At 46.2% G+C, this 41,273-nt stretch carries 43 protein-coding genes and 1 tRNA gene; 41 read left to right on the forward strand and 3 right to left on the reverse strand.

The window, feature by feature from the left end; genetic code table 11:
• Nucleotides 1-238 (reverse strand): hypothetical protein (locus AC2Q9J_RS16775; protein ID WP_499041731.1); only part of this gene is annotated, 238 nt, incomplete at its 3' end.
• Here AC2Q9J_RS16775 and AC2Q9J_RS16780 point away from each other — a divergent pair.
• The 9 genes from AC2Q9J_RS16780 to rsmI all read left to right on the forward strand — a co-directional run bounded on the left by AC2Q9J_RS16780 (nt 230) and on the right by rsmI (nt 6,888).
• On the forward strand, nt 230-1,663 hold the full coding sequence (locus AC2Q9J_RS16780) for an aminotransferase class I/II-fold pyridoxal phosphate-dependent enzyme (RefSeq protein ID WP_499041733.1): 1,434 nt from the start codon (nt 230-232) through the stop codon (nt 1,661-1,663). The two genes, AC2Q9J_RS16775 and AC2Q9J_RS16780, sit on opposite strands and share 9 nt — an antisense overlap.
• Nucleotides 1,663-2,307: a dTMP kinase gene (gene tmk / locus AC2Q9J_RS16785; protein WP_499041735.1), complete on the forward strand. Its 645-nt coding sequence runs from the start codon at nt 1,663-1,665 to the stop codon at nt 2,305-2,307. Before AC2Q9J_RS16780 ends, tmk begins: the two co-directional genes overlap by 1 nt.
• 58 nt (nt 2,308-2,365) lie before the next feature.
• Nucleotides 2,366-2,695, forward strand: a complete 330-nt coding sequence (gene darA, locus AC2Q9J_RS16790) for a cyclic di-AMP receptor DarA (protein WP_084242251.1) — start codon at nt 2,366-2,368, stop codon at nt 2,693-2,695.
• 80 nt (nt 2,696-2,775) lie between these two features.
• Entirely contained in the window at nt 2,776-3,768 is a 993-nt protein-coding gene (gene holB, locus AC2Q9J_RS16795) for a DNA polymerase III subunit delta' (protein WP_499041736.1), read from the forward strand.
• 3 nt (nt 3,769-3,771) lie between these two features.
• On the forward strand, nt 3,772-4,584 hold the full coding sequence (locus tag AC2Q9J_RS16800; protein WP_499041738.1) for a PSP1 domain-containing protein: 813 nt from the start codon (nt 3,772-3,774) through the stop codon (nt 4,582-4,584).
• 10 nt (nt 4,585-4,594) lie between these two features.
• The gene (gene yabA, locus AC2Q9J_RS16805; RefSeq protein WP_084242258.1) at nt 4,595-4,957 is read left to right on the forward strand and encodes a DNA replication initiation control protein YabA; all 363 of its coding nucleotides are present in this window, start codon (nt 4,595-4,597) and stop codon (nt 4,955-4,957) included.
• Nucleotides 4,958-5,028: 71 nt separating this feature from the next.
• Nucleotides 5,029-5,766, forward strand: a complete 738-nt coding sequence (locus AC2Q9J_RS16810; protein WP_499041740.1) for a tRNA1(Val) (adenine(37)-N6)-methyltransferase — start codon at nt 5,029-5,031, stop codon at nt 5,764-5,766.
• A complete protein-coding gene (locus AC2Q9J_RS16815) occupies nt 5,753-6,019 on the forward strand; it encodes a GIY-YIG nuclease family protein (RefSeq protein WP_499041742.1) in 267 nt (88 codons plus the stop codon). The genes AC2Q9J_RS16810 and AC2Q9J_RS16815 overlap by 14 nt, the downstream gene beginning before the upstream one ends.
• On the forward strand, nt 6,019-6,888 hold the full coding sequence (gene rsmI / locus AC2Q9J_RS16820; RefSeq protein ID WP_499041744.1) for a 16S rRNA (cytidine(1402)-2'-O)-methyltransferase: 870 nt from the start codon (nt 6,019-6,021) through the stop codon (nt 6,886-6,888). Before AC2Q9J_RS16815 ends, rsmI begins: the two co-directional genes overlap by 1 nt.
• A 40-nt stretch (nt 6,889-6,928) precedes the next feature.
• Here the strand turns inward: rsmI and abrB are convergent, their stop codons facing one another.
• A complete protein-coding gene (gene abrB, locus AC2Q9J_RS16825) occupies nt 6,929-7,207 on the reverse strand; it encodes a transition state genes transcriptional regulator AbrB (protein ID WP_084242246.1) in 279 nt (92 codons plus the stop codon).
• Between the two features lie 332 nt (nt 7,208-7,539).
• Between abrB and metG the strand changes: the two genes are divergently transcribed.
• The 21 genes from metG to AC2Q9J_RS16930 all read left to right on the forward strand — a co-directional run bounded on the left by metG (nt 7,540) and on the right by AC2Q9J_RS16930 (nt 29,479).
• A complete protein-coding gene (metG, locus tag AC2Q9J_RS16830) occupies nt 7,540-9,498 on the forward strand; it encodes a methionine--tRNA ligase (protein ID WP_499041747.1) in 1,959 nt (652 codons plus the stop codon).
• Between the two features lie 191 nt (nt 9,499-9,689).
• A complete protein-coding gene (locus AC2Q9J_RS16835; RefSeq protein ID WP_499041748.1) occupies nt 9,690-10,457 on the forward strand; it encodes a TatD family hydrolase in 768 nt (255 codons plus the stop codon).
• An 87-nt stretch (nt 10,458-10,544) separates the two neighbouring features.
• Nucleotides 10,545-11,852: a ubiquitin-like domain-containing protein gene (locus AC2Q9J_RS16840; protein ID WP_499041750.1), complete on the forward strand. Its 1,308-nt coding sequence runs from the start codon at nt 10,545-10,547 to the stop codon at nt 11,850-11,852.
• Nucleotides 11,853-11,957: 105 nt separating this feature from the next.
• The gene (gene rnmV, locus AC2Q9J_RS16845) at nt 11,958-12,518 is read left to right on the forward strand and encodes a ribonuclease M5 (protein ID WP_084242243.1); all 561 of its coding nucleotides are present in this window, start codon (nt 11,958-11,960) and stop codon (nt 12,516-12,518) included.
• Complete coding sequence (rsmA, locus tag AC2Q9J_RS16850; protein WP_499041752.1) at nt 12,515-13,393, forward strand: 16S rRNA (adenine(1518)-N(6)/adenine(1519)-N(6))-dimethyltransferase RsmA; 879 nt, start codon at nt 12,515-12,517, stop codon at nt 13,391-13,393. Before rnmV ends, rsmA begins: the two co-directional genes overlap by 4 nt.
• A gap of 160 nt (nt 13,394-13,553) precedes the next feature.
• Entirely contained in the window at nt 13,554-13,817 is a 264-nt protein-coding gene (veg, locus tag AC2Q9J_RS16855) for a biofilm formation stimulator Veg (protein ID WP_071152415.1), read from the forward strand.
• Nucleotides 13,818-13,963: 146 nt separating this feature from the next.
• Nucleotides 13,964-14,827 carry a 4-(cytidine 5'-diphospho)-2-C-methyl-D-erythritol kinase gene (gene ispE / locus AC2Q9J_RS16860; RefSeq protein ID WP_499041754.1) on the forward strand — a complete coding sequence of 288 codons (864 nt, stop codon included), beginning with the start codon at nt 13,964-13,966 and terminating at the stop codon, nt 14,825-14,827.
• Nucleotides 14,828-14,883: 56 nt separating this feature from the next.
• Nucleotides 14,884-15,711 carry a pur operon repressor gene (gene purR, locus AC2Q9J_RS16865; RefSeq protein WP_499041756.1) on the forward strand — a complete coding sequence of 276 codons (828 nt, stop codon included), beginning with the start codon at nt 14,884-14,886 and terminating at the stop codon, nt 15,709-15,711.
• A gap of 2 nt (nt 15,712-15,713) precedes the next feature.
• Nucleotides 15,714-16,088, forward strand: a complete 375-nt coding sequence (locus tag AC2Q9J_RS16870) for a RidA family protein (protein WP_499041758.1) — start codon at nt 15,714-15,716, stop codon at nt 16,086-16,088.
• Nucleotides 16,089-16,334: 246 nt separating this feature from the next.
• Nucleotides 16,335-16,619 (forward strand): septation regulator SpoVG, encoded by a 285-nt coding sequence (gene spoVG, locus AC2Q9J_RS16875; RefSeq protein ID WP_084242255.1) that lies wholly within the window; start codon nt 16,335-16,337, stop codon nt 16,617-16,619.
• A gap of 453 nt (nt 16,620-17,072) precedes the next feature.
• Nucleotides 17,073-18,446 (forward strand): bifunctional UDP-N-acetylglucosamine diphosphorylase/glucosamine-1-phosphate N-acetyltransferase GlmU, encoded by a 1,374-nt coding sequence (gene glmU / locus AC2Q9J_RS16880; protein WP_499041760.1) that lies wholly within the window; start codon nt 17,073-17,075, stop codon nt 18,444-18,446.
• 13 nt (nt 18,447-18,459) lie between these two features.
• Nucleotides 18,460-19,422 carry a ribose-phosphate diphosphokinase gene (locus AC2Q9J_RS16885; protein WP_084242236.1) on the forward strand — a complete coding sequence of 321 codons (963 nt, stop codon included), beginning with the start codon at nt 18,460-18,462 and terminating at the stop codon, nt 19,420-19,422.
• 97 nt (nt 19,423-19,519) lie between these two features.
• Nucleotides 19,520-20,179 carry a 50S ribosomal protein L25/general stress protein Ctc gene (locus tag AC2Q9J_RS16890; RefSeq protein ID WP_101803448.1) on the forward strand — a complete coding sequence of 220 codons (660 nt, stop codon included), beginning with the start codon at nt 19,520-19,522 and terminating at the stop codon, nt 20,177-20,179.
• A gap of 105 nt (nt 20,180-20,284) precedes the next feature.
• Nucleotides 20,285-20,848 (forward strand): aminoacyl-tRNA hydrolase, encoded by a 564-nt coding sequence (gene pth / locus AC2Q9J_RS16895; RefSeq protein ID WP_499041762.1) that lies wholly within the window; start codon nt 20,285-20,287, stop codon nt 20,846-20,848.
• A gap of 63 nt (nt 20,849-20,911) precedes the next feature.
• Complete coding sequence (gene mfd, locus AC2Q9J_RS16900) at nt 20,912-24,445, forward strand: transcription-repair coupling factor (RefSeq protein WP_499041764.1); 3,534 nt, start codon at nt 20,912-20,914, stop codon at nt 24,443-24,445.
• A gap of 44 nt (nt 24,446-24,489) precedes the next feature.
• Nucleotides 24,490-26,076 (forward strand): putative polysaccharide biosynthesis protein, encoded by a 1,587-nt coding sequence (locus AC2Q9J_RS16905; protein WP_499041765.1) that lies wholly within the window; start codon nt 24,490-24,492, stop codon nt 26,074-26,076.
• Entirely contained in the window at nt 26,073-27,536 is a 1,464-nt protein-coding gene (yabN, locus tag AC2Q9J_RS16910; protein WP_499041767.1) for a bifunctional methyltransferase/pyrophosphohydrolase YabN, read from the forward strand. Before AC2Q9J_RS16905 ends, yabN begins: the two co-directional genes overlap by 4 nt.
• 2 nt (nt 27,537-27,538) lie before the next feature.
• The gene (locus AC2Q9J_RS16915; RefSeq protein ID WP_499041769.1) at nt 27,539-27,829 is read left to right on the forward strand and encodes an RNA-binding S4 domain-containing protein; all 291 of its coding nucleotides are present in this window, start codon (nt 27,539-27,541) and stop codon (nt 27,827-27,829) included.
• 106 nt (nt 27,830-27,935) lie between these two features.
• Nucleotides 27,936-28,322 carry an FtsB family cell division protein gene (locus AC2Q9J_RS16920; RefSeq protein WP_499041771.1) on the forward strand — a complete coding sequence of 129 codons (387 nt, stop codon included), beginning with the start codon at nt 27,936-27,938 and terminating at the stop codon, nt 28,320-28,322.
• 139 nt (nt 28,323-28,461) lie between these two features.
• The gene (locus tag AC2Q9J_RS16925) at nt 28,462-28,881 is read left to right on the forward strand and encodes a S1 domain-containing RNA-binding protein (RefSeq protein ID WP_084242229.1); all 420 of its coding nucleotides are present in this window, start codon (nt 28,462-28,464) and stop codon (nt 28,879-28,881) included.
• Between the two features lie 127 nt (nt 28,882-29,008).
• Nucleotides 29,009-29,479: a DinB family protein gene (locus tag AC2Q9J_RS16930; RefSeq protein WP_499041793.1), complete on the forward strand. Its 471-nt coding sequence runs from the start codon at nt 29,009-29,011 to the stop codon at nt 29,477-29,479.
• A gap of 42 nt (nt 29,480-29,521) precedes the next feature.
• Here AC2Q9J_RS16930 and AC2Q9J_RS16935 read toward each other — a convergent pair.
• Nucleotides 29,522-29,595: transfer RNA gene (locus tag AC2Q9J_RS16935), tRNA-Met, on the reverse strand.
• A gap of 107 nt (nt 29,596-29,702) precedes the next feature.
• Here AC2Q9J_RS16935 and tilS point away from each other — a divergent pair.
• The 11 genes from tilS (at nt 29,703) to lysS (ending at nt 40,984) form a co-directional block, all read left to right on the forward strand.
• A complete protein-coding gene (gene tilS, locus AC2Q9J_RS16940; RefSeq protein ID WP_499041774.1) occupies nt 29,703-31,115 on the forward strand; it encodes a tRNA lysidine(34) synthetase TilS in 1,413 nt (470 codons plus the stop codon).
• Between the two features lie 11 nt (nt 31,116-31,126).
• A complete protein-coding gene (hpt, locus tag AC2Q9J_RS16945; RefSeq protein ID WP_084242227.1) occupies nt 31,127-31,678 on the forward strand; it encodes a hypoxanthine phosphoribosyltransferase in 552 nt (183 codons plus the stop codon).
• 120 nt (nt 31,679-31,798) lie between these two features.
• Nucleotides 31,799-33,811 carry an ATP-dependent zinc metalloprotease FtsH gene (ftsH, locus tag AC2Q9J_RS16950; protein WP_499041776.1) on the forward strand — a complete coding sequence of 671 codons (2,013 nt, stop codon included), beginning with the start codon at nt 31,799-31,801 and terminating at the stop codon, nt 33,809-33,811.
• Nucleotides 33,812-33,923: 112 nt separating this feature from the next.
• Entirely contained in the window at nt 33,924-34,691 is a 768-nt protein-coding gene (locus AC2Q9J_RS16955; protein ID WP_499041778.1) for a type III pantothenate kinase, read from the forward strand.
• An 18-nt stretch (nt 34,692-34,709) separates the two neighbouring features.
• Nucleotides 34,710-35,591 carry an Hsp33 family molecular chaperone HslO gene (gene hslO, locus AC2Q9J_RS16960; RefSeq protein WP_499041780.1) on the forward strand — a complete coding sequence of 294 codons (882 nt, stop codon included), beginning with the start codon at nt 34,710-34,712 and terminating at the stop codon, nt 35,589-35,591.
• Nucleotides 35,575-36,519: a peptidyl-prolyl cis-trans isomerase gene (locus tag AC2Q9J_RS16965; protein WP_499041782.1), complete on the forward strand. Its 945-nt coding sequence runs from the start codon at nt 35,575-35,577 to the stop codon at nt 36,517-36,519. The genes hslO and AC2Q9J_RS16965 overlap by 17 nt, the downstream gene beginning before the upstream one ends.
• A 101-nt stretch (nt 36,520-36,620) precedes the next feature.
• A complete protein-coding gene (gene cysK, locus AC2Q9J_RS16970; protein WP_499041784.1) occupies nt 36,621-37,553 on the forward strand; it encodes a cysteine synthase A in 933 nt (310 codons plus the stop codon).
• Between the two features lie 130 nt (nt 37,554-37,683).
• Nucleotides 37,684-38,496 (forward strand): dihydropteroate synthase, encoded by an 813-nt coding sequence (folP, locus tag AC2Q9J_RS16975; protein WP_499041786.1) that lies wholly within the window; start codon nt 37,684-37,686, stop codon nt 38,494-38,496.
• Nucleotides 38,496-38,861, forward strand: a complete 366-nt coding sequence (folB, locus tag AC2Q9J_RS16980) for a dihydroneopterin aldolase (protein ID WP_499041788.1) — start codon at nt 38,496-38,498, stop codon at nt 38,859-38,861. Before folP ends, folB begins: the two co-directional genes overlap by 1 nt.
• Nucleotides 38,858-39,343 (forward strand): 2-amino-4-hydroxy-6-hydroxymethyldihydropteridine diphosphokinase, encoded by a 486-nt coding sequence (gene folK / locus AC2Q9J_RS16985; protein ID WP_499041789.1) that lies wholly within the window; start codon nt 38,858-38,860, stop codon nt 39,341-39,343. Before folB ends, folK begins: the two co-directional genes overlap by 4 nt.
• Before the next feature lie 156 nt (nt 39,344-39,499).
• Complete coding sequence (gene lysS / locus AC2Q9J_RS16990; protein ID WP_499041791.1) at nt 39,500-40,984, forward strand: lysine--tRNA ligase; 1,485 nt, start codon at nt 39,500-39,502, stop codon at nt 40,982-40,984.
• Nucleotides 40,985-41,273: the final 289 nt, after the last annotated feature.

A 41,273-nucleotide genomic window follows, 5' to 3' on the forward strand; every position in this document is an offset into this window, starting at 1 on the left:
CCCCCTGTGAGAGTAGGACGCCGCTGGGCACAAAAGAAAGGTCGTTACCGCGTAAGCGGTAGCGGCCTTTTTTGTTATAAATTTTACCGGAAATAATGATGTTAATGATAATAACAAAGAAATTGCTAATAAAAGGAACAGGTAAGGCGCTTTCATTGAAACGACTTTGCTCATTGATGCTCAAGTTCGCTATAATAGAAGGAATAAGAAAGATATGAGGATGGATTATATGACGCAACGGCGCCCTTTAGTGGAAGCGTTAAAAAAGTTTCAGCAGCAGCGACCTGTTTCATTTCATGTTCCAGGACATAAACATGGGGAATTATCCGGGTTGCCGAATGAGATACGATCATCTCTGCAATATGATCAAACTGAATTAAGCGGACTGGATGATTTACATTATCCTGAAGGCGCCATAAAGGAAGCTCAAGATTTGTTGACTGAAGCTTATGGAGCTGATCAAAGTTTCTTTTTGGTAAATGGCTCAACAAGCGGCAATTTGGCGATGATTCATGCAGTCTGCAAAGAAGGGGACCGTGTACTGGTTCAGCGAAACTCCCATAAATCAATTTTTCATGCGTTGGAATTGGCCAAATTGCGGCCGGTGTACCTGGCGCCGGAATGGAGTGAAGCGTCCCAAAGTGCGGAAGGCGTATCGTTAAAAACATTGAAAGATGCTATCCAGCAATATCCGGAAGCAAAAGCTTTGATTTTGACTTATCCCAATTATTACGGCATGGCTGGACCAGAAATAGAAGAAATAATAAAGTACAGTCATCTATTTGATATTCCGGTGTTGGTTGATGAAGCTCATGGTGCCCATTTGCTTGCCGGTGGTCCATTTCCGAAGTCTGCTTTCTCTTACGGCGCAGATGCTGTAGTGCAGTCTGCACACAAGACATTGCCTGCTATGACGATGGGATCTTTTCTTCATATAAAAGAAAAACGGGTTAATGCAAAAAAGATCAGCAAATATCTGCGCATGTTCCAATCAAGCAGTCCATCTTATTTGATTATGGCCTCGTTGGATGATGCAAGAGCGTATATTCAGACGTATTCCGGACCGCATCTGCAACATTTTGTAGAGAAACGAAAGCTGTTTATAGGGAGTCTCCTGTCAATTTCAAAACTTGAAGTTTTTGAAGCACACGATCCACTCAAAATCATGTTGAGAGTGAAAGGTTATAATGGTTTCAGACTTCAGGAGAAACTTGAAGAAGTAAATGTTTATGCTGAAATGGCCGATTCACGGCAAGTGGTGATGGTATTGCCATTAATGAAACAAAGTCACACCTATCCATTTGCGGAAATTAGAAGCCGGATCAGGGAAGCTGTACAAAAACTTCGAAAAGAGCAGACGGATAAGGAATTGCCGGTAACACGCCAGGAGCCAATTGTAATCAGTGAGCCGGAAATCTCTTATGAGGCGATTGATTTGGCGGATTCGGAATGGATTTCCTATACAAAAGCGATGGGCCGCCATTCAGCAGCTATGGTCACTCCCTATCCGCCCGGAGTTCCGCTAGCACTGCCGGGAGAGGTATGGACACACGTGAAATTGGAGCAATTAATGGATCATTTGGCCGCAGGTGCAGTGATTCAAGGTGAACATAAATTGGCTGAAAAGCAACTTTTGGTCATACAGCATGGAGGAAATGATTAATGAACAAACCAGGATATTTTATTACGATTGAAGGGCCTGAAGGAGCTGGCAAGACGACGGCTATCGAGCAATTGATGAAACAATTGCAGCCATTAGGTATCGAGGCCGTTTTGACGCGGGAACCGGGAGGCATTGAGATTGCTGAAAAGATCCGCGAGGTGATTTTAAATAAAAACCACACGGCAATGGACGGGCGTACAGAAGCGCTTCTTTATGCAGCCGCCCGGCGACAGCATCTCGTTGAGAAAGTGGTACCAGCGCTACAGCAGGGGAAAGTGGTGCTTTGTGACCGCTTTATCGACAGTTCTCTGGCTTATCAGGGGCATGCGCGCGGCCTTGGCATTGATGAAGTTCTTTCCATCAATGAATTCGCGATTCAAGACACTTGGCCGGATTTGACCTTATTATTTGATGTGCCGCCTGAAATTGGTCTGCAAAGGATTGCGGCAAACAGCGGAAGGGAACAGAACCGCTTGGATATGGAGAAATTACCGTTCCACCAAAAAGTGTATGAGGGCTACCAGGAGGTTTCACGCCGTTATCCCGATCGCATTGTCAGAATTGATGCTTCCAAAGAGCCGGAAGAAGTTGTGGCGTCTGCGCTGGCAGCAATTATAAAAGGCATGGAAAGTTATACAGCGTAATTAATTGTTCGTGTTATAATTATATAGAAGAAAGACCAATAAAAAGGAGTGAGTGCTGATGAAACTCGTCGTTGCAGTTGTACAGGACCAAGACAGTAACCGATTATCCAATGCTTTGACAAAAAATGATTTCCGGGCTACCAAGCTTGCCAGTACAGGAGGGTTTTTGCGCTCAGGGAATACGACTTTTTTAATCGGGGTTGATGACAGCCTTGTCCCTAAATTAATGGATTTGATCCGGGAAAATTGCCGATCACGTGAACAGATGGTAGCACCTGTTTCACCTATGGGCGGAAACGCGGATTCGTATATACCATATCCTGTGGAAGTGGAAGTGGGCGGCGCCACGATTTTCGTGTTGCCGATTGAGCAATTCCATCATTTCTAAGCAGCGTTTAACGATGAAATATATGACACCCGTGCTCCCTTGGAACACGGGATTTTTTTAAAAAGGCGGAAGGTGAGCTTGTGCAGATGACAACCGAAGAATTCGAGCAGATGCAGCCGATTGTGATGAAGAGGCTGCAAGGAGCTTTTGAAAAAGACCGGCTGGCACATGCCTTCCTTTTTGAAGGGCCTGCCGGTTCGGGAATAAAAGAAGTAACGCATTTTTTTGTGAAGCTGCTGCTTTGTGAAAATCCGCAGCAAAATGTTCCATGTGGAACATGCAGAAGTTGCCATTTATATGATTCTGGAAATCACCCGAATATCGTCTTTATTGAGCCGGATGGCCAAAACATCAAAATTGACCAGATCCGTGAATTGATTTATTCAATGAATAAAACCGGGTTGAATACAGGGCGTAAGATATATGTCATTCAGGAAGCGGACCGGATGAATAATGCTTCCGCCAATGCGTTGCTGAAATTTCTGGAGGAGCCGGAATTCAATGTCACCGCTATCCTTCAAACAGAGCGATTGAATGCGATTATGAGCACTATCCGTTCTCGTTGCCAGCTTGTATCGTTTCAGCCGTTGTCGCGTCCTGTCTTGATGGAAAAGCTGATTGCAGGGGGCATGACGGCTTCTATGGCCGCAACGGTAAGCATGCTGACGCAAAGTGAAGAAGAAGCATTGGCACTCAGTGCGGATGAACAGTTTCCGCAGGCAAGAAAAACAGTTTTGAAGCTGGTGGAAGTGGTCAGCAACAATGTACACGAGGCACTTCTTATGCTGCAATCCGACTGGCTTCCGTTGTTTAAGGAAAAAGAAGATACCGAAAGAGGCCTGGACATGTTATTATTTGCATATCGGGACATTGCTTCGGTAAAGGCAGGACTCGAGACAGCAAGAACGTATCCAGACATGGAAGAAACTTGGAAGCAGATGGCTCTTCAGCGTTCTTTTACTGTGTTGTCAAAACAGCTGCAGGCCATTTTACAGGCCAAACAGCAATTGCCTCGCAATATGAACCGAACGCTGCTGATGGAGCAATTAATGCTGAATCTGCGGGAGGGGTAAAAATTGTATAATGTCATAGGTGTCCGCTTTAAAAAAGCGGGTAAAATATATTATTTCGATCCAGGTGAATTTACGATCGAAAAAGATGATTATGTCATCGTTGAAACAGCTCGTGGAGTGGAATACGGAAAAGTGGTCGTACCGGTCAAGACGGTCGGCGAAAACGATGTCGTATTGCCGCTGAAACAAGTCGTTCGTGTAGCAAGTGAACGTGACCGCCAGCAGGTGGAAGATAACCGCCAGGAAGCGCAGCGCGCATTTGAAACGGGTACAGGCAAGATTGAAGAACATCGGCTCGATATGAAATTGGTTGATGTCGAATATACATTTGACCGCAATAAAGTGATTTTTTATTTCACGGCGGAAGGACGCGTTGATTTCCGGAACCTTGTAAAAGATCTGGCGTCAATATTCCGGACACGCATTGAACTTCGCCAAATCGGTGTAAGAGATGAAGCGAAAATGCTCGGAGGCATCGGACCATGCGGGCGCATGCTTTGCTGTTCGACATTCCTGGGTGATTTTGAACCGGTTTCGATTAAAATGGCCAAAGATCAGAATCTGTCTTTGAATCCATCAAAAATTTCCGGCTTATGCGGGCGCTTGATGTGCTGCCTCAAGTATGAGAATGATGAATATGAGCAAGCGAAAAAAGAAATGCCGGATGTCGGCACCCGGGTAACAACTCCGGATGGCGAAGGTCGTGTTGTCAGTATGAATATTCTGGAGCGCGTATTGAAAATCCGCCTTTCTGAGCAGGAACAGACACTTGAATATGCATTAAGTGAGATAATGGACCAAGGAACGAGAGCGTGAGGTGGTTGGTGTGAAAGATAAGAACTTTTTGGACACGGTCATGGATTTTGAGCAGCAGCTTGAATCGATGCAGCAGCAATTTCGCGAATTGAAAGCAGTAGTGGCGCATACGATGGAAGAACATCATGCGCTGCAGCTTGAAAATCATCATTTGCGTGCGCGCCTGGATGAACTTCATGAGGCGGTTCCGGAAGCTGCTGCGGCTGTGGATCCTGTAAAACTCGAAAGAGCGGTCATGGATATCGGTGAGGGCTATGATAATCTGGCCCGTCTTTATCACGAAGGCTATCATGTCTGCCACGTACATTTTGGCAGTTCCCGAAAAGGTGATGATTGCTTGTTCTGCCTTTCATTTTTAAACAAGCAGAATTGATGGTCAAATCAACAGAAGCTGCGGCCACTTTGTGTGGCGGCAGCTTTTTGTTTTGTGGAGGAGTTGAAAATATGCTGTTGGATGACGAACGGCTGGATTATTTATTGGCGGAGGAATTACGGATCATTCAAAGCCCTTCTGTATTTTCGTTTTCACTTGATGCGGTTTTATTAGCGAGGTTTGCTTACTTGCCGCTGAAACGCGGGAAGATTGTGGATTTATGTACAGGGAACGGGGCCATTCCACTTTTTTTAAGTGCTCGGACGGAATCCCAGATTATCGGTGTCGAGCTGCAGGAGCGGCTTGTGGATATGGCGCAGCGCAGTGTGGCGTATAACGGACTGGAGCCGCAGATCAGCATTCTGCAAGGCGATGTCAAAACGATTCCGGAGACGCTCGGTTTTGAGAAATACGATGTGGTGACATGCAACCCGCCATATTTCCCAGCGGATAATATGAGCGATAAAAATATCAGCGAACATATGGCGATTGCGCGCCACGAGCTCTATTTGACGCTGGACGAGGCTGTGCGTTCTGCCAGCCAGTTATTGAAGCAGGGCGGCAAGGCGGCATTTGTGCACCGCTCAGGGCGGCTGATCGACTTGATCACAGCTATGCGCGCCAATCGGCTGGAGCCAAAACGCGTAAGATTGGTCTATCCGAAAGCCGGAAAAGAAGCAAATACTTTATTAATTGAAGGAATAAAAGACGGCAAGCCGGATCTGAAAATCATGCCGCCGCTGATTGTCTACGGAGACGACGGGGAATATACGGAAGAAGTGCGGGAAATGCTTTATGGAGACAAATAGCCATTACTTTTATGTACTTGAATGTGCCGACAATTCCTATTACGCGGGATATACCAATGATTTGCAGAAACGGCTGGAGACGCATAATGCCGGCAAAGGTGCAAAATACACACGGGCGAGAGGGCCGGTGAAAATGATTCATTTCGAAGAATTTGAAACAAAGCCGGAAGCGATGAAGGCGGAATATGCCTTCAAGCAATTAACGAAAGCGAAAAAAATCCGTTATATTGCTGAAGGGAAGGAGCAGGCCTGATGAAATCCCAAAAAAGTTTTCAGGAAACAACAGCAACTTTGTATCTCGTTGCGACGCCGATCGGCAATCTGGAAGACATGACGGTCCGCGCGCTGCGCATTTTGAAAGAAGTCGATATCATCGCGGCGGAAGACACGAGAAATACAAAGAAACTGTGTAATTACTTTGATATTCAAACGAAACTGGTCAGTTATCATGAACATAACCAGGAAAGCGGCGGCCATAAAATTCTTAGCTATCTGGAAGAAGGCAAATCCGTAGCGCTTGTCAGCGACGCAGGGATGCCGTGCATTTCCGATCCGGGTGAGGATATCGTGAAGCGCGCGATTGCGGAAGGGTTTCCAGTCGTGCCGATTCCTGGGGCTAATGCAGCGCTCAGTGCGCTCATCGCTTCCGGTATTGCGCCTCAGCCGTTCCAGTTCTATGGCTTTCTGTCACGGGGTAAAAAAGAGCGACAGGCTGAACTTGAGCTGCTGAGTCAAAACCGCGAGACGCTTATTTTTTATGAAGCGCCTCACCGGCTGAAGGAAAGCCTGAAAAGTATTCAGAAGAATTTCGGCAATGACCGCCGGATTGTTCTGGCGCGGGAAGTGACCAAGAAATTCGAGGAGTTCCTGAGAGGGACGGTGGAACAAGCGGTGGAATGGGCGGACGCCAATGAAATACGCGGCGAATTCTGTCTCGTCATCGAAGGGAATGCAGAACCGGATCTTGTCGAAACAACGGTCTGGTGGGAAGATTTATCAATAGAAGAACATGTCGAAGAAGTGATGGAGCGGGAACAGCTTTCCTCAAAAGAGGCGATAAAAAAGGTCTCGATAGACCGGAAATTGTCGAAAAGAGATGTTTATCAGGCGTTTCATACTTAAAAAAAACCGGAGCGCTTCATGCGCTCCGGTTTTAAAAAGCTTATTTTTTCAAGTTGCCTTGAATTTCTTTCATCAGCATTTCTGCGCCTTCAGAACTCAAGACCAATTTGCCGCCGACAAGTTTCATGTTGTCGTCTGATACTTCGCCTGTTACAGCACAAGTCATGTTTGGCATGTATTTTTTCAAGATGATTTTGTCGTCATCGACATAGATCTCCAAAGCGTCTTTCTCTGCGATCCCCAATGTGCGGCGCAATTCGATTGGAATAACTACACGGCCCAATTCGTCAACTTTACGTACGATACCTGTTGATTTCATAATATTCGTCCCCCTTGAATTTTATAGATGTTTTCGCCAAAATTCGACAATTACCACTTCCTGTCATAAATCATACCAACTCCTTTCTTCCAGGTCAACAAAAAACTATCGAATTTATAACGAAATACCATAATTTATGACATAAATTATTGAAAACTCTAAAAAAGAATCGCTTTAACTGGCAACGATTCGACAATTGGTAAAATTAAACAGAAAATTTAGATATAATATTTTTACAATAAATACCTTGGGACGCCTAAGATTGAAAGATTGTACAAAATTGCGGACTTCGTTAAAATAAACTTTATACAAACAAACTGGAGGAATTTTTCGTGACTGCAAACAAAGATACTTTTTATTTAACGACGCCGATTTATTATCCAAGCGGAAAATTCCATATCGGAACCGCTTATACAACGGTCGCATCCGATGCGATGGCCCGCTATAAACGCCTTCGGGGCTTTGATGTCCGCTTTTTGACGGGCATGGATGAACATGGCCAGAAAATAGAAGAAAAAGCCCAGGAAGCCGGCCTGGCACCGCAGGAATATGTAAATGGCATGGCGGAAGCCGCGAAAAGTGTCTGGAAAACGATGGACATCACTTATGATGATTTTATCCAGACGACTGAACCCCGCCACAAAGAAGGCGTGGAAAAGATTTTCCAGAAATTCCTCGATAACGGAGACATCTATAAAGGCCATTACGAAGGCTGGTACTGCACGCCTTGTGAGTCCTTCTATACAGAAAGCCAGTTGGACAACGGCAAATGTCCGGATTGCGGCCGCCCGGTCCATAAAGTGAAGGAAGAATCGTATTTCTTCAATATGAAGAAATATGCAGCCCGCCTCCTGGATTATTACGAGAATAATGTCGAATTCATCGAGCCTGAATCCCGTAAAAATGAAATGATCAACAACTTCATCAAACCGGGTCTCGAGGATCTTTCTGTGTCACGTACATCATTTGACTGGGGAATTCCGGTTCCTGGAGATCCGAAGCACGTTATCTATGTGTGGGTGGATGCATTGTCGAATTATATTACGTCGCTGGGCTACGGTTCTGACGACGATTCACTGTTCAATAAATACTGGCCGGCGGATGTCCATGTAGTTGGTAAGGACATCGTCCGTTTCCACACGATCTACTGGCCGATTTTCTTGATGGCGCTTGATTTGCCATTGCCGAAAAAAGTTTTCGCTCACGGCTTCATCATGATGAAAGACGGCAAAATGTCGAAATCAAAAGGTAATGTCGTTTATCCGGAAATGCTGGTTGAGCGTTATGGCCTTGACGCCACGCGTTACTTCCTGCTGCGGGAACTGCCTTTCGGTTCTGACGGCGTATTTTCTCCGGAAGCGTTTATCGAACGGACAAATTACGATCTTGCCAACGACCTCGGGAATTTATTGAACCGCACAGTGTCCATGATCAATAAATACTTTGATGGGGAAGTGCCGCAAATTGCCGGTGAAAAGACGGAATTTGACGCGACACTTCAGCGTGTTGCGAAAGAAACGGTCGAAAACTATGAGAAGCACATGGAAAAAATGCAGTTCAGCATGGTTTTAAGCGAAGTTTGGATACTGATTTCACGAAGCAATAAGTACATCGATGAAACACAGCCGTGGGTGCTGGCAAAAGATGAAAACAGAAAAGAAGAGCTTGCTTCTGTTATGGCCCACCTGGCGGAAAGCTTGCGCATGACAGCTGTTATGCTTCAGCCATTCCTGCCGAATGCACCGAAGCAGATCATCGAACAGCTTGGCTTGTCCGAAGAATACCTGACTTGGGAAACGCTGGAAGGTTTCGGTAAAATTCCAGCTGGCACGAAAGTTGTGGCAAAAGGCACACCAATCTTCCCGCGTCTTGAAATCGAACCGGAAGTTGCGTATATCCGTGACCAAATGCGCGGTGGTGCTGCTGCCGAACCGGAAGAGGAAGTAATCGAAGAAGTGCCGGATGTGCCGGAAATCACGATCGATGATTTCGCGAAGGTCGATCTTCGTGCGGCAACGGTTACAGCTTGCGAGCCGGTGCCGAAAACGTCGAAACTCCTGAAATTGCAGTTGGACTTAGGCTATGAGCAGCGCCAAGTGGTTTCGGGCATCGCTGAACATTACAAACCGGAAGAATTAGTTGGCAAAAAAGTGGTGGTGGTCGCCAACTTGAAACCAGTTAAATTACGCGGCGAATTATCGCAGGGCATGATTTTGGCTGGCGAAAAAGACGGCTTCCTGACTTTAGCGTCAATCGCTGAAAAACTGCCTAACGGCGCAAAAATTAAATAAATCCTTATCTGAAGATGGTCCGCTTGACTGAGCGGACCATTTTTATTATGGTGAATTTTGCAGTCTTTTTTGGATGTATTACAGGCAAATTGTCATGCAAAAAAGATGTTTTGTTATACAAATGTAATATTACTGAGAAGAAAGAAATGAAGTTTACGGATAAAATAAAGCTTAGCGTAAGGAGAATGCATATGTTTATTGATACTCACGTACATTTAAATGCGGACCAATACGACGATGATTTGAAAGAAGTCATCGAACGCGCATTAGAAAATAATGTTACAAAAATGATTGTCATCGGTTTTGATCGAAAAACGATTGAACGCGCGATGGCATTAATAGAAGAATATGATTTCCTTTATGCGGTGATTGGCTGGCATCCGGTTGATGCGGTTGATTGCACGGATGAAGATTTGAAATGGATCGAAGAACTCTCGGCACATCCGAAAGTCGTCGGCATCGGAGAAACAGGCTTGGATTATCATTGGGACAAATCGCCCAAGGACATCCAGCAGGAAGTTTTCCGCAAGCAGATTCGGCTGGCGAAAAAACTGCAGCTGCCGATCATCATCCATAACCGAGAAGCGACAGAAGACGTCCTGACCATCCTGAAAGAGGAAAATGCGGCGGAAGTCGGCGGCATTATGCACTGCTTCGGCGGAAGCGTCGAAACGGCCCAGATCAGCATCGACATGAATTTCATGATTTCGCTTGGCGGACCTGTGACTTTCAAGAATGCCAAAAAGCCTAAGGAAGTCGCAACAGAGATTCCGCTCGAACATTTATTGATCGAAACGGACGCGCCTTATCTTGCGCCTCACCCTTACCGCGGAAAACGCAACGAACCTTCCTACGTAACGCTGGTGGCGGAAGAAATCGCCCGCTTGAAGGATTTGCCGGTGGAAGAAGTGGCAAAAATCACCACACAGAACGCTGAAAGATTCTTTAAATTGAACTAAAGAGAAAGAATGGCTGAAAACCGTTCTAATTGACATGCAACTAAATGAGTCTATATAATCACACAGGTGAATGAGGAGGAGTTACATTTGACGAAAGAAGACGAGGATAATAATTACTCAACAATAAAAACATCCAAAAAGAAATCAGTGATCATCACGTTGGCTACGGTGCTCATGTTTGCGGCGGTTATGGCTTTCGCAATTTATGAAGGTACGAAAAACACGGTAACGATGATTTCCAATGGCGAAAAAGAAGAAGTCAAAACCCACGCTGAAACTGTCGGGGCATTTCTTGCGGAACAGTCAATCGAAGTAGGGCAGGATGACTATTTAAGCCATACAGCAGAAGCTTCAATCGACAAAGATATCGTGATTGAATGGACGGAAGCCGACCAATTCACGATAACAGTGGATGGCAAACCGACATCAGCCTGGACAACTTCGAATACAGTCGAAGATATTCTGGCTAAAGCGGAAATTGAAATCACTGAACACGATAAAGTAACACCTGCGTTAAACGAAGAAGTAGATGCAAACACAGCTATTTCTGTTGAAAAAGCTTATGAAGTGACAATCTTTGATGGACTGGAAGAAAAGAAAGTATGGTCCACTTCGACTACGGTCGCTGACTTTTTAAAACAGCATAAAATCACTTTGAGCGATCTTGATCGCGTAGAAAAAGATATGGATGAATTAATCCTTCCCGGATCTGAAGTTAAAGTTGTTCGTGTAGAAAAGGTCACCGATGTAGTGGAAGATTCAGTGAAATTCGCCAAGGAAACGAAGAAAGATTCCTCTCTTTTGAAAGGATCTGAAAAAGTAGTCCAAAAAGGCGAAGAAGGTCTTGTAGAAAAGACTTACGAAGTTGTCATGGAAAACGGCAAAGAAGTAAAACGTGAACTTAAAGGCGAGAAAGTCATCAAAGAAGCGAAGAAACAAGTAGTAGCAGTCGGAACGAAAACTGTTGTCGCAAGTGTTTCCCGTGGAAATGATACAACAGCGGCAGCTCCTGCTCCGAAAAAAGCGGCAGCACCACAGCCGGCAGCAACATCGACTAAAACAACAAAAACTGCAGCACCAGTTCAAAGCAGTGAACCATCAAGCAGCCGTGAATTCTACGTATCGGCAACTGCTTATACGGCTTTATGCACAGGCTGCTCAGGCATCACTGCAACAGGCATCAACTTGAAAGCGAACCCGCACTTGAAAGTGATCGCAGTTGACCCTTCCGTTATTCCGCTCGGCTCGAAAGTATGGGTTGAAGGATATGGCCATGCAATCGCTGGCGATACCGGCGGTGCAATCAAAGGCAACAAAATCGATATCTTCATGGCGGACCGCTCTGCGGCTTTGGCATTTGGCCGCCAGCAAGTGAAAATCAAAATTCTGGATTAATGAAGAAATTGGAAAGCTTTCCCGGGGCAGCCCGGGAAAGCTTTTTACATGTTTAGCCGGAACGCGGTAAACTAAAACAAAAAGTTTTGAAACGAGGAACAACTGATGAAAATCAAAGAAGTGATTGTAGTCGAAGGCAAGGATGATACGGTTGCCGTCAAACGCGCGGTGGAAGCCGATACGATAGAAACGAACGGCTCCGCTATTTCCGAAGAGACATTGAAAAAAATCGCGCACGCCGCATCTAAACGCGGGGTAATTGTATTTACAGATCCTGATTATCCAGGCAGGCGGATCCGTGCTATTATTGAGGAATACGTGCCCACGGCCAAGCACGCGTTTTTAGCGAAGGAAAAAACCATTGCGAAGAACGGCAAAGGTCTTGGCATTGAACATGCCAAAGACGAAGATATCCGGGAAGCACTGGCTTCCGTCCATACACTTTGGAACAATGAAGAACCGGCTGAAATCACTATGGAAGATTTGATTATAGCCAAGCTTGTGGCCCATCCGCAGGCAAGGCAGCGCCGAACAGATATCGGTAATCTTCTGCAGATCGGCTATACCAACGGCAAACAACTTGCCAAGCGGCTGCATATGTTCGGCATAACGAAACAGCAATTCATCGAAGCGGTGCAGGCGCTGAATCAGGAGGAACGAAAATGATGAAAGATATAGCAACACCCATACGCACCCAGGAAATAATGGCGAAACACGGCCTGACTGTGAAGAAAAGCCTTGGACAGAACTTTTTGATCGACCCGAATATTCTGCGGAAAATCGTCAGCCAGGCAGATTTGACGAAACAATCCGCGGCCATTGAAATAGGACCCGGCATCGGAGCGTTGACTGAACACCTGGCACGTGCTGCCGGAAAAGTGCTGGCTTTTGAAATCGATCAGCGCTTGCTTCCGGTACTTGAAGATACCTTGTCTTCATATGACAACGTCAGCATCATCCATTCCGATATTCTGAAAGCGGATGTAGCGGATGCCATTGCGAAAGAACTTGAAGGCTACGAAGACATCATGGTAGTGGCCAATTTGCCGTATTACGTGACTACTCCGATCATCATGAAATTACTGTTGGAGAAATTGCCGATTCGCGGACTCGTGGTCATGCTGCAGAAAGAAGTGGCGGAGCGGATCACCGCCAAGCCTGGAACGAAAGCTTATGGTTCCCTGTCCATTGCTATCCAATATTATACAGAGGCGGAAATGGCTTTGACGGTGCCCAAAGGCGTCTTTATGCCACAGCCGAACGTCGACTCTGCAGTCATTAAGATGACGAAGCGCACAACGCCGCAAGTGGAAGTCATCGATGAAGATTTCTTCTTTAAAGTAACGAGAGGTTCTTTTGTGCAGCGCCGCAAGACGATTTTCAATAATCTCCAGGCGGCAATGCCTGAGGGCAAAGAAAAGAAGGATTTGATTCTAAAGGCTTTGGAAGAAGCGGGCATTGATCCGGCAAGACGCGGGGAAACCTTGAGCATCAAGGAATTCGGCGGCCTCGCTGACAAGCTTTACGGCTATTTTGGCTGATTTCCATCATTCTGTTGAAAAACCGGCACAACTCGAATAAAAAATGGTATTTCGGATAAATAAATATTGACACCAAGCGGATTCCGAGCTAAAATTAAAAATTTATTTGACAATTTGGGCATTTTGTAGTAAGGTTTATTTATAGTGAGGTGTAGACAAAATGCCCAAAACTTTGGCGGATATCAAGAAGTCGTTGGATTTGCATTTAGGGAAACGATTGCTGTTGAAAGCAAACGGAGGTCGCAAGAAAACGGTCGAACGTGCCGGAATCCTGCGCGAAACATATCACTCCGTGTTCGTAATTGAGTTAGATCAAGATGAACATGCATTTGAAAGAGTGTCCTACAGCTACGCGGACATCCTGACAGAAGCAGTGGAAATCACTGTGTATGAAGGAACAGAAGACGCTTTAGTCGTTAAATAATCGAACTATATCTATATTTCTTTTGGAAGCCCATACTTTGCCGTTTTCGGCAGCGTATGGGTTTTTTGTTTTTTTGCCAAAAACTCCCGAATCCTTTGGCATGTGTTAAAATAGTTTTCATCAGATTATAAAAGGAGACAGTGGAGATGCTCTATGTGAAGGCACCTGCCAAAATCAACTTAACATTAGATGTACTGCATAAAAGACCGGACAATTATCATGAGGTCGAAATGATCATGACCACCGTGGATCTTGCAGACCGCATCGGGCTGATGGAAACCGAACGCGGAATCCATATCGAATCAGCCGATCGCTTTGTGCCGAATGATTCGCGCAACCTTGCCTATCAGGCGGCGAAATTATTGAAAGACACCTACCATATTAAATCCGGTGTCATTATCAAGCTTGATAAACAGATTCCGGTGGCTGCCGGACTGGCAGGGGGAAGCAGCGACGCGGCTGCTACGCTGAAAGGTTTGAATAAGTTATGGAACCTGAATCTTTCATTGGATGAGCTGGCGGAACTGGGCACGAAAATCGGATCTGATGTCGCTTTCTGCGTTTACGGGGGAACAGCGCTCGCAAAAGGCCGCGGCGAAATTATCCAGCAGCTTCCTACACCGCCGAATTGTTGGGTGATTCTTGCTAAACCGACAATCGGCGTTTCGACCGCTGAAGTTTACGGTGCCTTCGATGTCAATAAAGCCGAGCATCCGAATACCGGGAAGATGATCGAAGCGATTGAGAATAAAGATTACGCCGCTGTCTGTGCGAACTTAGGGAATGCACTGGAAAGTGTCACCTTATCCCTGTATCCCGAAGTGGCGCAAATCAAAGATCAAATGAAGAAGTTCGGAGCAGACGCTGTCCTTATGAGCGGCAGCGGACCGACTGTCTTCGGATTGGTGCAGCAGGAAGCACGTATTCCACGCATCTATAACGGATTGCGCGGCTTCTGCGCAGAAGTATATGCAGTCAGATTGGTCGGCGAGCGGGACCCACTTGCTTAAAGACGGATAATTATGGTAAGTTTTCTATAAATCATTCGTGTTCAGGAGAGTGGAAAATGAAGTGGAAACGCAGTGAACGTTTAGTAGATATGACGCATTACTTATTGGAGCATCCACATAAATTGATTCCGCTGACGTATTTCTCCGATTTATATCAGTCGGCCAAATCGTCCATCAGTGAGGATTTAGGAATCGTCAAAGAGACTTTCGAACAAAAAGGCATTGGTTTATTGGCGACGGTGCCGGGAGCTGCAGGGGGAGTAAAATATATTCCGAAATTGCAGGAACCGGAAATCAGAGCGATTATGCAGGAACTGATCAGCGAATTAAGCCATTCAGACCGGCTTCTGCCTGGCGGTTATTTGTATATGACCGATGTGCTGGGCAATCCGGACATCATGAACCGCGTCGGCAAAGTGTTTGCCTCGGCGTTTGCCCATGAGAAAATCGACGTCATCATGACAGTGGCGACCAAAGGCATCCCGATTGCACATGCCATTGCACGCCATCTGAATGTGCCGGTCGTTATCGTACGCAGGGACAGCAAAGTCACCGAAGGTTCAACTGTCAGCATCAATTATGTATCAGGTTCATCCCGGCGCATCCAGACGATGGTGTTATCGAAGCGCAGCATGAAGAGCGGCCAGCGTGTGCTGATCACCGATGATTTCATGAAGGTCGGCGGCACGATGAACGGCATGAAGAATCTTCTTGAAGAATTCGAATGCACGCTTGCTGGAGTGGCAGTTCTTGTGGAAGCGGAACATAAAGATGAACAATTGGTTGAAAAGTATTTATCGCTTGTTAAATTGCGCGAAGTCAGCGAAAAAGAACGTAAGATTGAATTACAAGAAGGAAACTATTTCTCAGATGGAGGTTATTGATTATGAAATATGTAGCAACTGATCAGGCAGCGGCCGCAATCGGCCCATATTCACAAGGTGTGGTGTCAGGCGACATGTTCTATAGTTCCGGACAGATTCCATTGACGCCTGCTGGCGAGATTGCCGGGGATGCGATCGGCGAACAGACGCATCAGGTCTTTGCCAACTTGAAAGCGGTTTTGGCAGAAGCAGGTTCTTCACTGGATAACGTTATCAAAACAACTGTTTTCATCAAGGACATGAATGATTTTGCTGCACTGAATGAAATTTATGCTTCTTATTTCGGCGACCATAAACCCGCACGTTCAACTGTCGAAGTGGCCCGTTTGCCGAAAGATGTGAAAGTTGAAATCGAAGTTATTGCGAAAATTAAATAAAGAATTGAAATGAAGCTGCTTTTTACAGGCAGCTTCATTTTTTATTGTCCAGATTCCAGCTGCGCAGCAAAGAGTGCAACTCCCTGATCTTTCTTATGTTTTCGGCGCTTATTGGGTGTTTGCGTTTTTCTCATCATAAAAACAAAATATTCTAATAAATTTTGTAATTTTTGAAGGAGATTAGTCCTTAGTAGCGAATAACATAAAAAGCTCCAAAAATAACATCTTAGGGGAGAGGTGATGAGAATGGAAGTTACTGATGTGAGGTTGAGGCGGGTTCAGACGGATGGCCGTATGAGAGCAATCGCTTCCATCACCCTGGACAACGAGTTTGTTGTACATGATATTCGGGTGATTGATGGAAATGACGGCTTGTTCGTAGCGATGCCCAGTAAGCGGACTCCGGATGGCGAATTCAGAGATATAGCGCATCCGATTAACTCAGGAACGCGAAGTAAGCTTCAGCAAGCTGTGTTGGCTGCTTATGAACAAAGTGAGAATGATCCCGTGTTTGAAGAAGCGGGCGTGTGAATTTAACAGACAGAAGAGCCTGAAGCAGAATCCGGGCTCTTTTTATTATGAAGAGAAAATGGCTGGTCTTTATGCGGTAGGCGTGGGCAATGTATTCTTACGCGGTGCTTCAGAGCTTAAGGGGTGCGTCGCATGCCACGAACCTTGAAAAATCAAGGTTTTTCCGATATAGTTAAGAAAAGCCGAATCATTGGTGCAGCTTACGCTATTGTAAATTGCATTTTTACGTCTGTGCTTTTTTACAACAGACCCATGGGTTTGCAGTGGGGGAATAAGTCATTGGAGCGGAAAGCCGAAGGGCAAAAGCTTCTTAATAGAGAGAAAATGCATGCGCTTGTTCACAGCAGGCCGCTGCAAAAAGTATGCCGTAACGGCTTTTTTTTGCGCTCAGACGCGGACGCGTTGCGGAATAGATAATAATTGAACAAAATCTTATGGACGGAGGATGGATACATGACGAGTACATATGCAGTAATACTTGCGGCCGGACAAGGCACGCGAATGAAATCGAAATTGTATAAAGTTTTGCATCCGGTTTGCGGCATGCCGATGGTTGAGCATGTAACCGGAAACGTTTCACAGCTGGGTGTCGAGAAAATCGTTACGATTGTCGGACACGGAGCTGAAAAAGTGCGGGAGCAGCTGGGCGACAGCAGCGAATACGCATTGCAGGAAGAGCAATTGGGTACAGCACACGCTGTACAGCAGGCAGCTTCATTGATTGAAGGCAAACCGGGGACGACTTTGGTTGTTTGCGGAGATACGCCGTTGATACGCGCTGAAACAATGCAGTCACTTCTGGACCATCATAAAGAAACAGAAGCTAAAGCGACTATTCTTACAGCAATCGCCGGCAATCCGGCTGGCTATGGCCGTATCATCCGTGACGGTAATGGACAGGTTTCAAAAATCGTTGAGCAAAAAGATGCCTCGCCAGATGAGCAGCAAGTCAGGGAAATTAATACGGGCACATACTGCTTTGACAACGAAGCATTATTTGAAGCGCTGAAGCTGGTTTCGAATGATAACGTCCAGGGTGAATATTACCTGCCGGATGTAATCGAAATCCTTCAGAAGCAAAGTGAAATTGTCGCTGCTTATGCTACAGACAGCTTTGATGAGACCCTTGGCGTCAACGACCGTGTGGCACTCAGCCAGGCGGAAGGCATCATGCGCGCGCGCATCGCTGAAAAACATATGCGTAACGGTGTTTCCATCATCGATCCGGCTTCTACTTATATCAGTGCAGAAGCTGAAATCGGGGCTGACACGGTCCTTTATCCGAACGTCATCATCGAAGGGCGTACGGTCATCGGGGAAGATTGCTTCATTTCATCCAACAGCCGTATCGTTTCAAGCACGATCGGTGACCGGACAGAAATCCGTTCTTCAGAAATCTACAACAGCTCGATCGGCACGGATACAACTGTTGGTCCATTTGCGCACGTCCGTCCGGAGAGCAATCTTGGCAATAAAGTCAAAATCGGCAATTTTGTCGAAGTGAAAAAAACTGCGCTTGGCAATGGCAGTAAAATTTCACACCTGAGCTATATCGGCGACGCGGAAGTGGGAACAAACGTCAATATCGGCTGCGGTACCATTACAGTCAATTACGACGGTAAAAATAAACATGTCACGAAAATTGAAGATGATTCGTTCATCGGGTGCAATTCAAATCTTATTGCGCCGGTAACAATCGGCAAAGGTTCTTATGTAGCGGCAGGCTCGACAATTTCCAAAGACGTGCCGAATGACGCGCTGGCGATTGCGCGTGCCCGCCAGGAAAACAAAGATGGTTATGCTTCAAAATTAAACGTGAAAAAATAGGAGGTACACCTTAATGGGTTATCAAAATGCAGACAGTAAACTGAAAATCTTTTCATTGAATTCGAATAGGGAATTAGCGGAAGAAATTGCTGAAAATGTAGGCATTCCGCTAGGAAAGAGTTCGGTTACACACTTCAGTGACGGAGAAATCCAGATCAACATCGAAGAAAGTATTCGCGGCTATGATGTCTTCATCGTCCAATCCACTTCACAGCCTGTCAATGAGAACCTGATGGAGCTGCTGATCATGATTGATGCGGTCAAACGTGCTTCAGCACGGACTGTCAACGTAGTCATTCCTTATTACGGCTATGCCCGCCAGGACCGTAAAGCGCGTTCGCGTGAGCCGATTACGGCAAAACTGGTAGCGAATCTTTTGGAGACAGCCGGAGCTACACGTGTGGTTGTACTGGATCTGCATGCGCCTCAAATCCAAGGCTTCTTTGATATTTTGATCGACCATTTAGTAGCAGTACCTCTTATCTCGGAATACTTCCTGAATGAAAGCGGCATAGACCTTGAAAATGTCATCGTCGTTTCACCTGACCACGGCGGTGTGACACGTGCGCGTAAAATGGCGGATCGCCTGAAAGCGCCGATTGCCATCATCGATAAACGCCGTCCGCGTCCGAATGTAGCGGAAGTCATGAATATCGTCGGTAATGTAGAAGGCAAAACAGCCATCATCATCGATGACATCATCGACACGGCCGGCACAATTTCAATTGCTGCCAGTGCATTGATTGAAAGCGGAGCGAAAGAAGTTTACGCGTGCTGTACGCACCCGGTACTATCTGGCCCGGCTATTCAGCGCATCGATGATTCTGTCATCAAGAAATTGATCATTACGAATTCAATCGCTTTGCCTGAAGAGAAGAAATCCCCGAAAATCAAGCAATTGTCGGTAGCTAAATTATTGGCTGAAACAATCGTGCGTGTGCACGAACAGAAATCAGTCAGCACGTTATTCGACTGAGTATAAATTCCTTTCTCACCCTCCAAGGTTTGATGATAAATGTTTAAGGGTATCCACTAACTACGAACATTTATAAAACTTGGAGGGTGAAATGTATATGGCTACAAAAATGAAAGCACAAAAAAGAGAAAGCGGTACACCGCATTCATCGTTAACAGAATTAAGAGGTAAAGGTGATGTACCGGGAATCGTCTACGGCTATCAGGCCGAATCGACTCCGCTGACAGTTTCTGAGATAGATCTGATCAAGACTTTGCGTGAATCTGGAAGAAACGGCGTCATCAATCTTGAACTGGATGGCAAAACGTTCAATGTCGTAATGAGCGACTATCAAATGGACGCTTTAAAAGGCAACTTCAAACACGTGGATTTCCTGGCGATCAATATGTCTGATGAACTTGAAGTCGCGGCGGCTGTCCATACTGTCGGTGAAGCTGCTGGTGAAAAAGAAGGCGGCATCGTCAACCAGCCGAACCGTGAAGTCCATATCAAAGTCAAGCCATCGGATATTCCGGATGCGCTTGAAGTGGATGTAAGCAAACTTGAAATCGGTGATCACATCTCAGTCGGTGATATCCGTGATACTGTATCATATGAAATCCTCGATGAAGATGATTTCCTATTGGTTTCAGTGACTGCACCTCGTACACAGGAAGAGATGGATGAGCTTGAAGAAACTCCTGAAACTGAAGGCGCTGAGCCGGAAGTGGTCGGAAGTGACGAAGAATCCGACTCTGACGAAGATAAAGAAGCTTAAAATTTAACAGAAGAAACAGGGACTGTCTTCTGGCAGTCCCTGTTTTTTCATTAATAAGAGTATGTGGTAAAATAGACAGCAGTGAAAAGCAAAGGACGAGTTGCGATGAAATTGATTATTGGCCTGGGCAATCCAGGTAAAACATACGAACAGACCCGCCATAATATCGGCTTCCATGTAATCGACTATTTGGCATCGAAATGGAACGCCCCGCTGACGCAGGCGAAATTCAAAGGCATGTATTCAGTCATACACCGCCCGGAGGGCAAAGTCGTGCTGTTAAAACCGCTGACGTACATGAATTTATCCGGTGAAAGTGTCAGTGCGATAATGGATTATTACGATATCGGCATTGACGACATCATCGTAATTTACGATGATCTGGATCTGCCGACCGGACAATTGAGGCTGCGCCAAAAGGGCAGTGCCGGAGGACATAATGGCATCAAGTCGCTGATTCAGCATTTGGGAACCCAAAACTTCAACCGGATCCGGATTGGCATCGACCGTCCGCCCGCTGGTATGAAAGTGCCGGATTATGTCTTATCCAGGTTTTCGAAAGAGGAAAGCGCGGATATGGCAGAAGCAGTCCAAAAATCAGCTGAAGCCTGTGAATTTTGGCTGGGCAAACCGTTCATCGAAGTCATGACCAAATACAATGGAGCATAGATTCGCTTTGGCGCATAACGCGTTCAGAGCTTTTTTCTGTTTCCCGGGAAAGGAGGAATCTTCATGAATCATATTTTAGAAGCTTTTTCAGAGGATTCACACGTACAAAAGTTAATTGGTGATTTGAAAAAAGGGCAGGATCATCAGCTGGTTTCGGGATTATCGGGAAGCGGGCGCACTTTCTTCTACCGTACCCTTTACGGTGAGCTCGAGGCCCCGATGCTGATTGTCACACCGAACCTGTTGCATGCGCAGCGAGTCTATGATGATCTTGTGAAATTACTTGGTGAAGAACTGGTCCATTTATATCCGGCAGAAGAACTGATTGCGGCGGATGTCTCTTTTTCAGGCCCCGAACTCCGCGCTCACCGAATTGATACACTCGACCATATGGCGAATACCGGAAAAGGCATCTACATTACGCCAGTCGCCGGTATGCGAAAATTATTGCCTTCAAGAAAACAATGGGACGCTTCTACTTTACGTGTGGAAGACGGAGAAGAGCTGGATGCAGACCAGTGGCTATTGAAATTGGTGGCTATGGGTTATTCCCGCACCACGATGGTAACGGCCCCAGGTGAGTTTGCTTTGCGCGGGGGCATTCTCGATGTCTATCCGTTGAACTTTGAACACCCGGTCCGAATTGAATTATTCGATACGGAAGTTGATTCTATCCGTATTTTCGATGCGGAAGACCAGCGTTCCTTAAAGAAAATTGCTTCATTATGCATTTTACCGGCTAATGAACTGGTACTTGATAAAACGCAAAGAAACGCGTTGGCAGACCGCATTGAAGAGCAATTAGCTTTTACACTGAAGAAAACAAAGGCTGACGATACGAAAGAGTTGTTGCTTCAATATATCCAACATGATATCGACATCCTGCGGCAAGGTGATATCCCCGATCAGGCAGCTAAATATGCATCGTTGGTAGAAACCCAATCCGCTTCTTTGGGTGATTATTTCCCGGGAAATGGTTACGTGTTTTTTGATGAACTGGGTCGTATCCAGGAAATGACGGAAACGCTGGAACGTGAAGAAGGCGAATGGATCGTTTCTTTATTGGAAGAAGGGAAATTCCTTCAAGGCGTTAATCTGTCCTACACGTTCCGCGAATTGATTGGCCAAATGAAACAGAAGATGACGTATCTGTCTTTATTTGTGCGGACGTTCCCGATGGTATCAGTCAAGAAATCGATTGCCTTCTCCAGTAAGCCGATGCAGTCATTCCATGGCCAGATGAATTTATTGAAAGCGGAAATGGAACGCTGGGTGATGGGGAAATTCCGTGTATTCGTTATAGCCGAAGGCGACGAAAGGTTAAGGAAGGTCCGTTCGGTGCTCGAAGATTACGGAATTGAAGCTGAAATTCTTACGGAGTCTACAGCAGTGCAGCCCGGCAAAGTGTATTTGGCGGATGGAGATCTTGCAAATGGCTTTGAGATGTCATTGCAGCGCTTTGCCGTCATTACCGATTCGGAATTGTTCAAACAGCAGCCGAAGAAAAAGACGCGTGCGCAGAAACTGACTAATGCTGAACGCATTAAGAGTTATTCCGAAATTAAACCGGGGGATTATATTGTCCATGTCCACCACGGTATCGGACGTTACGTAGGTATCGAAACACTGGAAGTCAAAGGCGTCCATAAAGATTATCTCCATATCGTCTACAAGGCGGATGATAAATTATTCGTGCCGGTCGATCAGATCGACCTGATTCAGAAATACATCGCTTCCGAAGAAAAAGAGCCGAAGCTCCATAAAATGGGCGGCGCAGAGTGGAAGAAAACCCGCGCGAAAGTTTCGAAAGCGGTGCAGGATATTGCGGACGATCTGATCAAGCTCTATGCCGAGCGGGAAGCGCTGAAAGGCTATGCCTTTTCCAAAGAGCAGGATATGCAGCGGCAATTTGAATCGGAGTTCCCTTACGACGAAACCGTCGACCAGCTGCGTTCAATCAATGAAGTCAAAAAGGACATGGAAAAAGAACGGCCGATGGACCGGCTGATTTGCGGAGATGTCGGCTACGGCAAAACGGAAGTCGCCATACGTGCCGCTTTTAAAGCAGTTCTGGATGGCAAACAAGTGGCCTTCCTGGTGCCGACGACGATTCTGGCGCAGCAGCATTTTGATACGATGAGTGAACGCTTTAAGGATTATCCGATGGAAGTGGGGCTCATGAGCCGTTTCCGTTCGAAAAAACAGCAGGCGGAAACCGTTAAAGGTCTGAAGAATGGTTCTGTGGATGTTGTGGTGGGAACACACCGAATCCTTTCAAAAGATATGCATTATAAAGATCTCGGCTTATTGATCATTGATGAAGAACAGCGCTTTGGCGTAACCCATAAAGAAAAGATCAAACAGATGAAGACCAATGTCGACGTGTTGACGCTGACGGCAACGCCGATTCCGCGGACGCTTCATATGTCAATGATCGGGGTGCGTGACCTGTCTGTCATCGAAACACCGCCGGCAAACCGTTTTCCGGTCCAAAGTTATGTGATGGAACAAAACGGCGCGCTCGTACGTGAAGCGATCGAACGCGAAATGGCGCGCGGCGGACAGGCATTTTACTTATATAACCGGGTCGATGATATGACGCGTAAAGTGGAAGAGCTCCAGCAATTGGTGCCGGAAGCCCGTATCGGCTATGCCCATGGCCAAATGTCTGAAACCGAGCTGGAATCGATCATTCTCGGCTTCCTGGACGGCGACTACGATGTATTGGTGACGACGACAATTATTGAAACAGGCATCGATATTCCGAACGTCAATACGTTAATAGTTGAAAACGCCGACCGCATGGGCTTGTCCCAGCTCTATCAGCTGCGGGGACGTGTTGGCCGTTCAAGCCGTGTAGCTTACGCTTACTTCATGTATCAGCGGGACAAAGTACTGACGGACGTGGCGGAGAAGCGCTTGATGGCAATCAAAGAATTCACCGAACTCGGATCCGGTTTCAAAATCGCCATGCGTGATTTGACGATCCGCGGAGCAGGGAATCTGTTGGGCTCCCAGCAGCACGGTTTTATTGACTCGGTAGGATTCGACCTTTATTCCCAAATGTTGGAAGAAGCAATTGAAGAACGCCAGAGCGGCATCAAAAAAGAACCGGTTCAGGAAATCGAAATTTCATTGGATGTCGACGCTTATATACCGGATTCCTATATCAGCGACGGCTATCAGAAGATCCAGATGTACAAGCGGGTCAAAGGTATAGATGAAGCTGAAGAAGTCACAGAACTGCAGGACGAACTGATAGACCGTTTCGGCGACATGCCGCTCGAAACTGACCGTCTTCTGCGCATTGCCCTGATGAAAGTGTGGGGGCGCCAGGTGGGCGTCGAATCGATTAAACAAAACGGTAAAATCATTTCTATTAAACTTAGCGAACAAGGCACGGCAGCCGTCAATGGCGGTAAGCTAGTCGAAGAATCGGCAGCTTATGGCCGTGCAGTCGGCTTCAGCATGGCGGGCCAGCAGCTTGTCATGACAATCGATGAAAATAAAACAGCCAAGCACCATCCTTTCGATGTTCTGGAAGGCATGATGAAATTATTGCCGGAATCTCTCCGGGAAGTGGAAACGACAAATTAATTCGAAGATGGAATGGGTGAATCCGGTTGAACACAGAAGGTGCAATGAAGACATTTATGAAAGGCGCGGTCCTTTTGACGCTGGCCGGCCTGATCGTGAAAATACTCAGTGCGGCTTACCGGGTGCCATTCCAGAATATGGTCGGGGATCAGGGTTTTTACATTTATCAGCAGGTTTATCCGTTTATTGCCGTCTTCGGCATCTGGACTTCTTACGGATTTGCGGTTGCCGTTTCCAAGATGCTGGCGGATTCAAAGCCAGATGAACACCGTGCCATTATCAGAATCGCTTTTTGGACGATTGCCAGTATCTCTTTGGTAATATTCGCGGCCCTCTTTCTGGGGGCGGATCTACTGGCGGCGTGGATGGGTGATAACCAATTAAGCGCGTTATTGAAAGTCGGTTCATTTGCGGTATTGCTGATGGCGCCGCTTGCAGTGATGAAAGGCCGTTTCCAGGCAGGCAGCTTGATGCAGCCGGTCGCATATGCGCAGGTCATCGAGCAGGCGATTCGGGTAACTGTCATTTTGCTTGGTACCTGGCTTGTAGTAACAAACGGCTTTTCACTCTACGCCGCGGGACAGACGGCAATGTTCGGTGCAGTTGCGGGTGAACTGGCGGCTGTGGGGCTGCTGATTTATTTCTTTAAAAAATTTGCAATCAAACAGCCCCAGTCCGTTCCGGTCGAAATATGGCCGACTGTTAAAAAAATGCTGGCGATCAGTTTAAGTGTCAGCATGAGTTCATTGATTCTCCTGATATTCCAGATGGCGGATTCCTTCAGTGTCTTCCGCCTGCTTGAAGTCAGTGGAATTGGAACACTGACGGCAATGGAGCAAAAAGGCATATACGACCGCGGCCAGCCGCTCGCCCAGTTCGGTTTGCTCGTGGCAACTTCACTGGCGCTGTCGATTGTGCCGTTGGTCGCTCAAATGCAGCGTAAAAAAAATGGCCGTTCAGCTGAACTCTACGCTAAACTGGCGTACCGGATTTCCTTGTTATTCGCTATAGCAGCTGCAGCCGGTCTGACGTTTGTTATGCCTTATGTTAATGAAATGCTGTTCCAGACCAGAGAACAATCAGCCGCGCTCATCGTATTCAGCTGGCAGATCGTCTGGATGTCGCTGCTGCTCATTCTTACGGCGTTGCTTCATGGCATTGGAAAAGTGCGGGTGCCTGCGCTCTTAATGGCTGGCGGCCTTGCGGTGAAAATCATTGGCAACTGGCTGCTCGTTCCTCTTTACGGAGTGATGGGTGCCGCATTGGCAGGGAATTTAGGTCTTGCTTTTATTGTGTGTGGCCTAGTGATTTACTTTAAAAATCAATGGCCGCTGCGATTTGCGCCAACCCGTTTTTATGGCTGGATTTTAATCGCTTCGACGGCGATGGGTGCAGCAGTTCTCGGTTGGGCGATTTTCGCTGACTGGACTCTGTTCGATGCATTGCCGAGCCGTTTAGCGGCGGCTGCAACAGCGCTGACAGCAGTTCCGCTCGGTGCGGCTGTGTTCCTCGCGATAATTGCGAAAAGCCGCATCATTACTGAAAAGCAATGGTATATCATGCCGTTCGGCCGAAAAATGGCCAAGTTGCAATTAGCCATCAATTCAAAGAAAAAAGGTGATAGACGATGAATACAATCCATATCATCGGACTCGGCGCTGGCGATCTCGACCAGCTGCCGCTCGGTGTCTATAAAAAATTAAAAAAAGCTGAGCGCTTGTATGTGCGGACGGCAGACCATCCCGTGCTTACTGAATTAGCGCAGGAAGGACTGGTCTATACCAGCTTTGACGAAATATACGAGAAACACGATGAATTCGCGCCGGTCTATCAGGAAATTGCGGATACGCTGCTCCAGCTGTCGGAAGAAGGACCAGTCGTTTACGCGGTTCCAGGCCATCCGCTTGTCGCTGAACAAACTGTGCAGCACCTGATTCAAGCGGAAACATCAGGTAAATGCCAATTAATGATTGAAGGCGGCAGCAGTTTTCTCGATTCGATATTCGGTGCTCTCCGCATCGACCCGATCGACGGCTTCCAATTGGTCGACGGCACCATAATGGAAAGCGAACGATTGAATATGAATCAGCACATTCTCATCGCCCAGATTTACGACACCTTCAGTGCTTCGGAAGCTAAATTGACGCTGATGGAGAAATATCCGGACGATTATCCGGTAACGATTGTGACGGCGGCCGGATCGGCACAGGAGAAACTGCAGACGGTTCCGTTGCATGAACTTGACCATGCCGCTGAAATTGATAATCTGACCACAGTTTATGTGCCGCCGGCAACCGATCAGCAGGAACGGCTGAAGGAATGGCAGACTTTCCGCTCGGTCATCGCGAAACTCCGCAGCCCTGAAGGATGCCCATGGGATCGTGAGCAGACACATGAAAGTCTGATGCCTTATCTATTGGAAGAAGCGCATGAACTGCTGCAGGCGATTGAGGAACAGGATGACGATGCAATTGCCGAAGAACTAGGCGATGTTTTATTGCAGATCTTCCTTCATGCACAAATCGGACAGGACAACGGTTATTTCCAGCTTGAAGATGTGCTCGAATCGATCAGCGCTAAAATGATCCGCCGCCATCCGCATGTTTTCAGCGATGCCAAGGTCGATGGCTCAGATGAAGTGGTCAGCAATTGGCAGGCAATCAAAGCGCAGGAAAAACCGGCGGCTGATTCTTTACTCGAAGGCCAGGAGCGTTTCAGTTCATCACTTACGACCTCTTATAATTACCAAAAGAAAGCAGCGAAGGTTGGTTTCACCTGGTCGGATGCCGAAGGTGCCTGGGAGAAGTTCGAAGAAGAGCTGCAGGAATTCCGGGATGAGCTGGCGAATGGTTCCAAAGAGGATCAGCTCGATGAACTGGGGGACCTGCTGTTTACACTCGTGAACATTGCAAGATTTTATGATTTGTCGCCGGAACAGGCGATGGTGCAGGCCAACCGGAAATTCCGCAGCCGATTCGGTTTTGTAGAGAAGAAAGTGGCAGAAGGCACCGGCAATTTCGGCGATTACACATTAGAACAGCTCGATGAGTTCTGGAACAGAGCCAAATTATTGGCAAGAAAGGGAGAATAACCATGCGTCTTGATAAATTCCTGAAAGTTTCCCGGCTGATCAAACGCCGGACATTGGCCAAGCAAGTGGCAGACCAAGGCCGTATCACGATAAACGGCAATAAAGCCAAAGCAAGTTCTGTCATCAAAGAAAACGACGAACTGCAAATCCGTTTCGGCCAAAAGGTTGTAACGGTACGGGTGGATATGCTGAAAGAAAACGTCCGCAAAGAAGAAACGGCCAATATGTACACGATATTAAAAGAAGAAAAGCTGGAAAAGATTGAACCTGAGTTCATCGATGACGAAGCGTAAGGCTTTGGAAATCAGTTTTTTATTTTTCAGAAACGAAAAAAACCCTTATAAAAGTAAGGGTTTTCATGTATAATGGCAACAACGTAAGCAAAGGGGGAAACAAGTCATGAGTTTGAAGAGAGAAAAAACCACCGCTGCTCCGGAAGTTGCTTCAATACGAAATGACTATGTCCGCTCGGTGGAACGGAAAGAAAAAAGGCAGATGGCACACAAAGTCCGGCTGTTCAGAAGGCTGGCGGTTTTCGGAATCGTTGTCTTGCTGGCGACGATCTGGATCGGCACGACCATCTATGCGCAATCCCAGACAATGGCCGAAAAAGAGCAATTGCGGGAAGAAGCACAACTTTCACTTAAGGAAGTTAAAAAAGAACAGACTCAACTGGAAGAGCAGATTATCCTGTTGAATGATGATGAATATTTGGCGAAACTGGCCAAAAAAGAACTGTTTGTTTCTGAACAGGGCGAAATTATCTTTACCTTACCGGAAAAGTGAAGAAAAACCGTGATAAAAAGAGTCGTCAGTTGACACTCTTTTTTTCATGGTTATAATAAAAAGTAGGGATAAAACCCTAGGATACTAACTTTATGGCTTTTAGTAGCCATCTTAATTTTTAAGGAGGAGCATTTTTTTTATGTCGATTGAAGTAGGCAGCAAGTTAGAAGGTAAAGTTACAGGTATTACAAATTTTGGAGCGTTCGTTCAGCTTCCAACTGGTGCAACAGGCCTCGTGCATATTAGTGAAGTCGCCGACAACTATGTAAAAGACATCAATGATCATTTAAAAGTTGGGGAAATGGTTGAAGTTAAAGTAATGAATGTAGAAGCTGACGGCAAAATCGGCCTTTCCATTCGCAAAGCAAAACCACAGCCAGCTGGCGCAACAGATCGTCCACAACGCCCACGTCCAAGCAACCGTTCATTTGACCGCGCGCCTAAAGAGAACTTTGAAACAAAAATGGCGAAGTTCTTGAAAGACAGCGAAGAGAATATGACGACGTTGAAGCGCGCTACAGAATCTAAACGTGGCGGCCGGGGTGCAAGAAGAGGCTAACTTGCTAGCTGTTTTAATGGCATGGAAAAATGCTTCAGCGCAGCTGAACCATATTGATGATGGAACGCTTCTCAAATCGGGAAGCGTTTTTTTATAACAAATTTTCCGCTGGAGTGTGAGATTGTTTATGGAAAAAGGACAATTGCTGGAGGCTTTCAGGGAATATGAAATCTACTTGGCTTCATTGAATACACGGATCACTTCAGATGAAGAGGCGCATGCGCCGATAGCTGAGGGGAAATGGTCTGTGTCGGAAATCATTGCGCATCTTGGGGAATGGGACCGGTTTATGCGGAAAGAGCGCTTGCCTTTTATAAGTGAAGGAGCGGCCATCGAACCTTTTCCGGATGTGGATGCGTTTAACCGAAGAGCAGTGGAGAATGTGAAAACACGTGAGTTCCCGTACATTCTTGCTAATGCGCAAAAACAACGGGCTCTTTTAGCAAAAGCTATTGAAGAAATGGATCCGAACGTCTTTATAGCGCCTTTTACGATTGGCAGCCAAGAGACAAATGCTGCAAATTATTTTGAAGGGCTGTTGTCGCACGATGCCCATCATCGCCGGCAGATCGATGCTTTTCTGGAATCGAAGGCATAAAAAATAAGCGTCCCCGCGAAAGGGACGCTTATTTCTATAAGATGGCGGCAGAGGGGATCGAACCCCCGACCTCACGGGTATGAACCGTACGCTCTAGCCAGCTGAGCTACGCCGCCATGATGAAACGGACATTTCATATCATACTATCGAAACAGCAACAAGTCAATCACGTTTTGCAAAAAACTTTATTCCAATAAAACAAATGATAAGGGGGTGAACGGTGATGAAGAGTTTCCATGAACAGATGGCCGAATATGCAACCAGGCATAAACTTCTGGAAACAGGAGACCATGTGCTCCTCGGCTGCTCGGGTGGAATCGATTCAATGGTACTGCTGCATTATTTGAAAACGCGGGAAGCATCACTTGGAATCACTATTGAAGCTGTTCACGTCAACCACATGCTGCGCGCTGATGAATCCATCGAGGACCGGCTTTTTACAGAAGCCATCTGCAGGCAATGGGGCGTCCCTTTCCATAGCCGCGACATTCCAATTCCTTCTATTTTAGAAGCCGAGGGCGGCAACAAACAGCAAGTATGCCGCCAGGAACGCTACAGCTATTTTGAGGAAGTGATGGAACAGACGGGTGCCACGAAGTTCGCAACTGCCCATCATGCAGACGACCAGCTCGAAACCATCCTGATGTCGGGTCTCCGGGGAACGCTCCAATCAGGCTCTTTCGGAATGCCTTCGAGCCGTCCGTTCGGAAACGGCCAGCTTGTCCGTCCTCAATTGGCAGTGACGAAACAGGAGATTGCCATTTACGCAGAAGAAAATGAGATTCCCTTTAGAGAAGATCCGAGCAACGCCGAAAACATCTATACCCGGAACAGAATCCGAAAAAATGTAGTCCCCGAATTAAAGAAGGAAAACGCTGACGTATCGAAACAGTTTGTGGAACTATCTGAAAGCCTGCAGGAAGATCAGAATTTCCTTATGGAAATGGCCCAGGAAAAATTGGATTTGCTGGTTGCCGCAAAAAATCAGGAAATTTCGTTGTCAGCCGAAAGATTCAGATCCTATGCATCTGCTTTACAAAAAAGAATGGTTCTACTACTATTAAACTATCTATATGGCGGCGAGCAAGTAAATGTCACAAGACAACTTGCCGATCAAGTGCAAGGGATGATGCAGAGTTCTTCTGGCACCGTTTTTTTGCATTTGCCGCAAAATTATATGATGATTCGTCAATATGATCATGTTTTATTCAGTCGCCGAGACTTGGAAGCGGCTCCTGCAGAATTCAATTCACCAATTACCGGTGAATGGTCAGGAGCGGTGAATAATTTTCGTTATAAACTGATTTCTATGCAGCATTTCGAAGAACAGGAAGATGCTGTTGCATGGTATTTCTCGGAAGCGGCCGAGCCGCAGCTGAAGATTCGCAGCAGGCTGCCGGGTGATCGCATTCAGTTGCCCGGGATGGAGCATTCCAAGAAAGTGGCCAGGCTGATGATTGATGAGAAAGTTCCTGCCCCTTTGCGGAAGGACTGGCCCGTCATCACAGACAGCAATGGCGAAGTTATACTGGTGCCGGGTTTGCGCCCGTCGCTGCATATCAGCCGTTTCCCGCGCCCGCAGGACAACTGGGTGCTTATGGAACAAAAATGTGAAGATCGCGAAAGCGAATTATAGGAGGCCCACTTATGTTACAGAAAGACATCGAAGAAATCTTGATCTCTGAGGAAAGGCTGCAGGAAAAAGCACGCGAACTTGGAGAAACCTTAACCAATGATTACAAAGATAAATATCCTTTGGCAATCGGCGTGCTGAAAGGTGCAATGCCATTTATGGGAGACTTGATGAAGCGTTTTGACGGCTATGTCGAAATGGATTTCATGGATGTTTCCAGCTACGGCAACGCAACTGTTTCTTCAGGGGAAGTAAAAATCATCAAAGATCTTAATGCCAGTGTGGAAGGGCGCGATCTGCTGATCATCGAAGATATTATCGACAGCGGTCTGACGCTCAGCTATTTGGTGGACCTCTTTAAATACCGGAAAGCGAATTCGATCAAAATCGTTACGCTGCTCGACAAGCCATCCGGCCGGAAAGTGGATTTGAAAGCGGATTATATCGGCTTTGAAGTGCCTGACGCATTTGTTGTCGGATACGGCCTTGATTTTGCAGAAAAATACCGTAACCTGCCTTATATCGGGATTCTCAAGCCAGAGGTTTACAGCGAAGAACAGGAATAGACATAAGTAGTTCACAGTATGCGGATTTAGCCCAGCAGGCGAGTGCTTATCGTTGTATGCTTAAATGTTCCTATGTTAGTATTTAGTATAGTTTTGGGAAACTTTGTGAGGAGGCTTGGGATGAATCGAATATTTCGATACACCATATTTTATTTACTGATTTTCCTAGTTATCATCGGTATTCTGGGGACATTTAATAATAGTGGACAACCTACTGAAGAATTAGGATACGACGATTTTTTGCAGGCTTTGGAAAATGAAGAAATCGAGGAAGTTACGATACAGCCTACATCCATGGTCTATGAAGTTACAGGTTCATTGAATGGTTACGACGATGACCAGACTTTTGTAACGAATATTCCATTGGAAAATGAAGCATTGATGAATCAAATCGATGAAATTGCGCGAGCTGACGGAGCTGAGATTAAATACCTGGAAGCGCCGCAGACAAGCGGTTGGGTTCAATTCTTCACAGGCATCATTCCCTTCATCATCATCTTCATCCTTTTCTTCTTCTTGCTAAACCAGTCACAGGGCGGCGGAGGCGGCCGTGTGATGAACTTCGGCAAAAGTAAAGCGAAGCTGTATGACGATCAGAAGCAGAAAGTGCGCTTCAATGATGTAGCAGGAGCGGACGAAGAGAAACAGGAATTGGTCGAAGTGGTCGACTTCCTGAAAGATCCACGCAGATTCGCCGATATCGGCGCGCGAATTCCTAAAGGGATTCTGCTGGTCGGACCTCCGGGTACCGGTAAAACTTTGCTGGCCCGTGCGGTTGCAGGAGAAGCGGGAACACCGTTCTTCTCAATCAGTGGTTCTGATTTCGTGGAAATGTTCGTAGGGGTCGGGGCATCACGTGTCCGTGACTTGTTCGAAAACGCCAAGAAAAATGCGCCTTGTATCATCTTCATTGATGAAATTGATGCAGTTGGACGCCAGCGTGGCGCAGGCCTCGGCGGCGGACATGACGAACGTGAACAAACATTGAACCAGCTATTGGTTGAAATGGATGGTTTCGGCGCGAACGAAGGAATCATCATTATTGCTGCAACAAACCGTCCGGATATCCTGGATCCGGCACTTCTGCGCCCTGGCCGTTTTGACCGCCAGATCACAGTTGGCCGCCCGGATGTAAAAGGACGCGAAGAAGTATTGCAAGTACATGCACGCAACAAACCGCTTGACGAAAGCGTGGATATGAAAGCTATCGCTCAACGTACTCCAGGCTTCTCTGGCGCCGATTTGGAGAATTTATTGAACGAGGCAGCACTTGTTGCAGCCCGCCGCAATAAACTCAAAATCGATATGTCCGATATCGATGAAGCAACGGACCGTGTAATAGCGGGACCAGCTAAAAAGAATCGTGTCATCTCGAAAAAAGAACGCAATATCGTCGCTTACCATGAATCAGGCCATACGGTCATCGGTTTGGTACTCGATGATGCTGATATTGTTCATAAAGTAACCATTGTTCCTCGCGGACAAGCAGGCGGATACGCTGTAATGCTTCCACGTGAAGACCGTTACTTTATGACGAAACCGGAGTTGCTTGATAAGATTGCCGGATTGCTTGGTGGACGTGTCGCCGAGGATCTGACATTCGGAGAAGTTTCAACCGGCGCTCATAATGATTTCCAGCGTGCAACGGCAATTGCCCGCAGCATGGTTACGGAATACGGAATGAGTGATAAGATCGGGCCGATCCAATTCGGCCAGGCACAAGGCGGAAATGTTTTCCTTGGCCGCGATTTTAATTCAGAACAGAATTATTCAGATGCCATCGCATTTGAAATTGATCAGGAAATCCAACGCATCATCAAAGAGCAATACATCCGCACAAAAGAGATTCTTACTGAAAACAAAGAACTTCTCGAATTGCTTGCGCAGACATTGCTTGAAGTTGAAACATTGGATGCCGCTCAAATTCAGCATCTGAAAGAACACGGTACTCTGCCGGAGCGTTCATATGAAGCGCTGAACGGAGAATATGAAGATAAAAACGTCGACCTGGAAAAAGACGCGGAAATTCCTGACGTAACAGGAGCACCGAGCGATCCTTCAGCTGGAGATCTTCCAACTGAAGAGCCATCCACTGGAGAAGTAAAAGATCCGATCCGGGAAGACCGTAAATAATAAGCTGAAGCTGGTGTCCGATTCCATTAGGGAATAGGCGCCAGCTTTTTTTCTTTCGTATGAAACTATGGTATGATATTTTGGAAAATTGTAGATAAATGGGGACCGTATAATGATTCTAGTAATGGACGTCGGCAACAGCAATATCGCTATAGGTATTTATGAGCGGGAGACACTGACTCAGCACTGGCGAATGGAAACAGACCGCCATAAAACTGAAGATGAATATGGCATGAAGATCAAAGCCTTTCTGCAGGATGTCGGATTGGAATTCAAAAATATCAAAGGCATTATCATGTCATCGGTCGTTCCGCCGATCATGTTTTCATTAGAGCGCATGGCTTTGAAATATTTTAATATTAAACCATTGATTGTAGGCCCAGGATTGAAAACCGGTTTGAACATTAAATACGATAATCCGCGTGAAGTGGGCGCAGACCGGATCGTGAATGCGGTGGCGGCCATCCATGAATACGGCGGCCCGCTCATTATTGCCGATTTCGGTACGGCCACAACCTATTGCTATATCAATGAAGCCCATCAATACATGGGTGGAGCCATTGCGCCGGGAATCGGCATTTCGACGGAAGCACTGTACAGCCGAGCTGCGAAATTGCCGCGCATTGAAATTGCCCGACCGGATAGTATCATCGGCAAAAATACCGTTTCTGCCATGCAGGCGGGCATTGTCTATGGTTTTGTCGGGCAGGCGGAAGGCATCATCACAAGGATGAAACAGCAGAGTGAGGAAACGCCTCAAGTTATTGCGACAGGCGGAATGGCTTCTTTCATAGCGGCTGAATCAAAACTCATCGATAAAGTGGAACCGTTCCTTACATTAAAAGGACTTTATTTAATTTATAAACGAAATGAAGCGTAACAAGAAAGGGCGATTGAGATGGCAGATTATTTAGTGCGCGGGCTCGCTTTTGGCGGCAGCGTCCGAGTTTTTGCGGTAAACAGTACCGAAACTGTAGGGGAAGCACAAAAGAGGCATATGATGTGGCCGACTGCTACAGCGGCAGTAGGCCGTTTGATGACAGGCGGCGTTATGTTCGGCGCAATGTTGAAAGGCGATGACAAAGTCGTGTTGAAAATCGATGGGGGCGGGCCGCTTGGCGCGATTCTTGTGGACAGCAATGCGCACGGCGGTGTCCGTGGCTATGCGAGAAATCCGCAAACCCATCTGGACCTCAGTCCTGCGGGCAAATTGGACGTCGGCGGCGCAGTCGGCAAAGACGGCATGGTGTCAATCATCAAGGATCTCGGCATGCGTGATTATTTCACTGGGCAGAGCCCGATCGTTTCCGGCGAAATAGCGGAAGATCTTACGTATTATTTTGCAGTGTCTGAACAAGTGCCTTCTTCAGTGGGCCTCGGCGTGTTGGTGGATACGGATAATACTGTGCTAGCAGCCGGCGGTTTTATTGTCCAATTGATGCCGAATGCGGATGAAGAAACGATTTCGAAACTGGAAAACCGATTGGCCAATATTGAGCCTGTTTCAAAAATGATTCAGCGCGGACTAAGTCCGGAAGGTATTCTGGATGAAATTTTCGGTGAAGGCAATGTTGAAATCCTGAACAAAATACCGGTGAAATTTGAATGTAATTGCTCCAAAGAACGTTTTGCTGAAGGAATTATGGGCCTTGGTGCAGAAGAAATCCAGGAAATCATCAATGAAGAAGGCAAAGCTGAAACGCAATGCCATTTCTGTCTGGAAACATACAGTTATTCAAAAGAAGAATTGGAAGCGATGATCGATGAGCTACAATCGTGACAACGGGCGGCCCGGCGCATCACCGGGTGACACGGGCAGGCCCAGAAGGAGATTAAAAACAAAACCATTGATGTACCTGCTGTTGATTTTATTCGCAGGGAATCTATTATGGTTTATCGCCTGGCTGATACCGAACAATCCAGGCGGCAATGAGGAAGTGGCTTCTGTCAGCGGCAAAGAAATTACCCGCCAGGAATGGATGGCCGCGATGGAAGAACAGCATGGCCGCGAAACGCTGCTTGAACTCGTCAACCTCCAAGTGATGGAAACGGCGGCTAAGGAATATGGCATCAAAGTAAGTGATAAAGAAGTCGACCTGGAACTGGCGATGATGCGATCAGCGCGTGACGGCAGTGAAAAAACGCTTTATTCCGCCGATGAGGAACGGATGCGTGAAAAAGTGAAGTCACAATTGATTCTTGAAAAAGTGCTGACGAAAGATGTCGTCATTGAAGAAGCTGCCATAGAAACCTTCTATCAGGATAACCAGGCTCTTTACGATATCCCGGATTCCTACAGGACGCGCATGATTGTGCTGCAGTCAACAGATGAAGCACAGGGTGTAATAGAAGAACTTGAAAACGGCTCTTCGTTCGAAGCACTGGCGCGGGAACGTTCAATCGACACAGCAACCGGCAGCCTCGGCGGTGATATTGGTTACGTCGTCCCAGGCCAATCCACTATCGACGCTGCGGTAGCGAATGCTGTCGCTTCAGTGGAAACGGATAAATGGTCGGAGCCGCTGATGATGGCGGATGGCCGGGTGGCTGTAATAACAGTAACCGACAAGGCGCAAGGTCAGACTTTTACATATAAAGATGTTGAAGGCCATATCAGCCGTGAGCTGGCTTTGGAACAATTGCCGCAATCGGTGACACCGGAAGCTTTCTGGCAGGAGTTCGACACCGAATGGTTCTACGGCGAATAAATTCAAAAGCCAATCCTGCTGTTTGACAGCGGGGGACAAATATTGATACGATGAATCCACGAAATGCCGATTAAACTACTAGGGATTAGGAGTGTTGAAAAATGGCTCGTATTGCAAATGATATTACAGGATTGATTGGGCAAACGCCTATCGTTAAATTAAATCGTCTTACTGGCGCAGAGGATGCGGAAGTTTATTTGAAATTAGAGTACTTCAACCCAGGCAGCAGCGTGAAAGACCGTATTGCGTTATCTATGATTGAAGCGGCTGAAAAATCCGGAGATTTAAAAGAAGGCGACGTCATTATCGAACCGACAAGCGGAAATACCGGCATCGGGTTGGCAATGATCGCAGCTGCAAAAGGCTATAAAGCGATTTTGGTTATGCCGGACACAATGAGCATGGAACGCCGCAACCTACTGCGCGCATACGGAGCGGAACTGATTCTGACTCCGGGAGCGGAAGGAATGAACGGCGCGATCAAGATGGCTGAGCAACAAGCAGCTGAAAACAATTGGTTCATGCCGCAGCAATTCAATAATGAAGCGAATCCGGAAGTTCACCGTCTGACTACTGGTCCTGAAATCGTGGAAGCGATGGGCGACCAGCTGGATGCGTTTGTTTCAGGTATCGGAACGGGCGGAACGATCACTGGAGCCGGACAAGTATTGAAAGAGAAATACCCTGATATTCTTATTGCAGCAGTGGAGCCATCCGATTCACCAGTTTTATCGGGCGGCAAACCAGGCCCGCATAAAATCCAGGGAATTGGAGCAGGTTTTGTACCCAACGTATTGAATACTGAGATTTACGACGAAGTAATTCAAGTATCCAATGACCAGTCTTACGAAACGGCGCGAAAAGTTGCCCGTGAAGAAGGTATTCTTGGCGGCGTTTCTTCCGGTGCCGCTGTCTATGCAGCTCTTCAACTGGCGAAACGCCTCGGCAAAGGCAAAAAAGTGCTGGCAGTTCTTCCGTCCAACGGCGAGCGCTACCTGAGCACTCCTTTATACCAATTCGAAGAAAATAACTGATAAACTGAGGGGGTATGCTGACGCATGCCTCTTTTTTGTGGTATAAAAAAGATTATTAACGTTAAGATAGAAACATAGAATATTTCCCGAGAAATAAAAAGATGTTTTATTGAAATGGATGGTGGCAGCTTTGAAAATCGATTTTAGCGGAAAAACCCTGGTGATGGGTATATTGAATGTAACACCCGATTCGTTTTCGGATGGCGGCAAGTATAATTTTGTTGAAAATGCTGTTGAACACGCAAAAGCGATGGTGGCGGATGGCGCTGACATTATTGATATAGGCGGGGAGTCTACTCGACCGGGCCATAAACAAATTTCTGTCGAAGAGGAAATCAGCCGGGTCGTCCCTGCGATTAAGGCATTGAAAGCAGAGTTGGACATCGCTATTTCAATCGATACATATAAATCGGAAGTAGCAGCAGCTGCAATCGCTGCGGGAGCGGATATTATCAATGATATTTGGGGAGCGAAATATGATCCTGCGATAGCGGCGGTTGCTGCTAAACATAAAGTGCCCATCATTTTGATGCATAACCGTAACGATACGTCATATACCGATTTCTGGAATGAAGTGAAAAACGATATGGAAGAAAGTATTCAAATCGCTTTGGAAGCGGGTGTGAAAAGGGAGCAGATATGGCTTGATCCGGGCATTGGATTCGGTAAAGACACATATCAGAACATCGAGATGATGCAATTATTGGAACCGTTTTGCGCATTAGGCTACCCGGTTTTATTAGGTACCTCGCGTAAATCATTGATTGGAAAGGTTTTGGATCTTCCTGTAAATGAGCGAATGGAAGGTTCCCTGGCTACAGCTTGCTACGGAGTCAGCAAAGGGTGCAGCATCGTTCGTGTTCACGACGTTAAAGAAACGGTACGTGCTTTAAAGATGACGGATCTCTTAAATGGCAAAATAAGCTATAAGGGGGCAGAATAATGGATTATATTCATTTGAATGAAATGGAATTCTATGGATACCACGGAGTTTTTCCGGAAGAAACGAAGCTCGGACAGCGTTTCCGTCTAACGGTATCGTTGGCTGTGGATTTGAAAAAGGCGGGAGAAACTGACGGTTTGGAGCACACCGTCCATTACGGCGAGGTTTATAGCGTATGCCAGTCAGTAATAGAAGGTAATCCGAAAAAACTTCTTGAAGCCGTTGCAGAACGTCTTTCAAATGAGATACTTTCCACTTTTTCATTAGTAAAAGGCATTCGTATTCAATTGATTAAACCCGACCCGCCGATACCTGGCCATTACAAATCCGTAGCGGTCGATATCACCAGAGGAGAATTCATATGAATAAAAGCTATTTGTCGCTCGGATCGAATCTGGGTGACCGTGTGGGAATGCTCAGGGAGGCAGTGCGTTTATTAAGGAAGCATCCGACAGTCGATGTTGTAAAAATTTCTTCTTTATATGAAACGGATCCCGTAGGATTTACTGAGCAAGATGCATTTTTGAACATGGTTGTTTATTTGCAAACCGCACTTTCTGCTTTTGAATTACTCGAAGTTTGCCAGGACATTGAAAGGAAATTAGATAGAAAACGCGTAATAAGATGGGGCCCACGAACAATAGACCTGGATATCCTGCTATATAATAATGATAAATGGGAAACAGAGAAGCTGATCATACCGCATCCACGAATGCATGAACGCGCTTTTGTGTTAATACCGTTGCTGGAACTTGATCCGGAACAGGAATTTATAGAACCTCAAAGAGAAGGCATTGAGATATGGAAAACTTATAACGACGTTGATTCATTTTTGCTCGAAGAATAGAATAGCAATTGAAGCTGTAAGAAATGTTAAGTCGGCAGAGGATATTCAGCTGCCTTAAATTTCCGGCAGCTTTTTTTATGTAGGAAGAAGAGAAATTGTGTACAATAGATAAATACACGAACGAGCGTGGTTTTTATAAATAAAGGAGTGTAGGGAATGTCAGAAGAGTTAAATGATCAAATATTGGTGAGACGACAAAAGTTGCAAACTTTACGTGATAGCGGAATGGATCCATTCGGCTCTCGTTTCGAACGAACACATTTATCAGAAGAAATAGTACAGCAATACGATAAATTTTCCAAAGAAGAATTGGAAGAGGCTGGGCATGAAGTAGTGATTGCCGGCCGTATTATGACAAAACGAGGCAAAGGGAAAGCAGGATTTGCCCATCTTCAGGATTTAAAAGGCCAAATTCAGATATATGTCCGTAAAGATGCTATTGGTGAAGAAGCATACAGTTTCTTCAACACAGCAGATTTGGGGGACATTATCGGAGTGAAGGGTACTGTCTTTAAAACTAATGTAGGTGAACTATCTGTAAAAGCGAAAGAAGTAGAGTTTCTAACAAAAGCTTTGCGTCCGTTGCCGGAAAAATTCCACGGCCTGAAAGACGTTGAGCAGCGTTACCGTCAGCGCTATCTGGATTTGATCACAAGTGAAGACAGCAAAGAGACCTTCATTCTCCGTAGCCGCATTATCCAGTCAATGCGCCGTTACCTGGATAACTTAGGTTTCCTTGAAGTGGAAACGCCAATGCTGCATTCAATTGCCGGGGGAGCAGCAGCCCGTCCATTCGTAACTCATCACAACGCATTGGACATGGAACTATATATCCGTATCGCTATAGAACTGCACTTGAAGCGCCTGATTGTTGGTGGACTTGAAAAAGTTTATGAAATCGGTCGTGTATTCCGTAACGAGGGGATCTCTACTCGTCACAACCCGGAATTTACAATGCTTGAACTATATGAAGCGTATGCAGACTATAACGATGTAATGGAACTTACCGAAAACTTAGTGGCTCATGTGGCACAAGAAGTACTTGGAACAACTACTGTCAGTTACAACGGAGAAGAGATTAACCTTGCGCCAGGCTGGAAACGTCTCCATATGGCAGATGCCGTTAAAGAATACGTAGGTGTGGATTTCTGGAAACCGATGACAAAGGAAGAAGCACAAGCTTTAGCGAAAGAGCATAATATTGAAATAAAACCTACTATGGAAACGGGTCATATTCTAAATGAATTCTTTGAACAAAAAGTTGAAGAACAACTAGTACAACCTACTTTTATTTATGGTCATCCGGTTGAAATTTCACCTCTGGCCAAAAAGAATCCAGAAGATGAGCGTTTCACAGACAGATTTGAATTATTTATTGTACGTAGAGAGCACGCGAATGCTTTCACTGAATTAAATGATCCTATTGACCAGCGTCAACGATTCGAAGCCCAACTTATCGAAAAAGCAGAAGGCAACGATGAAGCGCATGAGATGGATGAAGATTTTATTGAAGCACTTGAATATGGGATGCCTCCAACTGGTGGTTTAGGGATTGGTATCGACAGATTAATAATGCTGTTAACTGATTCAGCCTCAATTAGAGACGTTCTTTTATTCCCTCAAATGCGTCCTAGAGACTAACCTTTTACAGAAGAAAAGCCCATTTTAAAATGGGCTTTTTCTTTTTTGAAAAAATGCTTGTCTTTTTTTAGAAGCAATGATACAATATTTCTTGTCGCGTTTTTAATACACGCACAAGCTTCGAAAAGATAAAACAATTTCATTGTTGACATCTTTTAGAGAAGCTGGTAATATTGAAAAGTCGCTGTCACAAACGACGGCATTGATATTATTTTGAACCTTGAAAACTGAACAGCAAAACGTCAACAAACAATCTACTGATCAGCACTTGTGCAGATCAAAGCGAATC

The sequence above is a fragment of the Planococcus sp. RAB007_Raresut genome, assembly GCF_057369535.1.

Bases quoted from the DNA above. Each gene is read 5' to 3' on its own strand.
- AC2Q9J_RS16810 (WP_499041740.1), top strand. From the start codon at position 5,029: ATGCTGTTGGATGACGAACGGCTGGATTATTTATTGGCGGAGGAATTA.
- AC2Q9J_RS16885 (WP_084242236.1), top strand. From the start codon at position 18,460: ATGGGTTATCAAAATGCAGACAGTAAACTGAAAATCTTTTCATTGAAT.
- AC2Q9J_RS16930 (WP_499041793.1), top strand. From the start codon at position 29,009: ATGGAAAAAGGACAATTGCTGGAGGCTTTCAGGGAATATGAAATCTAC.
- AC2Q9J_RS16955 (WP_499041778.1), top strand. From the start codon at position 33,924: ATGATTCTAGTAATGGACGTCGGCAACAGCAATATCGCTATAGGTATT.
- pth (WP_499041762.1), top strand. From the start codon at position 20,285: ATGAAATTGATTATTGGCCTGGGCAATCCAGGTAAAACATACGAACAG.
- AC2Q9J_RS16965 (WP_499041782.1), top strand. From the start codon at position 35,575: ATGAGCTACAATCGTGACAACGGGCGGCCCGGCGCATCACCGGGTGAC.
- tilS (WP_499041774.1), top strand. From the start codon at position 29,703: ATGAAGAGTTTCCATGAACAGATGGCCGAATATGCAACCAGGCATAAA.
- purR (WP_499041756.1), top strand. From the start codon at position 14,884: ATGAAGTGGAAACGCAGTGAACGTTTAGTAGATATGACGCATTACTTA.
- yabN (WP_499041767.1), top strand. From the start codon at position 26,073: ATGAATACAATCCATATCATCGGACTCGGCGCTGGCGATCTCGACCAG.
- folK (WP_499041789.1), top strand. From the start codon at position 38,858: ATGAATAAAAGCTATTTGTCGCTCGGATCGAATCTGGGTGACCGTGTG.
- AC2Q9J_RS16920 (WP_499041771.1), top strand. From the start codon at position 27,936: ATGAGTTTGAAGAGAGAAAAAACCACCGCTGCTCCGGAAGTTGCTTCA.
- lysS (WP_499041791.1), top strand. From the start codon at position 39,500: ATGTCAGAAGAGTTAAATGATCAAATATTGGTGAGACGACAAAAGTTG.
- AC2Q9J_RS16925 (WP_084242229.1), top strand. From the start codon at position 28,462: ATGTCGATTGAAGTAGGCAGCAAGTTAGAAGGTAAAGTTACAGGTATT.
- hslO (WP_499041780.1), top strand. From the start codon at position 34,710: ATGGCAGATTATTTAGTGCGCGGGCTCGCTTTTGGCGGCAGCGTCCGA.
- mfd (WP_499041764.1), top strand. From the start codon at position 20,912: ATGAATCATATTTTAGAAGCTTTTTCAGAGGATTCACACGTACAAAAG.
- darA (WP_084242251.1), top strand. From the start codon at position 2,366: ATGAAACTCGTCGTTGCAGTTGTACAGGACCAAGACAGTAACCGATTA.
- AC2Q9J_RS16870 (WP_499041758.1), top strand. From the start codon at position 15,714: ATGAAATATGTAGCAACTGATCAGGCAGCGGCCGCAATCGGCCCATAT.
- tmk (WP_499041735.1), top strand. From the start codon at position 1,663: ATGAACAAACCAGGATATTTTATTACGATTGAAGGGCCTGAAGGAGCT.
- AC2Q9J_RS16780 (WP_499041733.1), top strand. From the start codon at position 230: ATGACGCAACGGCGCCCTTTAGTGGAAGCGTTAAAAAAGTTTCAGCAG.
- AC2Q9J_RS16905 (WP_499041765.1), top strand. From the start codon at position 24,490: ATGAAGACATTTATGAAAGGCGCGGTCCTTTTGACGCTGGCCGGCCTG.
- rnmV (WP_084242243.1), top strand. From the start codon at position 11,958: ATGAAAATCAAAGAAGTGATTGTAGTCGAAGGCAAGGATGATACGGTT.
- abrB (WP_084242246.1), bottom strand. From the start codon at position 7,207: ATGAAATCAACAGGTATCGTACGTAAAGTTGACGAATTGGGCCGTGTA.
- hpt (WP_084242227.1), top strand. From the start codon at position 31,127: ATGTTACAGAAAGACATCGAAGAAATCTTGATCTCTGAGGAAAGGCTG.
- AC2Q9J_RS16915 (WP_499041769.1), top strand. From the start codon at position 27,539: ATGCGTCTTGATAAATTCCTGAAAGTTTCCCGGCTGATCAAACGCCGG.
- glmU (WP_499041760.1), top strand. From the start codon at position 17,073: ATGACGAGTACATATGCAGTAATACTTGCGGCCGGACAAGGCACGCGA.
- AC2Q9J_RS16835 (WP_499041748.1), top strand. From the start codon at position 9,690: ATGTTTATTGATACTCACGTACATTTAAATGCGGACCAATACGACGAT.
- ftsH (WP_499041776.1), top strand. From the start codon at position 31,799: ATGAATCGAATATTTCGATACACCATATTTTATTTACTGATTTTCCTA.
- AC2Q9J_RS16890 (WP_101803448.1), top strand. From the start codon at position 19,520: ATGGCTACAAAAATGAAAGCACAAAAAAGAGAAAGCGGTACACCGCAT.
- rsmA (WP_499041752.1), top strand. From the start codon at position 12,515: ATGATGAAAGATATAGCAACACCCATACGCACCCAGGAAATAATGGCG.
- rsmI (WP_499041744.1), top strand. From the start codon at position 6,019: ATGAAATCCCAAAAAAGTTTTCAGGAAACAACAGCAACTTTGTATCTC.
- AC2Q9J_RS16815 (WP_499041742.1), top strand. From the start codon at position 5,753: ATGGAGACAAATAGCCATTACTTTTATGTACTTGAATGTGCCGACAAT.
- ispE (WP_499041754.1), top strand. From the start codon at position 13,964: ATGCTCTATGTGAAGGCACCTGCCAAAATCAACTTAACATTAGATGTA.
- spoVG (WP_084242255.1), top strand. From the start codon at position 16,335: ATGGAAGTTACTGATGTGAGGTTGAGGCGGGTTCAGACGGATGGCCGT.
- folB (WP_499041788.1), top strand. From the start codon at position 38,496: ATGGATTATATTCATTTGAATGAAATGGAATTCTATGGATACCACGGA.
- veg (WP_071152415.1), top strand. From the start codon at position 13,554: ATGCCCAAAACTTTGGCGGATATCAAGAAGTCGTTGGATTTGCATTTA.
- cysK (WP_499041784.1), top strand. From the start codon at position 36,621: ATGGCTCGTATTGCAAATGATATTACAGGATTGATTGGGCAAACGCCT.